The organism is Bradyrhizobium sp. LB13.1 (genome assembly GCF_054056815.1).
In genome coordinates, this window is the sequence record NZ_JBSRYQ010000001.1 from 4560452 (window position 1) to 4615126 (window position 54675).

Here is a 54675-nt window from a genome sequence, read left to right on the forward strand (position 1 = left end):
GCCGAAAGCTCACGCCCGCTGCGTTAGCATTGATAGCGAGGATCGTGTCCATGGCTGTCAGTCACCAGCCATCAGGACCCGGCCGCCAACCGGGGACCCGAGTGCGCAGCCATCCTGCGCCGCCTGATTAGCCATCGACATCGACATGCCCGAGGTCATACCTCACCTCCACACACTCAAGACGCGCTGGAAGTCCAGCGATTGACTTATGTCAATGGTACGACACTGTCCGTGCCGCGCAGGCATTCAGGGCTTGCCTATCCCCTCTCAAGCCGCGGCGCGATCGGTCCGAACCCAGGCCGCCGCCAGCTCCCATGCGACCGACAGGATGATCGGCCCGATGAAGAGACCGATGATCCCATGCGCGAGCGTTCCGCCGATCACCCCGATCAAAATCACGAGCGTCGGCGTGGTCAGGCCGCGACCCATGACGAGCGGCTTCAGGACGTTGTCGAGCAGGCCGACGGCGACGAGATACGCGGTGAGCAGCAACGCCGTGGTGACGTCCTTGTCCATCCAGATCCAAATGACTACGGGGAAGAGGACGAGGAACGCCCCGATCTGCACGATCGACAACAGCAGAACGATGATGGCAAGCAATCCGGCAGCCGGGATGCCTGCGAATTTGAAGCCGATGCCGGCCAGCAGGGCTTGCACGATTGCGACGCCGATCACGCCCTGCGACACTGCACGGATGGTTGCGCCGGCGAGCTCCACAAAGTGCTCGCTCTGCTCCGGCACGATGCGGAACAGGAAGCCGCGAGCCGCGGCGACGAGCTGCGGCCCCCACGGAAGGAGGAAGCCGGTGACGAACACCGACACAAGAAACTGCAGCGTGCCTAGGCCGGCATCGCCCGCGAACGAGAGCATCATCCCAGCAATCGGCTTGAGATACGGCGCCAACTCGCGCAGCATGGCCCGAATGTTCGTGTACGCCAGGTTCCAGAGGTCGTAGAGCTGCGGGCCGATCACCGGCCAGCTCTTGATCTGCTCGGGAGCGGACTGAAGCTCGATCTCGCCGGTGCCGATCTGGCCCGCGAGATCCCTGATCCCTTCGACTGCGCTCAAGCCCAGCCAGGCCGCAGGACCGATGATGATGCCGAGCGCGACCAGGGTAAGCATGGCCGCGGCCAAGCGAGGACGGCCGCCGAGGCGCTTGGCGAGCCAGCTGAAGGCCGGATAGAACGCCACCGCAAGTACGCCGCTCCAGGTCAGGATCGGCACGAACGGCCGGATGATCAGGAACGACCAGAAGATTAGCAGCGCCAGCAATCCGAGCCGGATCACGAGCTGGATGATGCCATCGGCGGGCAGGAGCTGACGAAGTGTCTTCAAGGACCGCACCGATCTGGAGGAGAGACGCTCTCAACGAGTCATGCGGCCCCCCTGATTGGCAGCTTTGATTCAAATCAAGCTTGCTTGGGCCAATACATGCGGCCGCCGAGATTGCGCTGCTGGCAAGCGCGGAGGCGATCGAGGTGCGCGAGTTCGTCGACCGCTGTTGCGTTCGTTCAATGCCCCTAGCCCGCCGACTTTGAGCTTGGGGCTTTTTCTCGCTAGCTCGCGCTGCACAGTCGATCACGTTCTAACCGCCGTCTCTCGTGCGTGCTAAGCGGCGAGGCGTCGTCTTCTGATGAAGATCATCGAGGCTTTCCGTCGCGAACTGCTCTACGGCGGCCCGCGTCATTTCTTTGGCCTCGGCGGGCACAAATCGCCTTGGGCAGCCCGACGGCGAGGCTGGAGTTGCAGCTAGAGCAGCCCTCTGCTCAATTCGCGAACCGTCTCAATGGCGGTATTCTAAAGCCGCCAATTCTCGGTTGAGGCGCTGCGCACCGACGATGCGCGAATGCCGCAGCAGCGATCTCTACACGCTAGCCCGGGCGGCCCATGAGGCCACCATTCGATCCGAGGCCGATCTGATTGCCCTGCTTGATCAACCGCGAGCAGCGCCGAAGCACAAGCCGGCGACGCCGGCCTTAATTCCAGCCGCCTGAAAGGCAAAAGCCATGGTCTCGACCTTCACGGCCAAAATCAATCTCGAAGAGCCGGCCCGCGGCGACTACGTCGGTACTTGGGACACGCCCGTCAACAGCAACATGACCGTTGTCGACCTCGTTGCCGGCGGCCAGACGTCGATCACGCTGAAAAACTCGCCGGTCGTTCTCGCGAGCGCGCAATACCAGTGTTCGGTGATCACCTTCGCCTCGACATTGACGGGCAGCGTCTCGATCACCTTCCCGACTTCGTTCAAGAAGCCGTAGTCGGTGCAGCACGCCTGCATCGGATCCAGCAACTTCACGATCACGTTGCAGACGACTGCGACAGGCGGGCGGGTCGTCTGCCTGCCGCCCGGTGAAATCGTAGATGTCATCAACGACGGCACTAAACTCGCCTTCCGCAATCTCGGGCGCATCGGTTCTTACATGGATTATGGCGGCTCCTCGATGCCGTCATGGGTCACCGGCTGCACACTTCAGCCATATGTGAACGCAGATGGCAGCGCGATTTCCTCGGCGAGCTACCTACTGTTGTTCGCTATGTTCAGCGGCACGCTGCCCCGATCTACGCGGCCGTCTCCGGCTGACGGCGGACCAGGGCGCGGGGCGCGTCTCCTCGGCGGTCGCAGGCTTTGCGCCGAACACAGTCGGCGCGGGAGGCGGCAGCCAAAGTGTGACGATCGATTCGTCAAACCTGCCGGCGCACAACCATCCGGTCAATGATCCGAGCCATAACCATAGCTTCAACAACAATCCGGTCATTACGGGCCAGTAAACGGCCACGCCGGGCGGCGGCGGCGCCACATCGGCGCCGACGAATGCTCAGACCTCGACCATCAACAGCGCCCTGACCGGCCTCACGGTCAGCAACTCGACCTATGCGAACGGTGCGTTCGCCATCATGCCCCCGGTCGCGGTCGGCGGTCTCACACTGATCAGGGCGGACTAAACGATCGCGAACGACAACGAAGGTTACGCCCCGTAGCCGGAGGGCGCTCGGACCGTTGAGGTCGCCGAGATCAGCCACGTCGCCTATATGCCGGACAAGCGGCAGGCGGTCATCATGTTTGAGAGCACGCTCGGTCAGAAGGTCGCGCTCGTCGCCGACATGAACGCGCTGAACGCTGCCTTGCTCCAGCTCCAGACCGATCCGTTGCAGACGCAGATCGGCGTGGTTGATGGCGAGAAGGACTAAGATCGCAGGCGGGTGACCTGGCTTGCGATCTCCCTTAGCTGGACCAAGGCAGGGGTCAGGCCGTAGGCGAACAAGCCGCATTCGGTCTTAGCGTAGGCCTTGGCGAGCATCTTCCGATCGAGCGCGATCTCCTGTGGGTGAAAGTAGCTGGAGACGGCAGTTCTTGGCTCTAAACGACGCGGCCAAGGTTTTCCATCGATAATTATCGGTGCGAGAATTGCGTTTCGCCGACCTCGTTTCCCCCTCGCGAAGTCGTGAAGCCGACTTCGGTGATCGTCAAAGCGAACGCGCTGAGGTTCGTCACCCCTGATGGAAAACATGGGTGCGCCACCACCATTGGTCGGGTGCGCAAACATGGGCCTTACGATCAAGCGGACGCGACGTTGATTGATCGTGTTCCACATGTTCAGCAAACCTAGGCGGCCCCGACGAACGCCGCGGCGATCGTGACGATGTCTTTCCATGGCAGGGCTTGGAGCATGGCACTGGCAGCGAGTCGAAACAGCTACGGCGCTAATGCGGCGGCAAGAGACACGGATCATTCGGCACGCCCCACCAAGCAAACTCGACGCTGTCGCATGGCTCCTTGGGGAATGCCGCGATAGCGGTTGCAGCGTCCTTGCTTTCGATCATTGCAGCGAAGAAAACGATCGGCTTGCCGAGCATGAACTGACGGGTGATCTTGACCACGGGGAACATGAGCTGACTCCCGAGCTTGAGGGGCATGCATCCCGCCTGAGTCGGAGTGTCGCGGAAACCAAGGGATGCCATGCCTAGGGCATGTCCACTGTTGTCTCGCGATCCCCAGACTTAGGAACACGCTTGGAGCGGCCATTGCACCAGCGCTGTCAGGGAGCGCCGGGGCGGATTGCGGTAGCCGGCGCCGCGCTTACGATCTGGCGAGCATTTTGATCGCGGTCCCACTGATGGGACCTCAGGTCTCCTTCCGTGGTGCCGAGGCCGCGCGTACAAGTTCTGCTTGTCTGGTCATGCGCCTTTCAAGCTCCTCCAGAGCCGCCTTATTCGCCTTCTGGAGAGTGTCGTGATAATCGTAGACTATGTCTGCTGCCTGAAGGCCATAAGCTTTTCGCAGCTCCCGCGCGATCTCCCATGCTTCCATACCGCGTGCCGAGACGTGCGTATCCAGCGTGTTTTCGAGAGCATCCATTGTGAACTCGATACACGAGTCAATCGCGTTCTGACTCGCGAGGACCTTGTTGCGAAAGTTCAAGCATCTGGCCAGCAGCCCCCGGTTCATCGCGCGCCAAGCCTCGGTGTCGTCCGGCAGTTCCGGTGGAGTCGGCAGATGGGTTCTCCAAGCTGGGTACTGTTCGTCCGGTAGCTCAATCGCATTCACATTGTCGAAGTAAAAGCGACAGCAGTCGGAGCCATATGCTTCCAGCATCACGGCAACCCTCAGGGCGAGATACGCGGCCTTGTCCTGCTTCTGCGTCCGCTCTCGGTAAAGCGTGATCGCGCCCTGTACCCCCTGCCGTGCCGATGCCCGCGCCAAAAGCGGCGTGCAATATCGCGCCCCAGTCCCAACCGAGTGGATTTGCCAATTGCTGTATGTCCATGCTCTCGTCCCACTAAGCTGGGATTGATGATGCCATCTTCGCCAACCGCTGGCATACACGAACTGACGGTATCCCCAGAGAAGCCCGCCCATGAGCCCGCCGCTAGCGGGGGCTAGTCGCCCCGCGCGGAAGGGCGCGAACGCACGGGCGAAGCTGCGGCACGATCTGGGGCGGCATCGGCTTAAGGCCGCTTCCATTGCTCAAGAATGGTCTTGAGAGACTCGTGCTCCGCTTTGTTGACGACCTCGCACCGCTGCCAAGCCACAGGCTCGATCAACCTGATGATTGCCTGTTCAACACAATCTCGGAGATCGTTGGCGTCCATTGCGTCCAGTTCCCAACAGTCGCGCGCATAATCGGCGACGAACCACTTGTAGCGCGGGTCTTTCTTTTTATCGGCCGCCGGAAACGACGGCAGCCCCGCCAGTTGACCGGCAGTCAGGGCAATGCGCGCAAGCTTGATATGATCGCCGTCGTACTTCGCTAAACGTGCGGGAAGGTCCTGCTCGGACATGTACATCCCGCTCGGGTCGAAGTCCCCAACGTAGAGCACGATCAGATCACGCCCAGCATCCTCGGCACTGTCATGGACCGACGTGGCGCTGCTGAACCCATGCACCGGATTGAAGCCGACAGCATATTGATCAAGGATAGCGGCGAGCACGCCGCGCACGGTGCCCTTCTCGGACCAGACCTGAACCCGATGGGGCTGCTGGTCCCAGAAGTCCCGGCGATAGGATCGAGCTACACAGCGAGCGTACGCGGCGGGTCGGACCAGGTTGCCACACGCTCGATGGCGCGTGTCTCGTCAACAATCCACTCCCACGGAATGATGCCCTGTTCACGGGCCTCCCTTAGCTGGCGATAGACGCGCTGCATTTCCTTTCTCGCCATCGACGGGATCAGACCTGCGGTGAAGGGCTTGTATCCGATGCCGCGACCTGTAATCGGCTTGACGGCCTGGGCTGCGGCATGCATCGCATCGATCAGATCGCGGGACCACTGCGCCATGCCGCGACCCTTTCTGGAACGGGGTTCAGAATAGTCGTCGTTCACGGGGATATCGGGGGCTTGAAATGCCGGCGTGCCGGCGATGTCCGAGATCATGGCCGCCGCAAGGTGTCGGTCAAGCCGTCGAGGCCCTCAAGAATGTAGAGTACGACACAGGATTGTAGAGAACGACGGCGGCCACGACATCGCGGCGAGGCTCAGGAGGAGCGCGGCCGGTAGGGGGCACGTCCCAGCACGCAGAGGACGCGGACGCACAGGCGAAGCTGCGGCGCGATCTGACGGGGCATCGATCGGCGAGCGGACAGAGACCTAAGGCATCTACCAGAAGAGATAGCGTGCTCGCTAGCTCACATGAACTTGTCGGCATAGAACTCGGCGGCTCGCTTCACGATCCAATACTTTTCAAGCCAGCGAAGAAAGAACAATCGCTCAACCGTTTTCAGTGTCGCGTAACGATCAGGATCGATGATCTTGTTCAGAGTTTGCTTGTCTTGGCCAATGACCCGCCCCCCTCGGCGGCGCTAATGTCCCATTTTGAGCGGATGGCTGCAACGGGCGAGGCCGTAGGAGGCCCAGACCGGCAACGCGGTGAATTGCAGGGTCGAGGCTGCCTCGCGATGTGGCGGGCATCCGGGGCATCCGGAGGGTCAGGTATAATTCCGATCACCCAGTAGTGAATTTCCATCGCCTCGCGGAAGTTATCGACGGCGGAGATGATCTCGACATTACCCACGGCGTAAGGGCCTTCGTCGCTCGACCGATGCATGACAAATCCTCGCCGACCGCGACAGTAATACATGCCGCTCTCATCCCAAATCTTGCACCACTGGCGGAACGTCAGCTCAAAGCCGATGCCGCGTCTCTTCGCATTGCGGCGCTGTTGACGAAACTTGCGCAATCGCGGGGATACGGCGTCCCATGGCATTGCCCTTTCTGTTTCACGATAGGTCGGGATAAGCGCGAGAAGGTTCAGGCGTCGCGGCCAGTGCGCTTGGCAAGCTCCGCCGAGCTGGCCCAAGCTCTGCCATGGCCGCGCAAAGCGCTAGAAACTGGCGGTTTTAGGCCGGCGCAAAGGGTGCTGAAACCGCAGGGTTTGTGTGAGCGCGTCGAGCGAGAGACATTCAGGTCGGTGACGATCCGAGTATCCGGAATTTTTTCCAAGAAGATATGGACGGGTCCCATGTGGACGGAGTCCATGTACTTTGACGGGGACGGGGGAACCTGAATTTCGACAGAGGCGTCGCCGTGGAAGTGGTCTGGGGGTGGCCGGGTCCCACGGGCCTTTGGCGACAACGATCTCGGCCGGCGAGATCGATCTCGCGGCGGCGATCAGGCGCGATCGAGCATGCGCTTGATGCTCTTCGCGTCCATCAACGGCAGGCCGAACTCGGAAGCCCAGACTTGCGCGATCTCCCGATAGCTCTTGTCTTCGGCGCGCAATGCCTTCGCGCGGGTCAGCGCGGCTTGCTCGTTCTCCTTCGGCACGAGGTGCCTGGCCTTGCCCTCGCCCTCGACAGTGAAGCCGAAGGGCACCTTGCCGCCGTTGTAAAGGAGTTGCGAGGCCCGATAACGCTTAGCCTCTCGGACGCGCTCGCGGATGCCATCGCGCACGCTCTCGGCCACGGCAGACAGGATGGTGAAGACGAGCTTGCTGATACCGTTGCCGGTGACGTCGCCGCCGAGATCGATCATGTGCAGGCCGATCTTGTCATCCTTCAATTGCTCCAGCGTGCCCAGCGCGTCAGCGGCGGATCGGAACGCGCGGTCGAGCTTCGCGGTGATGATGACGTCGCCAGACTGAGCGGCGGCCAGCAGGCGCTGGCCTTCGGGCCTGTCAGCGAGCGGCACCGAGCCGGACACGCCGGCCTCGACGAAGAACGCCGCAACGGACCAACCTTTCATCATCGCGTAGCCGGTGATCTGTTGCTGCTGGCTTTCGAGCGACATGCCGCTGTTGGCCTGTTCTGCGGTGCTGACCCTGCAATATCCGTAGACCTTCATGACATCATGTGGCGTTGCTTTAGTAATGCCACATGATAGGCAATGCCACAGACTAAATCAAGCCATTTTTGCGGTTTTCCGCGTCCAGCGCTCCATGAAGCTCAGGCATGGTTTCGATGGCGCCGATCTCGCCATGCGCCGCAAGAGCGAGCTGACCTTGGCATAGCCCAACGGCCGCATGACATCGTCCCATGAGAGCAGTTCTTGCTTGGTAAGGCCCGGAAGCGCGCGAGCCCAAATCTCGACGTCTTCAACCTCATCCCGCCCTTCGGCTCTGGCGAGATGGACCACCAATGCGATGACCTCAGGCAAACTAGCGCTGGCGAGAGCTTGGCTTAGAGGATCGTCGGGATTTCGATCGGGAGGTGTCGCCGCCTGTAGTTCTTTCACTGCGGCCTTGATCCGCTGGCGGCGATCAGGATCGGCGGGCATTGAGCACCTTAGCCTGCGAGCGGAGCTGATCGCTCTGAAGAAGCTCAACTGCTCGCCGGAAGTCGAGCAAGACGGCCTGAGCGTCAACGCTGTGCTCAACACTGAGGTTGATGTCTTTCGGCAGCAGGCCGGCGACCACTTTGAGCATGACGCTCGGATCGTCACGGATGACGCGGGCGATGACGTCGGCGCCGTGCGTTTCCCATGCGCTTTGTAGATCGCTGATGAAGGCTTCCCCAAGGCGTGAACGCGCGCCCACAGGACGGCCCGGACCCGGTTTGTGGCCAATTTGAAACCGGCCCTTGCCGTCGCGATCGGCGATCTCAGTGTTGCTCATGGTGCCGAACCTATGCCTCTCTCGCTGCGCCGCCAAGCCGTTACGCATTTCGTGACGGCATCGCCAGATACTTCAAGTAGCTGGTGGACTCGGTGATCGTGTTGCAGGCGATGTTGTCCTTCTCTCGTCATGTGACGTCTCTGCCGTGATGCCGCGCCGTCTTAAACGGCGCGAGCGTCACGGCATGATGTTCATCTCTGGCTCTATCCTCATACGCGGGTAGGGGCCGCCGCAGGCGGCCCTCCTATAATAACCTAAATAGAGACCTAGATAGGCGCGCAACCCGTTGAGCCGACGAGAGAAGCTCGAAAAAAAGTGCGGTTTATTGCCTCAAATAGTGCGGTTTAAACAGCACCCCGGTGCGGTTTCCTCTCTCAACGAAACAGCATCCCGGTGCGGTTTTTAGTAATCGATCCATGTGCCCTCGGCGATTTGTTTCATCGCGTTGTCGACATAACCGCGCGGGTTGTTTTCCTCGGATGCCAACTCAACAACCGTCTCCGCCTTCTCGGTGTTGCCGCCGCAGGCCTTGATGAGGTCGGCGATGATCGTGCCCGCGTCGTTGCCGAGCACCTTGTCGCCCAGGACGTGGAGCTTCGTCTCCTGCGGCTTCGTCTTCTCCGGCTCGGCAATCGGGATCATCCAATATGTTGCGAAGTTGCCCGCCCCCTTGCCGCCGGGCGTGCTGCCCAGGTAGCCGCGCGCGAGAATGACCGGCAGTTCCTTGCGGACAGCAGCATCCGACAGGCCAACGGCAGTTGCGATCTTGAGCGACGAGATTTTGGCAATGCCGGTGGTCCAATCGGACGCGACGTCGGCGAGGAACATTGCGACTACCTTTGCCGTGGAGCGCAGCTCCTTGTCGGTCAGCAGCACCTTCCGCCAGCGCGTCTTTTCCTTCAGCTCCAGTTTGCGCGGGGTGGTGCTCATGACGACGACCCCGCCGTGATCAGGCCGAGCTCCACCGCCTTGCGCGCCGCGTCACCGACGAGCTTGGCGAGCTGCATCAGCCGCTGCGGGCTGATCGTGATGCCCTTGGCTGTGGCGCGCATGCGTCCTTGAGCGTCCAGCTCGAAGACGCGCAGGTCGCAATACGGCGAGCCGTTGAACTGTTTGAGCCCGGCCTGGATGCAGGTGCGCTTGTCGCGTGTTGACTTCCAGATTGCGCCGATATGGGCAATCTCGACGGGTGAATTCGCTTGCGCCGAAGTATCTCGGTCAATTACATTAACGGTGCTATTGTTGCGGTAATTGATCGAGGCCCCCGGCGTTGCCAACGTCGGGGGCTTTTTCATTTTCCGGCTCCGCTCGCAGCGGCTTTCAAGCCCGCCACGACCAATGCGCGGATTGCCGCCGACAAGAGCGGGATGCGCGGCTGTGCTCGCCTCCACGCCTCGATCTGCTCAATCATCTGATCGTCGAAGCGCGCTTGGACGCAAACGCGGGTGTCGGCGGTCATAACCAAACCCTCCCTGACGGTGTGACGATCCAACCAACATACCATCTGCGGAGTTGCGAGTCCGCGAGATTCATGGCATTGTGCTTAAATAGTGCAGACAAACTCGGAAGGCGGGCTGATGGCTCGAATGCGCGTTGGACGCCCACCTAAAGGTGGCATCGAGAACAAGGTTGAGGCGTTCACGACACGGATCACGGCGGAGACGCGGCGGTTGCTGGAGTCCTCAGCCAAGGCGCATGGCCGATCATTGTCGCAGGAAGCCGAGGTCGCCTTGCGCAGCTATCTTGAGAAGCCATCCGGGGCGCCTCGGAACCGCGCGCTGGCCTATATCGTCGGCAACCTCGCCGAGGGCATCGAGGCGCGCACCGGGAAGAACTGGCGCGAGGACGTCTTCACCGGCATGGCCGTACATAGCGCCATCGAAGCTGCCCTCGTCTATCTCGTCCCGGAGCGTCAGCAGGACCCAAAAGTCCCGGAGCGGCTACAAGAGCATGCGCAGAAGATGCCGCCCGAGATCGCACAGCAATATCTCCGGCCGGGTTCGCTCGGCACCCTAAGAGGCTTCCACCTCATGACCGAGATCGAAAGCGCCAAGCCGACGCCCGGCGAGATGCTGAGGGAGATGGACTTACCCATCAGCATGAATGCCTCGCTCGATATGCTCGGCATGGCTCGCCGCCGATCTCGGCTTGATCGAAGCGAAGCGCAAGCCATGACCTCACCGAACCTGCGGCCACCGCGTCGCTTTTCACGCCCCCTGATGGAGCATGCGAACCAAACATCTCGAAACCTCCTACCCGCCGCGCGCCATGCGTGCCGAGCAGGCGGCGAGCTATCTAGCGGTCAGCAAGTCGCTCTTCCTGCGGCTGGTCGAGGAAGGCGCGATCGGCCAGCCAACTAAGGTTCCGGGGCATGATGTTTCGACGTGGGACAGGCTTGATCTCGACAGTATCTATGATGATTGGAAATCGGGCAGCGCGCCGCGTGAAAACACGGTGCTCAAAAGGCTGAGGGAGCTAGAGGATGAGCGACGGGACCAGAGTCGATAGGACCAAGTATCTCTACGCCAAGACCGTCAAGGGCAGGCCTTATCTCTATTTTCGGATGCGAGATGGCCAGCTTGTGCCGCTGCCGCTTGATCGCGATAGCGGTGAGTTCCGGCGAGCCTACATGACAGCTGTCGCAAGACGCGGGACAAGGCCGCCGAGCAGACGTCAAAGGCGGAGCCGGTGCAGCCGCCGACAATGAAGCAGGTTGCTTTCATCGGCGGCACGGTGGGCAAGGCCATTGAGAGGTTCAAGGGCTCGCCGGAGTACATGAACGACCTTCGCCCCTCCTCCCGCTATATCTATGACCGCGCCTTCGACATCATGCGCGACAAGATCGGCGTGACGTTGCTTTCTGACTTTGCTGATGTCGACGTCGTTGACGTCTACTCCGCCGGAATATCAGTCCCGCGTTGGGTGAAGCGCGAAGTTCGGGGCACGATGAAGAAGGTTCGCCAAGGCGGGCCAGCAAGTGCAGACCTGCACATCACCCTGCTCTCGATGATCTGGCGGGTATGCCGCAAGTATCCGGAGTTCGGCATCAAGAACATCCCAAACCCGTTCACCGATGCCGAGCGCCGCTATACCAAGCCGCGCCATCCGGCCATGCCATGGAGCGATGAGCAGCAAGACAAGTTCATTGCGACCGCGCCGGATTACCTCACCCTCACCTACCTAATGTTGAAGTATTTCGGCCAGCGCGGCGGCGATTGTGTGAGCGTCGCCTGGGAGCAGTTTGGTCAGGTCGAAATCAACAATGAGATCAAATGGGGCATCTGGATTGCGCCCGAAAAGGGAGACGATCAGGAGCTGGAATTTTGCGAGCTGCCGAAGGTACTGGTCGATGCCATCAAGCGGGCAAAGAAGCAGCGCGGCGAGTCACCGACCATTCTGGTCAACAAATGGGACAAGCCATGGTCCTCCGCCAACTCGCTTAGCCAATCGATCCGGAGGCACCTGATCAAGATCGGGCTGGCGAAGCGCTTCACCAAGACGATCAGCATGCACGGCTTGCGCAAGAACGCCGCGATCATAGCCGCCGACACCGATCTCGGCGTTGCTGGCATCAAGACCATCACCCTGCACAAGTCGGATGCCATGGCAAATTACTATGCCAAGCGACGGAGAGCAGGCAAAGCTGCGATCCAAGGTGGTCGCCCGCATCAATGAGATGGAGACGGAGAAGGCGACGGCCAAACAGCGGGCCAAGCGGGCGACGATCCGCCGCGTCAAGTGATGTTGCATCGCACTTATTTTTGCTTGCGCTGCGAGATCGGGAAACCAAGAACAAAAATGGGAAACTCTCCATGGGAAACCATTGAAGTGACGGCAATTTTATAAAACCAACGCATTTGTGTTGCGACCTCGTCAACTGATTCTGCTTATGTTAGGCTTACGTCTCGAAGCAGGAAGGTCACCACGATGTCAGCAGTCGCTGAAGTGTTGTCGACCGTCACACACCACCGCTATCCGCGTTGTAGCGCGTTGCCTACCTGTCCCGTCTGCGCCGACTCCATGGTCGCAGCCGAAGCTTCAGCATATGTGTCGGACCACGTGATCAGCTATCTCTGGACCTGCGACAATTGCGGTTATGGCTTCGTGACCAAGCACGCCGTCAAGCAACATTTCGTGTGCAACTGACCCTGTGCAGTCGAGCTAGCGCGGGGCGATGTCGCCCCTCGCCCAGTCCTCGCGCGTACGCTGATAGAATTCCTCGAACGTTCCCCGTGCGACCGCGTCCCTGATGCCCTGCATCAGGAACTGGTAATAAGCGACATTGATCTCGGACAGCAGCATCGCACCCAGCGTCTCGCCCGACTTGACGAGGTGGTGCAAATAGGCGCGCGCGTAGGTGAGCGCCGACGGCCACGAGCTCTCTTCGTCGAGCGGACGCGGATCGTCGGCATGGCGGGCGTTGCGCAAATTCACCTGGCCGAAGCGTGTGAACGCAACGCCATGCCGGCCATTGCGCGTCGGCATCACGCAATCGAACATGTCGATACCGCGCTTGACCGCCTGGAGCATGTCGTCCGGTGTACCGACGCCCATCAGATAGCGCGGCCGCTCCCTCGGCAGCAGCGGCGCGGTCTCGTCGATCATCGCCAGCATCACGGCCTGAGGCTCGCCGACGGCGAGGCCGCCGATCGCATAGCCGTGGAAACCGATCTCGATGAGGCCCTGCGCACTGGCATGGCGAAGCTGCGGTATGTCGCCGCCCTGCACGATGCCGAACAGCATGTAGCCCTCGGGCGCGCTCTCGAAGGCGCGCTTGCTCCGCTCGGCCCAGCGCAGCGACAATTGCATCGCGCGGTCGATGTCGGCGCGCTCGGCCGGCAGCCGCACGCATTCGTCCATCTGCATGGCGATGTCGGAGCCGAGCAAACGCTGCACCTCGATCGAGCGCTCCGGCGACAACTCGACCTTGGCGCCGTCGATATGCGAACGGAATGTGACGGCGTGCTCGCTGACCTTGCGCAAATCCGCTAGCGACATCACCTGGAAGCCGCCGGAATCCGTCAGCATCGGGCCGTTCCAGCCGGTGAATGTCTGCAGGCCGCCCAGCGCCGCGATCCGCTCCGCGCCGGGACGCAGCATCAGATGATAGGTGTTGCCGAGCACGATGTCGGCACCGGCCTCACGCACCTCGCGCCAGTGCATGCCCTTCATCGCGCCGGCGGTGCCGACCGGCATGAACGCGGGCGTGCGCACCACACCGTGCGGCGTGGTCAGGCGGCCGGTGCGCGCGGCGCCATCGGTGGCGAGCAGTTCGAAATGATTGGGCAAACCGGTGTCAGGACGATTCATGAGGGTGCTTATTGCGTGTCGGAGCAGGCCGATCAACCCGCTCAAGCGTTGCTTGCGCCGGCTTGTGCATCAGACTGGGACAGAACGGACACGGATATTTGCACCCGCTTCCCTTGTTAAACAAAACGATACAGTGTAGTTTTATCTGGGGTTGGACGAGCTGCCGCGGCGATGTTGCCGGCGGCGGTAGATGCGTGATCGCCAGCCACCGACAATGCCCTTCCCTTCAAGTTCGAGTGAGATGTCCGGCCGTTCGCATGGCTGGACGAGGCAGACAGGCGCCCGCCTGATCGGATTCCTGACGTGCAGCCTGGCGCTCGGCGCCTGCACCTCCCTGCCCCGCACGCCCTATACCGCCGCTGAAGCCAGCACCTCGCGGGTGCTCGATATCGACGGCCTCCGTCGCTACGCCGACGAACCCATCGCGAAATTCAGCTTCGAGAAGGACACCGGCACCGCGACGAAGTCCTACCTGGCTCTGTCTGGCGGCGGCGCCGATGGCGCCTACGGCGTCGGCGTGCTCAACGGCTGGACCGCGGCCAGAACCCGTCCCGCCTTCTCGGTCGTCTCGGGTGTGAGCACCGGCGGCCTGATTGCGCCCTTTGCGTATCTCGGCTCGCAATATGACGAGACGCTGAAGGAGGTCTACACCAGCGGTATCGCGGAGAGCCTGTTGAGCGATCCCAGCATCATGCGCGTGCTGTTCGGATCCGGGCTGTTCGGCAACACGCGGCTGCGCGAGCTCGTCGCCCGCTATGTCGGGCCGGAGATCATGGCGCAGGTCGCGCGCGAAAACGCCAAGGGCCGCAGGCTGCTGATCGTGACGACCGATCTCGACACCCAGCGCACCGCCATCTGGGATATGGGCAAGATCGCAGCGGTCGGCACGCCCGAGGCGCTAAAGCTGTTTCGCGACGTGATGGCGGCCTCCGCCAGCATCCCCCTGGTGTTTCCGCCGATCATGATCGACGCGGAAGGCCAGGGCCGCAGGTTTCAGGAGATGCATGTCGACGGCGGCGTGACGGCCCCGGTGCTGACGCTGCCGGAAGCCCTGCTTTTCCAGGGCAGTCGCCTGCCCGGCACCGCGAAATTGGACATCTACATCCTCGTCAACAAGAAGATCGAACGCAACTTCGAACTCGTCTCCAACAGCACCATCGACGTCGCCTCACGCAGCCTGTCGTCGATCACCCAGTCCCAGACCCGTTCGATCATCTTCTCGACCTATGATTTCGCCAAGCGCAACCGCCTGGGTTTCCATCTCTCCTACATCGCGCGCGACTATCCCGCGCCGGTCTCGGAAGGGTTCGACACCGCCTATATGCGGGCGCTGTATCAGTACGGATATGAGAAGGCGGCGGCCGGCCAGGCCTGGACTTCGACGCTTCCGTGAGGCCCTCACGGAGGAACGAGGTCTTACCGAGACCGTTGACGATACGACCAATTCGGCCAGATTGGCGATGACGCCCCGGCTGCTGCGCGTTATAGAGCAATGATCGACGTCAGGAACGCGCAGGAATCATCGGGCATGGGATTGACTGCGACCAAGACAAGACCGGCGGCGCCCCGGCGCGAGGTGCCGAAATCGCGTGGCGGCCGGCCGACCAAAAGCGCCGCGATCGAGCGGGATCAACGGTTGATTGAGGTCGCCACCCGCCTGTTCCTGGATCGCGGCTTTGACGCGACCTCGCTCGATGCGGTCGCGGAAGCAGCACGCGTCAGCAAACCCACGGTTTATTCCCGTTACGGCGACAAGCGCGGCCTGTTCGCGGCCGTGCTGAGGCGCGAAATCGCGCGCTGGCTTGCGCCACTGTCGGCAGCCGCCGAAACGCAGATCAGCAGCGCCTCGGACATTTCGGTCGAGCAGCGGCTGGTCGCGATCGGGCGCGAGATGCTGACATTCACCTGCGGTCCCGATGCCGTTGCCTTCAGCCGCATGATGACGTCACAGGCCATCAACTTTCCCGATGTCGCCAAGCTCGGCAAAGAGGAAGGCTGGCTCAAGGCCGTCGCCACCACGGCGCGCTTCTTCGACCATCTGATGGCGCAAAGTGCGCTCGACGTCGACGACACCACCATCGCGGCCGAGGTGTTCCTCGACGTCGTCGTCGGTCACAATCATCGCCTGGCGACGTTTGGAACGCCGCCGGAGATGAAAGTCGCGGAAAAACGAATGCGCGCTGCGATCAAGCTGTTTTTGGCCGGTGCGCTCGGACCGGCGGACCGCGTCCAGAGCGCCGCCAAGAGCACGCAGCGGCGGCGTCCGTCCCGCTGACAATTCCGTGAGGTTGCGATTTTTTCCGAGTGGACCCGCGCCCGCGCCGTTGACCAAAACAAAACGATACGGTATGGTTTAATTATAGAGCGATGCGGATCGCTTTTTCACCAGCCCCAAAGAGATCCGCACCGCTTCGATCGCCGCGGCGGGTACAGCCCGTCACGACGCTCAGCGGCCGACCGATGCCCAAGGTCGGCCGCAAATTCTTTACGATCATCCGGCACACTCGCTGGCCGAGGGTTTCGAGCATGACGACAGCCAAACCATGGACCTCGGGATTGCTTGCGATCGCCCTGTCCGCAGTGCTCCTTGCAGCGCCGGCGCGGGCGATCGTGAGCACGGGCACGCCGACCGCGCTTCACGGCGAGACAGATGGTGAGGCCGATCGCCAAGCGGTCAGCCGCGAGATCGAGCGCTTCCGCAGCTCGTCGATCTCGATCAGCCAGGCCATGGCGATTGCGGAATCCCGCCACGCCGGTGCCACCACGGCGGATGTGAGCTTCGACGGAGCCTCCGGCGTGCCGGTCTACCGGGTGAAGACCCTGCACAACGACCGGATCTGGCGCCACACCATCAATGCCGCGACCGGCGAGCTCGTCGGCGGCGAAGCTGCCCTCCCCCTCGCCGAGCTCGATCTCGACGACCGCAGCAACCTCGCAGCGCTCGGTGCCATCAAGCACCGCCTTGCGGATGCCGTGCACGTCGCCGAACGTGCGGCCTCCGGCAAGGCAATCAGCGGGGGGCTGGTGCGCGAAGGCGGCCGGCTGAATTTTGCGATCGTCGTCATCAGTGGCGACAACCTCAAGGAGGTCATCCTCGAACCGCCGGGCGCCCGGACGAGATAGCGGCGGCCCCAATCCCGCCGAAAAACCATTGACGACCGCAAGACTCTCCCCCATAAGTCGCCGCCATGTTCACGACCACCAAACGCACGACTAAAACCACCACGGCCTTCGGGGCCCGGGGAGGCGTGCGCGTGTAGTCGTCGACTAGAACGCAATCCACTCTACCGAAGCCCCGCCCTCGTTGGTCCGGGGCTTTTTTGTTGTCTCAATTCTCAATTCAATGGAGGACAAAGTGAGTAACGATCCCGTCGTCGCGATTGTCGGCGTCACCGGTGCGGTGGGCGCCGAATTCATCGCTACCATGGACAAGCGCGGCTTTCGCGTCGGCAAGCTCAAGGCGCTCGCAAGCGCCCGCTCGGCCGGCAAGACGGTGTCGTTCCGCGGGCAAAAAATCCTCATCGAGGAGCTGTCCGAGCGCGCCTTCGAAGGCGTCGACATCGCGCTGTTTTCCGCCGGCGGCAGCATCTCGAAGAAGTTCGCTCCCATCGCTGTCAAGGCAGGCGCCGTCGTGGTCGACAACTCCTCCGCCTTCCGCATGGACCCGAACGTGCCGCTGGTGATTCCGGAGGTCAACGGCAACCGCATCCGCGACCACAAGGGCATCATCGCCAACCCGAACTGTGCCGCAATCACCGCGCTGGTGCCGCTGTGGCCGATCCACCAGAGCAACCGCATCAAGCGCGTGATCATCTCGACCTACCAGGCGGCAAGCGGCGCCGGTGCCGCCGCGATGGAGGAGCTCGTCGAGTCCACCCGCGCCAATCTCAACGGGCAGGCCTACGCGCCCAAGGTGATGCCGCATCCCTACGCCTTCAACCTCTTCAACCACAACACGGCGATCGATCCTGACACCGGCTACAACGACGAAGAGACCAAGGTCATCAAGGAAACCCGCAAGATCTTCGAGGACGACAAGATCGCGATCGGCGTCACCTGCGTGCGCGTGCCGGTGCTGCGGGCTCATTGCGAGGCCATCACCTTCGAATGCGAGAAGCCGATCAGCGAAGACCAGGTCCGCGCCATCATGGCGCAGGCGCCCGGCGTGAAGCTGGTCGACGACCGCGTGAAGAACTACTTCCCGATGCCGATCGACGCCTCGGGCCAGGACGACGTCCTGGTCGGCCGCATCCGCAAGGATCTCAGCGATCCCAGCGGGCATTCGATCTCGATGTTCGTGGCGGCGGATCAACTGCTCAAGGGCGCCGCGTTGAACGCGGTGCAGATCGCGGAGCTGTTGCCGCTGCGCGTGATGGCGTAACGGGTACGTCGGGTGGGCACGGCGCTACGCGCCTTTGCCCACCTTACGGTTCTGCCCGAAACAACAAACACCCATCGCCATACGAATAGAACCGGTAGCCATTCGCGATCGCATGCGCATAGGCCTGCTGCATCGCCTCAAGCCCCGAGAAGGCCGACACCAGCATGAACAGCGTCGACCTCGGCAGATGGAAATTGGTCAGCATGATATCGACGGCGCGGAAGCGATAGCCGGGGGTGATGAAGATCGACGTCTCGGCGGCGAACGGCTGAATGGTGCCGTCCTCGCTGGCTGCGCTTTCAAGCAGCCGCAATGACGTGGTGCCGACCGCGACGATACGGCCGCCATTGCTCCGCGCGGTGTTGAGCTTTTCCGCCGTCTCGGCCGAGATCGTGCCCCACTCGGCATGCATCTTGTGGCCTTCGGTGTCGTCCACCTTCACCGGCAGGAACGTCCCTGCCCCGACATGCAGCGTGACGCGGTTGATGCCGACGCCGCGCGCGTGCAGCGCCTGCTCCAGCGCCGGCGTGAAATGCAGGCCTGCTGTCGGCGCGGCAACGGCACCTTCATTCGCCGCGAACATGGTCTGGTAGTCGGCGAGGTCCTGATCATCCGGCGTGCGTTTGGAGGCGATGTAGGGCGGCAGCGGCGGGCTGCCGAGATCGGCGATGGCCTGATCCAGTATCGGGCCGTGGAACGAGAATGACAGCGTCACCTCGCCTTCGCTGCCCTTGGCCTCGACTTCGGCGTCGAGATGGCCGAGCAGGCAGACCTTGCCCTCATTGCCGAAGCGAATGCGGTCGCCGGGAGTGAGTTTCTTGGCGGGCTTCACCAGTGCCTGCCAGCGCGAACCGTCGACGCGCTTGATCAGCGTCGCCTCGATCTTCGGCTCGGTCTCGCGGCCGATGCGGCGGCCCTTCAATTGCGCCGCGATCACCTTGGTGTCGTTGACAATGAGCTGGTCGCCCGGCTTCAGCCATTGCGGCAGGTCGGCGATGACCTGGTCGCGCAGCGTGCCGTGATCGACAACCAGCATCTTCGCGGAGTCGCGCGGGATCGCCGGGCGCAATGCGATGCGCTCGGCGGGCAGGTCGAAATCGAAGAGATCGGTGCGCATATCGGGCTCAGCGCCACATAGTCATCCTGAGGAGCGCGGAACGCGCGTCTCGAAGGATGAAGGCCCCGCTGCTGCAGCTTGGCCTTCATGGTTCGAGACGGCGCTACGCGCCTCCTCACCATAAGGGGAAACGCCTACGCCGCGTCAGCCGCCATCCGCGCCTTGACGATCTTGTCGGGGTTCTGCACGGGCTCGCCGCGCTTGATCTTGTCGACGTTATCCATGCCCTCGGTGACCTTGCCCCACACCGTGTACTGGTTGTCGAGAAAGCGGGCGTCGTCGAACACGATGAAGAACTGGCTGTCGCCGGAGTCGGGGCTCGCTGCACGGGCCATCGAGGTGACGCCGCGCACATGCGGCTCCTTGCTGAACTCGGCCTTCAGCTTCTGGCCGGAGCCGCCGGTGCCGGTGCCCTGCGGGCAGCCGGTCTGCGCCATGAAGCCGTCGATCACGCGATGGAACACGATGCCGTCGTAGAAGCCCTCGCGCACGAGCTCCTTGATGCGCGCGACGTGGCCGGGCGCCAGATCAGGCCGCATCTCGATGGTGACGGGGCCCTGGGTGGTCTCGAGGATCAGGGTGTTTTCGGTGGCACTCATGCTCGTCTCTCTTGGGTTGGGGGTGAAGTCTTCCGGTTGCGAAACTGGATCGCGAATGGACGCCCCGCAGCGGCGCCGGCCATCGCGTCGGTAAATGGCATCGGCGTGCAGCGTTGCAATGCCTCCATCACCGCGACCCGGTATTGCAGCCGGTCATCGTCGGAGGCCTCCGCGGATTCATAGGTAATCCTCGGATGGCCCAGAATGTTTCCAGCCCGGTTAAAGCTCACGACGACGGTGATGTCGATGGGACGGGCCCTGGCGGCAGGCGGCGGCTTCCAGCAGGTGCGCAGATGCCGGAAGATGTCCTGGATGGTGTTGACCTCGGCGTCCCCGGCGGCCGCTCCGGAGACGCCGAGCAGCAGCACCGCGGCAACCAGCAGGAGCTTGCCAGCGCAGCGCGCCATCGTCTCTCCTACTTGATGTCGGAAGCGACCTGCACCTTCACCATCTTGTCGGGGTCGGTGACGGTGCCGCCGCTTGATCCGGGAGGCGCCTTCTTCAGCTTGTCGACGACGTCCATGCCCTGCACGACCTCGCCGATCACTGTGTACTGGTTGTCGAGGCTGCCGCCGTCCGCGAACATGATGAAGAACTGCGAGTTGGCAGTGTCGACGCTGTCGCCACGCCGCGCCATCCCGACGATGCCGCGGGCAAAATGCACCTTGGAGAATTCCTGTTTCAGATTCGGATATTTCGAGCCGCCGGTGCCGTTGAATTTCTCGCCGTCGCCGGTCTGCGCCATGAAGCCGTCCATGACGCGGTGGAACGGCACGTTGTTGTAATAGCCCTCGCGCGCGAGCTGCTTGATGCGCTCGGCGTGCTGGGGCGCCAGATCCGTCCGCAGCTTGATGACGATGCGGCCCTTGGTGGTGTCGATGACGATGGCGTTGGCCTTGTCGAGGCCCGCCGGCAAGGCTTGCGCGAAGGCCGGCACCGCGAACAGAACCGCGGCAAGAACAGCGAGAATTCGGATCATGATAACTCCGGATCAGAGATGAGAGAGGAACGCGCCGTTATCAGGCGAATTTTGCCTTGAGCTGTGCCGCAACCAGCGGCGGGACGAAGGCCGAGACGTCCCCACCCATGGCGGCGATCTGGCGCACCAAAGTGGCGGTGATCGGGCGGACCATCGGAGAGGCCGGCAGGAAGACCGTATGCACCTCGGGCGCCATGGCCCCGTTCATGCCGGCGAGCTGCATCTCGTAGTCGAGGTCGGTGCCGTCGCGCAGGCCCCGAATCATGATGGTCGCACCGTGCTTGCGCGCCGAGACCACCGACAGATCGTCAAACGTCACAGCCTCGAGCACGCAGCCGGCCTGGGCCGCCACCGGCCCGCAGACGTCATGGAGCATCTTGAGCCGCTCCTCGGTCGAGAACAGCGGCTTCTTGCCGGGATGCACCCCGATTGCGACAACGAGCCTGTCGCACAGCGACACGCTGTGCCGGACCACGTCCAGATGGCCGTTGGTGATGGGGTCGAAGGAACCTGGGTAGTAGGCAATGCGCGGCATGGTCACGTCCTACCGCGCCCGGCCCGGGCCGGCAAGCCGGGCGGGTTCCCTGGCCATTTCCTGCCCATTTTCCGCAAAATGTCCCTCCGGCCATGTCGACGATGGCCGGTTTGTTTCGTCCTGAGGGCGGCCACGAAACCAAAGGACGCGCGAACGAAACCATTTCCCACAGCCGCGAAGACGTCCGGAAACTGGTCATGGTTACCAATCCAGCCAACGAAATGACGGGCCGCACACTGGGCGTAGCGGCCACAGCACAGGGGACTGTCAATGATCAAGGCTCTTTCAGCGATCGCCATCTCTGCGTGTGTCGCTGCCGCTCTCACCCTCCTGCCCGGCTTCGCCCCGACCGTCGAGGCCAGCGTGCCGCAGCCGCTCGCCAAGAGCGACCGGCTCGATATCCGCGCCATCGGCAAGGACTGCTCGCAGCAGGCCTGGCCGAATTTCGAGGCCTCCTGCCTCCGCCAGGTCGGTACCAAAGCCAACATCCGCGAGGCTCGCCTCGTGACCGCCGACCGTACCCCGTAGTCGGGTCTGTCAGCTTCGCGTCACAAACCCCGATATAAAGCCCAAGATAATGAAGATGGATATTTGCGACATCCCGTCGCAGACTGCCTGATGCTCGCGCCCGTCGGAATGGTCCGACGGGCGCGATCCCATCGGGGGTCGATCTTGTCCAGTACGCCCGCAGTCGCCTCCGGCCATCATCCTGACCCTGTGCCGATCGCCATGACCATGGGGGCCCTCGGGGTGGTCTATGGCGACATCGGCACCAGTCCCCTCTACGCCCTGAAGGAAGCCGCCAAGGCCGCCGCCCACGGCGGCGCAGTGACCAACGATGCTGTTCTGGGCGTTGCCTCGCTGATCCTCTGGGCGCTGCTGCTCATCATCTCGCTGAAATATGCGCTGCTGATCCTGCGTGCGGACAACCGCGGCGAAGGCGGCATCGTCGCGCTGCTGGCGCTGCTGCACGCGCGCAACGCCCAACCCGGCACCTGGCGCGCCCATCTGCTGGTCGTCGGCCTCGTCGGCGCTGCGCTGCTCTACGGCGACGGCGCGATCACGCCCGCGATCTCAGTGCTCAGCGCCATCGAGGGCCTCAAGGTCGACGCCCCCTCGCTGGCGCCCGTCGTGGTGCCCGTCACCATCGTCATTCTGGTTGGCCTGTTCATAATGCAGAAGCAGGGCACCGGCTTCATTGGCCGCATCTTCGGACCGGTGATGCTGGCCTGGTTCTTCGTGCTGGCCGCGCTCGGCATCCACGGCATCGTCAAGGCGCCGGCGGTGCTGGCGGCGCTCAGCCCGCTCTATGCGTTCGAATTCCTGATCCACCAGGATTTCCATGTCTCCTTCGCGATCCTCGGCGCGGCCTTCCTCGCGGTGACCGGCGGCGAGGCCATGTATGCCGACATGGGGCATTTCGGCCGCCTGCCGATCCGGCTGGCCTGGTTCGCGATCTGCCTGCCCGCGCTGGTGCTGAACTATTTCGGCCAGGCCGCGCTCTTGATCACCGACCCCACGATGATCGAAAATCCGTTCTTCCAGCTCTGCCCCGACGCCCTGCACTATCCGCTGGTGGCGTTCTCGGCGGTTGCGACCGTGATCGCCTCGCAGGCGATCATCTCCGGCGTGTTCTCGCTGACCCAGCAGTCGATCCAGCTCGGCTTCCTTCCGCGCATGCAGATTCGCCACACCACGAGTGACGCGATCGGCCAGATCTACGTGCCCCTGGTGAACTGGCTGCTCGCCGCCGCAACGCTGGGCGCGGTCCTGAGCTTCGGCACCTCGGAGGCGCTCGCCGGCGCCTATGGCATCGCGGTGTCGCTCCTGATGGCGATCACCACGCTGCTCGCCGCCCTGGTCGCGATCCAGTGGGGCTATTCGCCGTGGCTGGTGCTGCCCGTGAACGGCTTCTTCTTCGTGATCGACCTGATCTTCTTCTCGGCCAACTCAATCAAGCTGTTCGAAGGCGGCTGGTTTCCGCTGCTGCTCGCGGCCCTCGTCGCCTTTCTGATGCTGACGTGGCGCGCCGGCGTGAAGCTGGTCGAGGCCGCGCGCGGAAAACTGCGCCAGCCCGAGGAGGATCTGATCGAGACGGCGGTCAACAAATGCAGCGCCCGACTGCCCGGGACGGCTGTGTTCCTGGCGTCGGCGCCGCGCGGTGTACCGCTGGCGCTGACCCAGTTCGTCAAGCACAACCACGTGCTGCACGAGCGCATCGTCCTCGTCACCGTGCTGATCGAGGAGCTTCCGCATATCACTGACGAGGACCGTACCGAGGTGATCGAGATCATCCCCGGCATCACCCGCGTCATCCTGCATTACGGCTTCATGCAGAACCCGACGATCTACGAAGGACTGACCCTCGCCTGCCGCCACGGCAAGCTGTCGGGCATCGACCTCTCCGACATCACCTATTATGTCGGGCGCGAGACCATCATCCCGAGTGAGGACATCCCGGGCATGTGGGTCTGGCGCGAAAGCCTGTTCGCCTTCCTCCAGCGCAACGCGGAACGCTCCGCCGCGTTTTTCGGCGTGCCGACCAAGCAGGTGGTGGAGTTCGGGACGGAGCTGGAGATATAGGGCGGTTCGTAGCCCGAATTTCGCTTCGCTCCATCCGAGCCTACGAGGGGTGGCGCATCACTCCCCGTTTGACTCCCCATTCGCCCCATTCCCGCTCTCGGCCTCTTCCGTGATGTGCTCCACCGAGACGACGTGCTCGTCCTCGGCGGTGTCGAACACGATCACGCCTTGGGTCGAGCGGCCGGCGACGCGGATGCCTTCGACCGGGCAGCGGATCAGCTGGCCCTTGTCGGTGACCAGCATGATCTGGTCGGCCTCTTCCACCGGGAAGGAGGCCACGAGGTTGCCGTTGCGGTTGTTGACGCTCATGGCGACGATGCCTTTGCCGCCGCGGCCCGTGGTGCGATACTCGTAGGACGAGGTCCGCTTGCCGTAGCCGTTGACGGAGACGGTCAGCACGACCTGCTCGGCGGCCGACAGGTCAACATAGCGCTCCTGGGCGAGCTGGTAGCTGCCCGAGGTCTCCTCGGCCTCGGCATCCACTGCTGCTTCCTCAGTCGCGGCTTCGCCGACGACTGCACGGCGCATCTTCAGGTACGCCGTGCGCTCGTCCGATGAGGTCTCGACATGGCGCAGAATCGCCAGCGAGATCACCTTGTCGCCCTCGCCAAGCGCAATGCCGCGCACGCCCATCGAGGTACGCCCGGTGAACACGCGCACGTCAGTGACGGGGAAACGGATGCACTGGCCGCCGGCGCCGGTCAAAAGCACGTCGTCGTGTTCGGTGCAGATCTGCACGTCGACGATCGCTTCATTTTCGTCGAGCTTCATTGCGATGATGCCGGAGCGGCGGACGTCGACGAAATCGGACAGCTTGTTGCGCCGCACGTTGCCGCCTGTCGTGGCGAACATCACGTCGAGGTTGCCCCAGGTGGACTCGTCCTCCGGCAGCGGCATGATAGTGGTGATGCGCTCGCCCTGCTCCAGCGGCAGGATGTTGATCAGCGCCTTGCCGCGCGCATTCGGCGCGGCCATCGGCAGGCGCCAGACCTTTATCTTGTAGACTTGGCCGCGCGAGGAGAAGAACAGCATCGGCGTGTGCGTGGAGGCCACGAACAGTCGGCTGACGAAATCCTCGTCGCGGGTCTGCATGCCGGCGCGGCCCTTGCCGCCGCGGCGCTGCGCGCGATAGGCCGACAGCGGCACGCGCTTGACGTAGCCGGCGTGGGAGACGGTGACGACCATGTCCTCGCGCTGGATCAGGTCCTCGTCCTCGACCTCGCCTTCCTGCTCGATGATGACGGTGCGGCGCGGGGTGGCGAACTCGGCCTTCACTTCGGCGAGCTCGGTCTTGATGATGCCCAGCACGCGGTCGCGCGAGCGCAGGATGTCGAGATAGTCGGCGATCTCACCGGCGAGCTTGTCGAGCTCCTCGCGGATTTCGTCACGGCCGAGTGCGGTGAGGCGCTGCAGGCGCAGGTCGAGAATGGCCCTCGCCTGCTCCATCGACAGGCGGATCGTGCCGTTCTCACTGATGCGGTGGCGCGGATCGTCGATCAGCGTCAGCATGTCCTCGACGTCCCGGGCCGGCCAGTCGCGTGACATCAGGGTGTCGCGGGCGGTGGTCGGGTCGGGCGAGGTCCGGATCACGCGGATCATTTCGTCGATATTGGCGACCGCGATCGCCAGACCGACCAGGATATGGGCGCGATCGCGCGCCTTGGCGAGCAGGAACTTGGTGCGCCGCGTGACGACCCGCTCACGGAAGTCGACGAAGATCGCCAGCAGGTCCTTCAGATGCATGATCCGCGGACGGCCGCTGTCGAGCGCAACCATGTTGACGCCGAAGCTCGTCTGCAGCGGGGTGAACCTGTACAGCTGATTCAGCACTACATCCGGCACGGCGTCGCGCTTCAATTCGATGACGACGCGGTAGCCGTCGCGATCCGATTCATCGCGCAGGTCGCCGATGCCCTCGATCTTCTTTTCCTTCACCAGCTCGGCGATGCGCTCGACCATCGTCGCCTTGTTCACCTGGTAGGGAATCTCGGTGATGATGATCGCCTCGCGCTCCTTGCGGATGGTCTCGATCGCGACCTTGCCGCGCATCATGACCGAGCCGCGGCCGAGGTGATAGGCGGCGCGGATGCCCTGCCGTCCGAGGATGACGCCGCCGGTCGGGAAATCCGGTCCCGGCACGATGTTGATGAGCTCGTCGATGGTGAGCGCGGGGTTGTCGATCAACGCGACGCAGGCGTCGATGACCTCGCCGAGATTGTGCGGCGGGATGTTGGTGGCCATGCCGACCGCGATGCCGCCGGCGCCGTTGACGAGCAAGTTCGGGAACTTGGCCGGCAGGACCGACGGCTCGGTCTCGTTGTTGTCGTAGTTCGGCTGGAAGTCGACGGTGTCCTTGTCGATATCTGCCAGCAGAGCCAGCGCCACCTTCGTCAACCGGGCTTCCGTGTAACGATAGGCAGCCGGGGGATCGCCGTCGACCGAGCCGAAATTGCCTTGGCCGTCGATCAACGGCACGCGCATGGAGAAGTTCTGCGCCATCCGGACCATGGCGTCGTAGATCGACTGGTCGCCATGCGGATGATATTTACCGATGACGTCGCCGACCACGCGGGCGGACTTGACGTACTTCTTGTCGGGCGTGTGCCCCTGCTCGTTCATCGAGTACAGGATGCGGCGATGCACCGGCTTGAGGCCGTCGCGGGCGTCAGGCAGCGCCCGCGCCACGATCACGCTCATGGCGTAATCGAGATAGGACTTCTTCATCTCCTCGAAGATGGAGACGGGGCGAATATCCGAGGGTTGCGCCGGCTGGTCGCCGGGCTTGTCGTCGTCGTCAGCCAAGGGGAAATCCGGTGAGGTTTTATCTGGGAATCATATAGCGCATCGAGGCTCGGATAACCACCCTTGCGAGGCTTGGGCAAGCGCTTTTTCCGCCTATTTTTCCAATAACTTAAGCCCTTGCGAGCCATGTCTCGGATAGCCGCCACATCGACCTTGCGAAATCGCCTGGAACACCTGGAAAACCGTGCGGCGAACGTGCCCGTCAGCGCGCTTGCCGAGACGCAATCCGAGCTCAACCCAAACATGAAGCGGGCCCGGAAATCCCGAGCCCGTCCTGCCGATTAGCGAGATTTGCTGGCACGACACGAGAAGCGCCGCCCCATCCGGCCGGCACGTCGACATCGTGCGATACGCCGCGTTCTTCGAACGGGATCGCTCAGAACGGGATATCGTCGTCCATGTCGTTGTTGCGGCCACCGCCGCCGGCGGCAACGGGGCGGCGCGGCGCGCTGCTGACCGGACCCGATGAGCCGAAATCGCCGCCCGGCTCGTCGCCGAAGCTGCCGGCTCCTCCGCCGCCGCTGCGACCGTCCAGCATTGTCAGCGTCGAGTTGAAGCCCTGCAGCACGACCTCGGTCGAGTACTTCTCGACGCCGCTCTGGTCGGTCCATTTGCGGGTCTGGAGCGCACCCTCGACGTAAATCTTGGCGCCCTTCTTCAGATACTGCTCGGCGACCTTGCAGAGCCCTTCATTGAAGATCACGACGCGGTGCCACTCGGTCTTTTCCTTGCGCTCGCCGGTCGCCTTGTCGCGCCACGTCTCCGAGGTGGCGACGCTCAGATTGGCGATCGGCCGCCCGTCCTGGGTGCGGCGGATTTCAGGATCCTTGCCGAGATTTCCAACCAGAATGACCTTGTTGACACTTCCCGCCATCGCCGCTCTCCACTCCGAATGCCACTGAATTTGAATGCCACTGAATTTCACGAGGCGGGGCCGCGCCCGCGGCCTCTGCCACCCTGTTGCGGACCCTATACGCTCGCAAGGGACGCTCAGCCCACGATCCCTCCGGTTATCCCCAAATATAGCATCTATTTGGATCTCGTTCCAGATTTGTTCCTGCAAACCCGACTTTCGGTCGCTCGCGGATGCTTCATCTGCAGAAGCGTTGGATGGAACCTTTGTAGGTTCCCGTCCGAAGAGCAGAACAACTTAACATTCAGCAAGTTATTGGCGCTTTCACCGCCTGCCATTGTTGCATCCGGGCGACGGACTCTGCCGCTCGATGGAGCTACCGTCGCCTCGGACTTAGTTCATATGGGCGTCACGCCTGATCAGCCGCTTCGGATCAACAAGAAGCGACGAACCTGGGGAGACTGGCAATGAATAAGCTTGTGTTTGGCGCAATCGGTGCCGTGGCGTTGGGCGTATCGGCTCCCGCGAGCGCGGCCGATCTGGCGGCACGTCCCTACAACAAGGCTCCGGCGCCGATGGTTGCGACCATCTATGACTGGAGCGGCTTCTACATCGGCATCAACGGCGGCGGCGGGTCGAGCCACAAGTGCTGGGACTTCGTTACGCCGGTGACCGGTACATTGGTCGGCGAAGGCTGTCACAATGCGACAGGCGGCACCGTCGGCGGGCAGATCGGCTATCGCTGGCAGACGGCCAGTTGGGTGTTCGGCTTTGAAGGCCAGGGCAACTGGGCCGACTTCCGGGGCGACAACGTGAGCACACTGTTTCCGGGCACCGCTTTGGTGACCGGTGATCGCAACCGTTCTCGCATCGATTCTTTCGGGCTCATCACCGGTCAGGTCGGTTACGCCTGGAACAACGTGCTGCTCTACGTGAAGGGCGGCGGCGCCGTGGTCGGTGACAAGTACGACGTCTATGCCGCCGCAGGTACGCCCGGCGCGGGTACGCTGCTGGCTTCGGCGCGTGAAACTCGCTGGGGTGGGACGGTCGGAGCCGGTTTGGAGTTCGGCTTCGCACCAAACTGGTCGCTGGGCTTTGAGTACGACCACATCTTCCTTGGCAATCGCACGATCGGCTTCACAACGCCCGCGGGCGCAACATTCGGAAGCGACCGAATTAGCCAGGATGTCGATATGGGGCTTGTCCGCTTGAACTATCGCTGGGGCGGTCCGGTCCTCGCGAAGTACTGATCCAACTGACATCATTCAAGAACTCTAAGGCCGGCCTTCGCGCCGGCCTTTTCGTTTCCGTTCCCCGACGGGAATAACAGGTCAACAAGTGCTCCATTTTCAGGCTGCTGTGGCCGGTGGGACACACAACTTGCGGCTTTAGTAGTGTAAGAGTGACATCAGTTGGACGAGAGTGTCCGATGCCTTTCCCGAATAGGGAGGGCAACAGAAACTGGGGACTGGGATTAGTTGAAAATGAAAAAGATTTTGTTGGCTTCGGCCTGTTTGTTCGCTCTCGCTGCCCCGGCTTCGGCCGCTGATCTCGCGGCGCGCCCCTACACCAAGGCTCCGGTGGCTATGGCTTCGGTCTACAACTGGACCGGCTTCTACATCGGCGCCAACGCCGGTGGTGGCTCGAGCCACAATTGCTGGGATACGACCTCGGTGCTTGGCGCACCAGTCCCCGTCACGGCTGAAGGCTGCCACAATGCAACCGGCGCCATCGTCGGCGGCCAGATCGGCTATCGCTGGCAGTCCAGCAATTGGGTGTTCGGCCTCGAAGCCCAGGGCGATTGGGCTGACCTGAAGGGCTCGAACACCAGCTCGCCCGCCGCGTTCTTCCCGCTGGTGAACAACACCAAGATCGACGCCATCGGCCTCTTCACCGGTCAGGTGGGTTATGCCTGGAACAACGTGCTCTGGTACGTGAAGGGCGGCGCGGCCGTCACCCACAACAAGTTTCAGCGGCACTCTGGGTGGCGTCACCCTCGATACCGCCAACGAAACCCGTTGGGGTGGCACGGTCGGCACCGGCATCGAGTTCGGCTTCGCTCCGAACTGGTCGGTCGCCGTCGAATATAACCACCTGTTCATGGGCAAGCACACCGACAGCTTCACCTTCCTCGGTGTGAACACCCGCAGCGACAGCATCAAGCAGGACGTGGATATGGCCACGGTTCGCTTGAACTATCGCTTCGGCGGTCCGATCGTCGCGAAGTACTGATCTGCACGACCGACGTCACATCGTTACGAAAGGCCGGCCTTGCGCCGGCCTTTTTGTTTGCGCGGTCTCCTGCAGCGTAGTTCCGCTGGCCCTCCTGCTGCCAGATGCCGCCAGCGCGCCAACAATCCGTTGACGATTCGCAAAGGCCACTGGAAATCCCTCCTCGTTCTTCCTACGTTCGCTGACATACCCATCGGCGCCGATCCCGGTTCCGGGCGAAGCGCGCCTTCAGCGTTGGCGCGATCGCGCGCCTTTGGGATTCTTGAGGACCACCAGGATGGATGAAGTGATCAAGGCGAAGCGCCAACAGCCGAACGTGGGATCAAATCTGCGCGCAATTACGATCCGTGGCGCGCGCGAGCACAACCTCAAGAACGTCGACGTCGAGATTCCCCGCGACAAGCTGGTGGTGTTCACGGGGCTGTCAGGCTCCGGCAAATCCTCGCTCGCCTTCGACACCATCTATGCCGAGGGCCAGCGCCGCTACGTCGAATCGCTATCGGCCTATGCGCGCCAATTCCTGGAGATGATGCAGAAGCCCGACGTCGACCAGATCGACGGATTGTCGCCGGCGATCTCGATCGAGCAGAAGACGACGTCGAAGAACCCGCGCTCCACCGTCGGCACCGTCACCGAAATCTACGACTACATGCGCCTGTTATGGGCGCGCGTCGGCGTGCCCTATTCGCCGGCCACAGGCTTTCCGATCGAGAGCCAGACCGTCTCGCAGATGGTCGATCGCGTCTTGGTGCTGCCCGAGGGCACGCGCCTTTATCTGCTCGCGCCGGTCGTGCGCGGCCGCAAGGGCGAGTACCGGAAAGAGCTCACCGAATGGCTCAAGAAGGGCTTTCAGCGCGTCAAGATCGACGGCACCTTCCATGAGCTCAGCGAGGCGCCGACCCTCGACAAGAAATTCCCGCACGACATCGACGTCGTCGTCGATCGCATCGTGGTGCGTGCCGACATCGGCCAGCGCCTCGCCGAAAGCTTTGAGACCGCGCTGAAGCTCGCCGAGGGCCTCGCCGTCATCGAGTTCGCTGATGCGCCGGCTGCGGCAGCACCCGCGGAAGAGAAAAAGAAGACCGCAAAGATCCACGACAAGAGCGGACCCGAGCGCATGCTGTTCTCGGAAAAGTTCGCCTGCCCGGTCTCCGGCTTCACCATCCCTGAGATCGAGCCCAGGCTTTTCTCCTTCAACAATCCCTATGGCGCCTGCCCCGCCTGTGGCGGCCTTGGCGTCGAGCAGCATGTCGATGAAGACCTAGTCATCCCCGACAAGGAGCTCCCCATTGGCAAGGGCGCGATCGCGCCCTGGGCCAAGTCCTCCTCGCCCTATTACATTCAGACGCTGACTGCGCTCGGCAAGCACTACAAGTTCACGCTGACCACCAAATGGAAGGATCTGCCGAAGAAGACGCAGAACGCGATCCTCCACGGCTCCGGCGAGGACGAGATCAAGTTCTCGTATGAAGACGGCGTCCGCTCCTACGACACCAAGAAACCGTTCGAGGGCGTCATCACCAACATCAACCGCCGCTATCGCGAGACCGAAAGCGAGTGGGCGCGCGAGGAGCTGTCGAAATATTTCCACGACGTGCCCTGCGGAGGCTGCAACGGCTTTCGGCTCAAGCCCGAGGCGCTCTGCGTCAAGATCGGCGGCAAGCACATCGGCGACATCTCCGAGATGTCGGTGAAGGGCGCCGGCGCGTGGTTCGAGACCGTTCCGGAGGCGTTGAACGCGCAGCAGAACGAGATCGCCGGCCGCATCCTGAAAGAGATTCGCGAGCGCCTGACCTTCCTGCTCGACGTCGGCCTGAACTATCTCACGCTGTCCCGCTCCTCCGGTACGCTGTCCGGCGGCGAGAGCCAGCGCATCCGCCTGGCCTCGCAGATCGGCTCCGGACTGACCGGCGTGCTCTACGTGCTCGACGAGCCCTCGATCGGCCTGCACCAGCGCGACAACGCGCGCCTGCTCGACACGCTGAAGCGGCTCCGCGATCTCGGTAACACCGTGATCGTGGTCGAGCACGACGAGGACGCGATCCTGCTGGCCGATTACGTGCTCGATATCGGCCCCGGCGCCGGCATGCATGGCGGCAACATCATCGCCGAAGGCACGCCCGCCGAGATCATGCGCAACCCGAAATCGCTCACCGGAAAATATCTCACCGGCGAGCTCGAGGTCGAGGTGCCGGAGCGGCGCCCGCCGAACCATCGCCGCACCATCAAGGTGGTGAACGCGCGCGGCAATAACCTCAAGAACGTCACCGCCGAAATTCCGCTCGGCCTGTTCACCTGCGTCACCGGCGTCTCCGGCGGCGGCAAGTCGACGCTGCTGATCGACACGGTCTACAAGGCCATCGCCCGCAAGCTGAACAATGCCAGCGAGGGCGCCGCGCCGCACGACCGCATCGAGGGCCTCGAGCATATCGACAAGATCATCGACATCGACCAGTCGCCGATCGGCCGCACGCCGCGCTCCAACCCCGCGACCTATACCGGTGCCTTCACGCCGATCCGCGAATGGTTCGCCGGCCTGCCCGAGTCGAAAGCACGCGGCTACGAGCCCGGCCGCTTCTCCTTCAACGTCAAGGGCGGCCGCTGCGAGGCTTGCCAGGGCGACGGCGTCATCAAGATCGAGATGCACTTTTTGCCCGACGTCTACGTCACCTGCGACGTCTGCAAGGGCAAGCGCTACAACCGCGAGACGCTGGAGGTGCTGTTCAAGGGCAAGAGCATCGCCGACGTGCTCGACATGACCGTCGAGGAAGCGGCCGAGTTCTTCAAGGCGGTCCCGCGCGTGCGCGAGACGTTCCAGACCCTGCATCGCGTCGGCCTCGACTACATCCACGTCGGCCAGCAGGCCACAACGCTCTCCGGCGGCGAAGCCCAGCGCGTCAAGCTCGCAAAGGAGCTGTCAAAGCGCGCCACCGGCCGCACGCTCTACATCCTGGACGAGCCGACCACCGGGCTGCACTTCCACGACGTCAAGAAGCTGCTGGAGGTGCTGCACGAGCTGGTCGCGCAGGGCAACACGGTGGTGGTGATCGAGCACAATCTCGAAGTCATCAAGACCGCCGACTGGGTGATCGACCTCGGCCCCGAAGGCGGCGACGGCGGCGGCGAAATCGTCGCCTGGGGCCCGCCGGAAGATATTGCCAAAGCGCCGCGGAGCTACACCGGCAAGTTTCTGGCCCCGGTGCTGGCGAAGGCGCGGAAGCCGAAGCGGAGACGAGCGGCGAGCGAGGCGGCGGAGTAGAGAGGCTCAACCGAGCAAAGGGGCGACATGAGAAAGTCGAAAGACTATCGCGGGATAAGGTTCCATGCCCGCATTTACCGGAAGGTTGTGGAAGCCTCTTGCAGATTTGCGAAAGACCCGGACATACGTATTCAAGAATGTTCGACTGGGACAAGCAGCGAGCAATGGGGTTTTGACAAGCTCGAAGAATTTTACAGCTCGCTAGCTAGCGAAGATATTACGAAGTCAACATTACAGCTATTTTGGGACAACGTTACCAGCGGCCTCTTTGTAACGGTTCAACACGACGCAACCCATGTCATCGTGAACAACTCGGAGCGACACGGCATTGAAGCTATATTCTCTATCTTTGAAGAGGCGGGTCCCGAAGATAGACTAACACTGCTCGATGACAGTGATAGAGACGAGAAAGCTAGAGTTTTCATCGGACACGGTAGAAATCCGCAGTGGGAAAAGCTGAAGGCACATCTGCAGGACAAGCACGGCTTGGATGTAGTGTGTTATGAGACTGGCGCTCGCGCAGGTCACACAATTCGCGATATTCTTGACAGCATGGCAGAAGCGTCCTCGTTTGCGCTTCTCGTGTTGACGGGCGAAGACAAGACAGATGAAGGGCTCCGCGCACGCCAAAATGTGATCCATGAGTGCGGACTATTTCAGGGGCGCTTGGGTTTTGACCGAGCGATACTTCTCGTCGAGGATGGCGTTCAACTTGCCTCTAACTTCGATGGAATCCAGCAATTGAGGTTCAAGCGAGGCCAAATTTCAGGAATTTTCGGGGATGTTCTTGCGACCATTCGACGAGAGTTTGGTCCGATTTAGCTAGTTACGACTTGTTCGGTCGGTGGAGGCCAGCCGCGTTGATCGTGTTTTCCATGCACACGCGACCACCGCACAGCTCCCGAACCGAAGGCTTGTACAGCATTCATCTACCAGCCAGCGCACGATTCAACGATAGAGGATCTCTTCATCGGCTAATCGGCCGCGAACGCCTGAGCTGCGCTGATATCATCAGACGTGAGCCGCGGGTGCTCCGCGATGATCGCCTCGGTGGTCATCCCCCCGCCCAGCTCGCGCAGCACGAGTTCAACCGGCACACGCGTCCCACGGATGACAGGTTTGCCGTCCATGATCGCCGGGTTGATTTCAATCCGCTCGTGCCGCATGGCTATCCCTGAATTCTGCCGAACAATAGCACGCCACATCTCGCTTGTCAGCGAACTCCAAAACCCGTCCCCATGCCCTACACCCTCGCCATCTTCGATCTCGACGGCACGCTGGCCGACAGCTTTCCGTGGTTCCTGCGCGTCATCAACGATGTCGCCGATCGCTTCAAATTTCGCCGTGTCGCGGATGAGGATATCGAGGCTCTGCGGCATGCTTCGAGCCGCGAGATTCTGGCTCGGCTCGAGGTGCCCTTGTGGAAGCTGCCGGCGATCGCGCGGCATGCGCGGCGGCTGAAGGCGGAGGCGGCGGCGGAGATCTTTCTGTTTGCGGGCGTCGAGGCGATGCTGCAAACACTCGCCGGAAACGGTGTGCAGCTGGCGTTGGTGACGTCGGACAGCGAGGCCAATGCGCGCGAGAAGCTTGGCGATTCCGCCGCGCTGTTCGCGCATTTCGATTGCGCGGCGTCGCTGTTCGGCAAGGCCGCGAAATTCCGCCGGGTCATCCGCCGCGCCGGCGTGGAGCCGGACAAGGTCATCTCGATCGGCGACGAGGTGCGTGACATCGAGGCGGCGCGGGCCGTCGGGATTGCCTGCGGTGCGGTGTGCTGGGGTTATGCGGCGCCGGCGGCGCTGCGGGCGCTGGCGCCGGATCATGTGTTCGAGCGGATGGATGAGATTGCGCGAACGTTGTCTCCAGTGCCGTAGCCCTGACGAGCGTGCACATCAAACCTCTACTCCGTCCTGCGCAAGAACGCCCCGAACGCGCGCGGGCCGTCGCCGGTCTTGACCTCGCCGATCACCTTCAACTCGGCCGCGTCGATGATGCTGAGCGTGTTGCTCTCCCAGCAGGCGACGATGATGCGCTTGCCGTCCGCCGTCGCGGCGATGCCTTCGGGGTAGTCGCCGACACTGATGCGCTTGACCGGCTTCAGCGTCGCCAGATCGAACACGCTGACGGTGCCGCCATATTGGTCGGTGACGAAGCCGCGGCCCAGCGTCAGCGCCACCGCATAGGGACGCATTCCGACCGGCACGCGCCCGATTTCGCGCGCTTCTGCAATATCGATCACGGAGACGTCGTTGGAGCCGACATTGGCGGTGTAGGCGCGCTTGCCCTCGGCATCGATGGTGACGCCGAACGGGCGGGTGCCGACCTTGATGGTCGCCTTGCGCGCGCGCGTCGCGGTGTCGACCACCGAGACGCTGTCGTCGTCGCGGTCGGCCGAGAGCAGCAGCTTGCCATCCGGCGTCACCGCGAGCCCCGAGGGCGAGGCGCCGACCGCAATGCTGGCCGTGACGCTGCGCGTTGCTGCGTCGTCGATCACCCGCACCGCCGCCGCATACCAGTCCGCGACATAGACGGTCCCGCCATCAGGCGCGACGGCAATGCCGAGCGGCCCGCCGCCGACCTCGATCCGCCCCGCAACCTGCCGCGTTGCTGCGTCCACCACCGTCACGGCCTTGGCATCCGGGCTCGTCACATAGGCAAAGCGTCCGTCCGCGCTGACGGCGACGCCGGCCGGCTTGCCGCCGATCGGGATGGTCGCTACCGCGCGCGCCGTGGCGAGGTCCACGACCATCAGATCGTCGCTGAGCTGGTTGGTGACGAACGCCTCTTCGGCGGATGCGTGCGCAAGGCAAAGGCCGGCGGCCAGCGCCGCCAGGACCAGCGCCCGCACGGTCAGCTTCCGCTCTCGATCTTCTTCTTCAGCGCCTCGAGGCCGGCCTGATACAGCCCCTTCACCGCCTTGACCGCGGCCGCGTCACTCAGCTCCGGCGGCGGCTCGTTGTTGGGGAAGCCGCGGTAGAACGCGCCGGCCCATTCCAGCGTCGAGCCCTTGCCGTCGGCGCTCGGCGTCACCGTCAGCGTCGAGGAATAATTGGTCACCGGCAGCACCTTCACGTCCACATTGGTGATCCGGTAGGAATAGGTCATGGCGGCGGCGTCGAACTTGTAGAGCTCCTCGTCGACGGTCGCTCCTCCCGTCAGCGACAGCTTCCGGGTGGCGCCGATCTCGTTGCCCTTCTCGCCCTCGGTCTTGGTGACCGGCGGCAGCCAGCTCATATCCTGGAAATTGCCCATCGCGGCCCACACCTTGGCCGGGGCGACGTTGATCTCGATGGATTCGCGCACCTTCTGCCGGGTCGGACCATGGGCCCAGGCCGGCGCAAACGCCGCCGTCAAAGCCGCCGCTCCCGCCGCCGTCAGCGCCGCCACCAACAGCGTGCGCCGTCCAATCGTCACCCTCATCTCGTTCCCTCATACGTCTCGTTGATCGTGCGCGACTTGAGGCGCGCTGCGATCATCCTAGCTCATTTTGGGGCCGAGGGGAGACCGGTACATGGCGCCGTTGCGGCGAAGATATACGCAACCCACAACCTCTTGCGCCGCCCGGCAGGCAAAACACCCCACCGCAAGGTCAACGCTATCGCGTCAAAATATTTCTCTTTATCCGTATTTCGGATTATCGTATAGAGAGCTATCCCAACCCGGCCGAGGGGCGGATCGCGATCGTCACGAACGCGGGATGGGACGTGGTGGACGCGGGCGGCGTCGGCGCGAGGGTGGTTGCAGGGCGGATCACTCCGTGAGCAGCGATCCGCGCGCACACGACCGGTGCAGCCCGCGTACGGCAAAATCGTGTGGTCCTGGCGCCCGGGGTCTGTGCGCCAAATCTTGTGGTGATGTGACGGCCCGACCGGGTCTGCAACATCAGCCATCTGCAAGGCGACGGGGGCAATAGTGCATCGCTCCCCGGGGAGATCACGACATAAGCCGTAAAACCACTGCGCAGGGAAGGCCGGTCGTTTGGCTTCACCTGTATGCCGCTGTGCAGCTTTCGTAACGCAACTTTCGCACAGTGGACCGCGGGTGCCAGCCGGCGCCCGGCCTTCCCTGCGCCCTCGGCACTTTTGGGGGCGGCAACTGCCGCAAAGCTCGGGCACGATGTGCCGCGAGAACGGGAAACCGCGCGGACTATGTGGATTGAAATACGAAGATGGATTTTGCTCCCGTGCCCCGGACGCAGCGCAGCGCTACTTCAGCGGTGCGCTGCAGAGCCGGGGCCCATGCATCAGCAATCCGTCCGTGCGGCTTACTGGGTCCCGGCTCTGCACCGCACCGCTACGCGCTGCGTCGCGTCCGGGACACGAGAGTGGAGAATACAGTTGCCTCCACTCCGTCATTGCGAGCTCAGGCGCCGGTCGCTCATTACTCCAGCGCTTCCAGCACCAGTTCCATCGTCATCAGGACCGGATTGTCGCCGCGGACCAGGCGGCCCTCGGCGATGCCGCCGGTGTAGTCGATCAAGGCGACATCGAGCGCAGCTTCGAGCGCGCCGGTGGAGCCGGGCGCAATCGCACCGGCCGTTATAGCAAGCTCGGTCGCGAACGGCTCGGTCACGCCGCCATGGGTGAAGTGCGCGCCGATGGTCGAGCCGACGCCGCCATGGAGCTTCGCACGCACGATGCCGTGCGCACGGCAGAAGTCTTCGAGACAGCCCGCAAAATCCTGATTGGGGCGCAGCCGCATCGCGAAAGCGCGGCTGATCGTGCGCGCGCCGGTGCTCGCGGCTACGACCGGCCCGAACAGCTTGAAGTTGGTCTCGGGATCGGGCTCGGCGGTGAACATTGCACCATCAACACCGAAGGCCTCGACCTCAAACGGCTCGGCGACATCAGTCTCGTCCGGCAGCATGTGGCCGCCACTGGCGCGACCACCATCGGCCTCCGTCCAAAGACCGTGACAATGAAAGAACGGCGCGCCATCGCGCAGGCCCAGCGTCATGCTGCCGAGCTTCGTGCGCGTTACGCCGCTGGGCTTGAAGGTCTCGCTGTAGAACGCGGCGTTCTCGCTGGTCTTCGACAGCGCCGGCATGACATAGGCGAACGGCCCCAGCGCGCCGTGCCTGAAGTTGAGCACGCCGCCGGCAAATCCCTCTGCGGCAAAACCGCGGCGCGCGGCTTCCAGCAGCGGCAGACCTGCTTGTATCGTGAAGGAGAAAGCGCGTCCCCTCGCCTCGACCCATTGGATACGCTCTGCGACGGGTGCGCCTGGCTGCTTGATACTCCGCATCGCGTAGGCTCAGCCCGCCTGTGTCTTGTCGAGATCGAGCAGCCCGCGCGCCTCGAGCTCGTCGCGCACCATGCGTTTCGGAATCTTGCCATAGCCGGATTTCGGCAAGGCCTCCCAGAAGAAGAACCGCTTCGGCATCTTGTAGCGCGGCACTTTTGGCGAAAGGAACGCCGCCATCTCCGCTTCGCTCACCGGCTTCTCGCCTTCGCGCGCCACGCAGACGGCAACGCCGACCTCGCCCCAGGTCGCATCGGGCACGCCGAGCACCGCAACCTCGCCGACGCAAGGATGGGTCAATATCTTCTCCTCGATCTCGCGCGGATAGATGTTGGAGCCGCCGGAGATGTACATGTCCGAGGCGCGTCCCGTGATGTAGACGAACCCCTCCTCGTCCATGTGACCGAGATCGCCGGTGCGGAACCATCCGTTGCGAAACGCCTTCGCGTTGGCCTCGGGGTTGTCATAATAGCCGGCAAGCACCGCAGGGCCGATCACGCAGATCTCGCCGCTCTGGTTGGCGCCGAGCTCGCGGCCCTCGTCGTCCTGGATCGAGACCTGCATGCCGGTGCGTTCGAAGCCGCAGGTGCCGATCCTAGCGTGCGGGCCGTCCTCGGGATCATGCAGCGCCGCCGGCAGCACCGTGATGTTGCCGGTGACCTCGCCCAGACCAAAATACTGCACGATGACCTTGCCAAGCTTCTTCAGGGCAGCCTTCTGGTCCTCGCGATACATCGGCGCACCGGCATAGATCACCTGGCGCAGCGAGGAATGATCGTATTTGTCGGCGGCGGGATGCTCGACCATCATCTTCAGAATGGTCGGAACGACAAAGAGATTGCTGACGTGATGCGCCTCGATCAGGCGAAACGCCTCGTCGATGTCGAATTTCTCCGTAGGCAGCAGCACAGTGCATACGCCGCGCGCGGTCTGAACCAGCTGATGCACGCCAGCGCCATGCGACAGCGGCGCCACCACCAGCGAGGCGTCCGCTTCGGTGACGCCGGGCGTGAGATCGGCGAGATGGTTGGTGACGACAAAGCCCATCTGGCCATGAGTCAGCACCGCCGCCTTGGAGCGGCCGGTGGTCCCCGATGTGAAGAAGAACCAGCAGGGATCGTCATGCTCGACGGCAGCGTTCTCGACGAGGTGACTTGCCTGCGAGGCGATGGCGTCGGCAACCGAGCGCTCACCGAACGTGGCCTTGCCGTCAATGCTCCAGGTGAATTCGAGCGCCCCGCCCTTCACGGCCGCGGCGTGCTCGGGAAAATCGACGTGGCACAGAAACGCCTTCGCGCCGGAGGCCTGCGCGAGGTAGGTGACCTCGTCCGGCATCAGGCGGAAATTGGTGGGCACCCAGACGGCGCCAAGCCGAAACGCCGCGAACATCGAAAAGAACATCTGGTCGCCATTCTTGGAATGAACCAGGATGCGGTCGCCCTTGGCGATGCCGCGCGCGGCGAGTGCTGCGGCGAGCGCCGAGACCTGCGCATCGATCTCGCGCCAGGTCCAGGATCTGTCACCCCAGACGAACCCGGGACGCGATCCATGCCGCCGCGCATTCTGGGTCAGCATGTGAGCGAGATTCATGACGCGGCGGGACATGCGCAGGGGCTGCATCGGGCTTCCTCTTCGATAGCGGACGGCGCGCAAGCCTCCCGCTCATTGCAGCCCATTTATCGCCATAGCCAGTGCCCCTGCAAGGCCGCGAGTCGCAGCGCAGCCCATCCAACCGTTCAGGAAATTTTAAATATGATCGGCGCAACCTCGTTCAGTTCTCGCGTACAGAGTGCCGCATCATGGTCAAAGCGCCCGCCCTCCTCCTGTTGTCGCTGGCGCTTGCCGGATGTGCCGTGGGCCCGCAGGCGCATCTGGCCTCCGATCCCGCCTTCAAGCCTGCGCGCTATGCCTGGGATGGCGCGGGCGAGAATCCCAATCGGCCGCGTACTGCCTCAGAATCAACCCGGACCGCCGCCCGGTCCGAGCGCAACAGATCGCAAGCCGGGCTTCAGCCCTATTCGAAAGAATGGTGGCAGGCGCAGGACGGCATCGAGGCCGAGCAGGACGCCAGGGTCAACCGTTCCCTTGTCATCTGCCAGGGATGCCTGCGCCCGCAGCCGCAGCCCGAGGATACCAGGCTCGCCAAAGCGACCGAGTGAAGCATCCGGACAATCAGGGCCTGGTAAAGGTCTAACCTCGTCATCGCGCGCAATGACGGAGAGCTACAACGCCCCGAGCTTCCTCAGCTGTTCCTGCGCCGTCAGCAGGCCCGGCTTCAACTCCAGCGCCTTCCTGAAATCGGCGATCGCGCCCTGCTTGTCGCCGAGCCGCAGCTTGGCCTGTCCGCGATTGCTCCACGAGAACACGTCGGAGGGATCGTATTGCAGCGCCTTGTCGTAGTCGGAAAGGCCGCCCTTGCTGTCACCCTGATAGAGCCGGATCATGCCGCGATTGCGCCAGCCGCGCGCGTCGGTCGGCGCAACACGGATCGCCTCGCCATAGTCGGCGGCGGCACGATCGAGGTGCTCGCTGTCACGATAGACGTTGCCCCGGTCGATATAGGCAAGCAGATCGGGCGCGAGCTTGATCCGCGTGGTGTAGTCGGCGAGCGCATGCGCCATGTCGTGCTTCCTGTAATACACCAGCGCGCGATTGGCGTAGGCCATTGCGTAATTGGGATCACGCTTGATCGCGGTGTCGAAGTCGGCGAAGGCACCATCGAGGTCGCCCTTGTTGAAACGCGACTCGCCGCGATTGCTGTAGGCCAGCGCCAGCGACGGATCGAGCTTGATGGCCTGATCGTAATCGGCGATGGCGCGATCATAGTCGCGCTTGAAACTGTAGACGCGGCCGCGGTTGGTGTAGGCGCAGGCGTAGCCGGGGTCGAGCCTGACCGCCTGGTCGAGATCGGACAGCGCGGCGTCGAGCTCGCGCTTCTCGGTGAGCCCATGGCCGCGGTTGCAATAGGCGCCGGCGAGCCGAGATCCTCTCTCTCTCTTCGTGTCGATCACGGTCGAGCAGGCCTTGACCCGTTGGTCCGGCGTGCTGGTCAATCCCACGCAGGCCTCCCAGGCCGGACCGCCTTCGGCCGAAGCCGGCACCGGCGCCGTCGAGATCAGCGCGGCGAGCAGCGCCATCAGGCTGAGCGGGACACGCATTTTCCGGATATCTCCCCTGCGGCAACCTCTCTTGGTCGCACCTTGGCAAGGGCCGGTTCAGGCGTCTAGATCAGAGGCAAGCAGCATGTCGGAAGGATTTTGCATGGCGCCATCGGTACGCGACAACAAGGACAGAAGCCGCTTCGAACTCGATGTCGGCAGCGAAATCGCCTTCGCCAATTACCGGCTGACGCCATCGGCGGTGATCATCACCCACACCGAGACGCCGCTCGCGCTGCGCGGCCGCGGCATCGCGTCCGAGCTGGTCAAGGGCGCGCTGGAATTGATCCGCCGCGACGGCAATAAGGTGATCGCCGGTTGCGGCTTTGTCGTCGATTATCTCGAGAGGCATCCGGAGGATGCCGATCTCGTCGCCTGAATCGGCAAAAGGGCCCGCGAGATCGCGGGCCCTTGGCTGACGACCGAGGGTCGGTCAGTGCTTGATTTCAGGCGGCAGCTTGCCGCCATTGGCGGCGAGCTTGGACATCACCTGCTTGTGCAGCCAGACGTTCATGCTAGCGGAATCGTTAGTGTCGCCGCTGTAGCCGAGCTCCTTGGCGAGGTCCTTGCGCGCAGCGAGGCTGGAATCGATATCGAGCGCCTTCATCAGGTCGACGATCGAGGTGCGCCATTCCAGCTTCTCGCCCTTGTGCGCGGCGACCGCCGCATCGACGATCGAAGCGACGTCCACTGTCGCCCCGGGCGAGGCAGCAGGCGCCGATCCGCCAGGCGCGGCGCTAGCGGGCGCGGTGCCCGACGGTGCGCTGCCTGCGGGCGCGGCGGAAGCATGACTGCTGCCGAAGATCGCGCCCATGATTTTCCCGAAAATGCTCATGTCTGCTCCCCGAAAAGGATCCGTTGGAAGGGCCTTGAGTGGCACTTATAGACCAAGTTACGTCGTTGCGCCCGCGAAGTTCGGCGAACCAACACGCAGCATCAGCTTATCTGCGGCGAAATGACGACCGTATGACATTGTCGAGGTTGCACTGCGACATCGAATCTCACCCAAGCGTGAGGGACAGGACTCGCAAATGGGCGTAGCCTTGACGTTCAGCTCGCGGTGCCATCCGGAATTCGCGTCTGGTCGGGATCGCGAAACTCAGAGAAGAGCGGCCGCTTGCGCCGTTTGCCGGCGCCGGATTCGGCCGCCTAAGGAGCAAGCGACCATGGCCACACTTTACCGGGGCAATGTCCCCACCATGGCCCAGCCCGCGGAAGCGGCTGGACCGGCGATCCGAACCATCCAACTCTCCGATCTGCACGATGCGCTCAAGCGCGGCTGGGAAGATTTCAAGGCGGTCCCGAGCCACGCCATCATCCTCTGCGTGATCTATCCTGTGCTGGGCCTCGTGCTCGCCCGCGTGGTGATGGGTTATTCGGTGCTGCCGCTGTTGTTCCCGCTGGCCGCGGGCTTCGCCCTGATCGGCCCGTTCGCCGCGCTCGGTCTCTACGAGCTCTCCAGCCGGCGCGAACGCTATGAGGAGGCCAGCGCCTGGGATGCCATGGAGGTGCTGCGTTCGCCCTCCTTCGGCGCCATGCTCGGTCTCGGCGCGCTGCTGCTCGCCCTGTTCGTGACCTGGGTTGCGACCGCGCAGGCGATCTACGTCGCGGCGTTCGGCTATGAAGGCGCATCCGGGATCTCGGATTTTCTGACGCGTGTTCTTACGAGCCCGCAAGGCTGGTGGCTGATCGTGGTCGGCTGCGGCACCGGCTTCCTGTTCGCGCTTGCCGCGCTCTGCATCAGCGCCGTGTCGTTCCCGTTGATGCTCGACCGCCATGCCGGCGCGTTCGAGGCGATGGTGACGTCGCTGCGCGTGGTCGCGAAGAACCCGGTGCCGATGGCGGCCTGGGGCCTGATCGTGGCGGTCCTGCTGGCGCTGGGCACTATTCCAGCCTTCCTCGGCCTTGCCGTGGTGATCCCCCTGCTCGGCCATGCCACGTGGCATCTCTACCGGAAGGTGATCGTGTCGGATCCGGGCGCGCGTCCGGCGCCGCCTCCGCCGCATCGTCCGCGCAAGCCGGCCGCCGACTTCCCCGCCAACCTCTTCCCCTGGCGCAATCGGACCGACGCCTGACGATATCGTGACATGCGATCCTGCCCCGGTCCGGGCAGGATCGCACACTGTCATACGCCTTGGTCATACGCCTTGCTTTGGCCGCGGTTACCACCGAAATTGCGCCCGCCGGTCAGATCACTTCACGGAATTAATTTACTCGAATGACCCCGACGATTTCTCGTCTCGCCCTCGCAGCCTTCCTCATCTCCGCGTCAATCCTATCCGCCCAGCCAGCGCTCGCCGCTGTTGCCTGCGGCTCTGGCAATTTCGACGCCTGGCTTGCGGACTTCAAAACCGACGCCGCGGCCAAAGGCGTCTCGCAACAGGCCATTTCCGCCGGCCTCACCGGCGTGACGCTCGATCAGAGCGTGCTCAACCGCGACCGCTCGCAAAAGGTCTTCACCCAGACCTTCGAAGAGTTTTCCGGCCGCATGGTGCCGCCGCGCATGACGCGCGGCTCCAACATGATGAAGCAATACGGCTCGGTGCTGTCGCGCATCGAGCAGACCTACGGCGTGCCCGGCGAGGTGCTGGTCGCGATCTGGGGTCTCGAGACCGATTTCGGCGTCAACACCGGCAAGTTCGCGACCATCCGCTCACTGGCGACGCTGGCCTATGACTGCCGGCGCGCCGAGCAGTTTCGCGCCGAGCTGTTGGATGCGCTGCGCATCGTCCAGCGCGGCGACCTGGCACCGGCCGACATGAAGGGCGCCTGGGCCGGCGAGCTCGGCCAGACCCAGTTCATGCCGTCCTCCTGGATGAAATATGCCGTCGATTTCGACGGCAACGGCAAGCGCGATCTTCTGCACAGCGCCCCCGACGTGCTCGCCTCCACCGCGAACTATCTCGCTGGTTATGGCTGGCAGCGCGGCAAGGATTGGCAGCCTGGCGCCCCGAATTTTGCGGTGCTCCAGCAGTGGAATAAGAGCGAGGTCTATTCCAAGACCGTCGCCCATTTCGCCACCCAGCTGGCACGCGCCCCTTAAATGTTTGCTGGCCAAAAGCGTAGGGCCGATCGCCCGGCGACCGGCCCTCTCCTGGTGCGTTTTCGAAGCTTCTTATTTGCCCATGGTGGCGTGCATCGCCTTGTTCAGATGGGCGCCGCACGCACCCATTTTGCTGTTGAGCAGCGAGTCCTGCGCGGCCGCGATCTCCTTCTGCGCGACCATCTTGCCGTCGCCATCGGGCATGGCCTCGATCGCGGTCTCGGTCTTCTCCAGATTGGCCGAGCTGCAGCCGCCCATGGCGTGCTTGGCGGCCTGGGCCGGCGCGACGGCGAATGCGACGGCGGCAATTGCGATAACCCCGAGTAACTTCGTCATGATGTTACTTTCCTTCTCTTGTTCTTGGCACAGACCCAGCGACATTGCCGGAATCTGCGACATGACTTTCCTCCGGGCGCGGCAACATGACGCAATAAACTCCTCGCGAGAATTGCGTGATGTTGCGCACCACGCAGAGCCGCATGCGAAACTTCCACCCTCGTAATGAAGGCCACACGTTCAGCGTGTGCGCATTGCACCATGGGAGCGGTTGGAGCTGTGAACCGAGGCTGGATTGGATCGTCTGCCTTGCAGCCGCCCGTCACGTCGATCCGCCCAGCTCGGAACCAAGCGAATCGCTAACCCCGCGCCCGTCGAAACGTGGTCGCTCGCGCCCATAAAATTGAATTTAGATTCATTTTTACTTGCTCTCATGCGATTCGCGCATGCGAGAGTTGGGTGCAGGAGCTAGACAATCGCCTTGTAAACGAATGGAACGAACCTTATTTCGTCTCCAATTGGAACCTGGATATCCGCAGTAACTCCGTGAATTCACGGCCATTTATAGCGCGCACGCCCCGGTTGCGCCTACCCTTTGGGCGGCAGTGCCTCCGGGTTAATCGTCCGTTACCAGAGCCATGCACATATCGCTTAGCTGCATCGCAACATCGGAACTTTTGCACTGCACCACTCTCACCTATATTCATTTCAACGATGACGCCCGGGCAAGGGCTGAATCAAACTACAGGAGACTACCAATGCTGCTCTCGCTCATCCGCATGATCCAGGCTTTCCGGGACTATCAGCGCAATGTTGCCGAGCTGTCCCAGCTCAGCGATCGCGAATTGGCCGATATCGGCCTCGATCGCTCGGACATCGCGCGCGTTGCCGCCGGTCAGTATCAGGGCTGATATCGTTCAGCCCTTCACCGGACAAACCGATAGCGCCCGCCTCGTGCGGGCGTTGTCGCATCCAGTGGCAGAAAACTCGATCTCGGCGATTCCACTCGTCGCCGAAAAGCGCTACCTGTCCGCCCCATGACAGGACCCCAATCCAATTCCGTGCACGTCATCGGCGCAGGCCTTGCCGGCTCCGAAGCCGCCTGGCAGGTGGCCAAATCCGGCGTGCCCGTGGTGCTGCACGAGATGCGGCCGACCCGCATGACCGAGGCACACCGCACCGACGGGCTTGCCGAGCTCGTCTGCTCCAACTCGTTCCGCTCGGATGATGCCGCCAACAACGCCGTCGGCCTGCTGCATGCCGAGATGCGCCGCCTCGACTCGCTGATCATGCGCGCGGCCGACGCCAACCAGGTGCCCGCCGGTGGCGCGCTGGCGGTCGACCGCGACGGCTTCTCCGCGGCCGTCACCAAGGCGCTCAACGACCACCCCCTGATCGAGATCGCCCGCGACGAGGTTGCAGGCCTGCCGCCGGCCGAGTGGGGCAACGTCATCGTTGCGACTGGTCCCCTCACCTCGGCGCCGCTGGCCGAAGCCATCCGCGAGCTGACCGACGAGAACGCGCTCGCCTTCTTCGACGCGATCGCGCCGATCGTGCACCGCGAATCCATCGACATGTCGGCAGCATGGTTCCAGTCGCGCTACGACAAGGTCGGTCCCGGCGGCACCGGTGCCGACTACATCAACTGCCCGATGACCAAGGAGCAGTATGACGGCTTCGTCGCCGCGCTGGTCGCCGGCGAGAAGACCGAGTTCAAGGAATGGGAAACCAACACGCCCTATTTCGACGGCTGTCTGCCGATCGAGGTGATGGCGGAGCGCGGCCCCGAGACCTTGCGCCACGGGCCGATGAAGCCGGTCGGCCTCACCAATCCGCACGATCCCACCACCAAAGCCTACGCAATCGTGCAGCTGCGCCAGGACAACAAGCTCGGCACGCTCTACAATATCGTCGGCTTCCAGACGAAGCTGAAATACGGCGAGCAGCAGCGCATCTTCCGCACCATTCCGGGGCTGGAAAAGGCCGAATTCGCCCGCCTCGGCGGCCTGCATCGCAACACCTTCCTCAACTCGCCAAAGCTGCTCGACGGCCAGTTGCGCCTGCGCGCACAGCCGCGGCTGCGTTTTGCCGGTCAGATGACGGGCTGCGAGGGCTACGTGGAATCCGCTAGCGTCGGCCTGATCGCCGGCCTCTATGCGGCCGCGGATGCGCGCGGCGAGACACTTGCGAGCCCGCCGGGCACCACCGCGCTTGGATCCCTGCTCGGCCACATCACGGGCGGCCATATCGAGACCATCGAGCCCGGCACGCGCTCGTTCCAGCCGATGAACATCAATTTCGGCCTATTCCCCCCGCTCGCCAGCGCACCGACGAAGAAGCCAGACGGAAGCCGGCTGCGCGGGAACGAAAAGACCGTGGCCAAGAAGCAGGCGATGAGCGCGCTGGCGCTCGCCGATCTCGATCGCTGGATCGCCGATCACCTGCGCATTGCCGCCGCGGCATGAGTTTTCGACTTCCCAAAGACGACGCCGCAATACTCTCGGCGCGCTGGACCGAGGGCGTTCTGCTCAAGCGCGACGTGTTCTCGACCGTCGAGCGCGGGCGCTTCCGTGGCGATAACAGTGAAGTCGACGCGGTGCTGCGCCGGCTGGATGAAGTACCGTGGTGGTCGTTCTTGCTGGCACGCCATCTGTTCGCCCGAGAGAAGCATGCGCTGGTGCTCGCCAAGGGGCTGAACGTCGGGCCCGAGCTATTGTGGGCCGGACGCCGCGCGCTGGCGCGCAGCTTCGTCGACGGCGTTGCGCTGCATCTGGCCAAACCGCACGGCGACCTCGCCTATTTCCGCTCGGCCAAAGCAGCGCTGCGCCGGCTGCGCCGCGCCGGCATCTGCCACAACGACCTTGCCAAGGAACAGAACTGGCTGGTCGGCCGCGACGGGCTTGCCTACGTGACCGACTTCCAGCTTGCGGCCTGCTTCAACCGACGCGGCCGGCTCTATCGCGTCCTGGCCTATGAAGACCTGCGGCATCTGCTCAAGCACAAGCGCTCCTATGCACCTGATGCGCTGACGCCGCGGGAGCGAAAAATCCTGGCGAAAAAGTCGTTCGCCGCCAGCCTCTGGCTCGCCACCGGCAAGAAGGTCTATCGGGCAATCACACGCGGCCTGTTCAACTTCACCGACCGCGAAGGCGGCGGCCGCCGGCTCGTCAACGACGCGCCGCTGCTGGCGGAGCTGATCCGCAAGAATCCCGCCGTGCGCGACACTGCCATCGTCGCCTTTGCCGACCGCCGTTCCGGTGTCGGGCTCTATGCCTTCGTTGAAGCTGATCAGTCCAACCTTGAAGGCCAATTGCGGGACGAGCTCGCCGCCGCCAAGGGCCCAAAGCCGCCGGAACACATCCAAATCGTGCACGCACTGCCCCGCGATGCGGGTGGCAAGCCGCGCACCGAGATCCTGCAACTGGTCGCCATGAACCAGCTCGACCTGATCGAGCCGATGATGAAGAACGACCAGGACCGCGCCTTCCTCAAGGACATCCTGGAGCAGCGCAAGAACCTGCGCGATCGCTTCAATTTCGAGGCGGACCTGCCGGCGGGCTAGCACGGTGGACCCGCCTTGAAGCGCCCACATTGGCGATAGAGAAGCGATCGGAGAATTCGGGCTTGGCGGGAGGGGCTGACGGGGTCATGGGCACTCGGGGGACGATGATACATCGTGTGGTTGGCAGCCTGGTCGCTGGCCTTCTGCTGCTCGCCACCACGCCCGCAATGGCCGAATCCCCAGCCGATCAGATCTCGAGCTTCCGCCTCAAGCATGGTGAGGTCCGCGTCGTGCGGGATTCGACCCTCGACCGCATCGCCATGGACCAGGCGCGCGCGATGGCGGCGAAGGACGACCTCAGTCACGACGCCCTCGGTCCGTTCAATCGCCGCGTCGCGCCGGCCGGCGCAGGCCGCGCCGCCGAGAACATCGCCTACGGCTACGACAATTTCGAGAAGACGCTGGGCCAGTGGATCGACTCGTCCGGACACCGCAAGAACCTCTTGCTGCACAACGCCTCCCGCGTCGGGATCGCGAACGCGAAAACCGCCAGCGGCAAGCGCACCTATTGGGCGATGGTGATCGCCGGCGACTACGAGCCGAAGGGCAAAGGCAAGAAGGACAAGGAGCCGCTGGTCGCCGTGAAACGTGAGGCCGCTCCTGCAAGCAAGCCCAAATCCGGCGGCTGTCACATCAAGCTGCTCGGGCTCTGTATCTGAGGCGAACTCAGGCATTGCCGGCGGCCATCTTGCTCGCACTCCTCCACGCGCCTAATTCATGCATTGAGATCGCGAGAAGCGGAGGCGCAATTGATCGACATCGAGCGAATACGTGCCGATACGCCAGCTACCTCCCGGCTTGCGTACCTTCACAACGCAGGGGCGGCTCTCATACCGGCTCCCGTTGTGGAGGCCATGAAGCGGCATATCGATCTGGAGAGCGAGATCGGAGGTTACGCTGCGGCCGACCGGGTGTCCGATCGGCTGGAAGCGGTCTACGGCTCGGTCGCGCGCCTGCTGAATGCCGCGCCGGATGAGATCGCGCTCATGGAGAACGCGACGGTGGCCTGGCAGATGGCGTTCTACGCATTTCGGTTTCGCGAGGGCGACCGGATCCTGACCGCCGAGGCGGAATACGCTGCCAATTACGTCGCCTTTCTTCAGGTCGCCAAGCGTACAGGCGCCGTCATCGAAGTCGTGCCGAGCGACGCCAGCGGCGAACTCGACGTCCACGCGCTCGAACGCATGATCGACGAGCGCGTGAAACTGATTGCGATCACCTGGGTTCCGACCAATGGCGGACTGGTCAATCCGGCTGCAGCCGTCGGCAAAATCGCGCGAGCGCGAGGCATTCCCTATCTGCTCGACGCCTGCCAGTCGGTCGGACAGATGGCGGTCGACGTCGAGGCTATCGGCTGTGACATGTTGTCGGCGACCGGCCGCAAATTCCTGCGCGGTCCGCGCGGCACCGGCTTTCTCTACGTCCGCCGGGAGATGCTGCAACAGCTCGAACCGCCGATGATTGACCACTTCGCCGCGCCCTGGGTCTCCCGGGACGCTTACCGGCTGCGTAACGATGCGCGCCGGTTCGAGACCTGGGAGAACAATTACGCGGCGCGTCTGGGACTGGGTGCGGCTGTCGATTATGCCTTCGACATCGGAATAGGCCCCATCGAGCAGCGCTGCCGCATGCTGTCGGACCGTCTCCGGGGCGGCCTCGCGTCCGTTCGCGGCATCAGCATTCGCGACCTCGGACGCGCTCCAGGGGCCATCGTCAGCTTCACGATGGAAGGGTACGAGGCGGAAGCGGTCGTCAGTGATGCGGCCGCAGCCGGCATCACTATCGGTGCCTCAGATCCGTCGAGCACGCGCATCGATGCCGAAATTCGCTCGCTGCCGCCGGTGGTGCGGGCATCCCCGCATTACTACAACACGGAAGTCGAGATCGATCGGCTGATCGCCCATTTGGCGGGTTTGGTGCCGCGATAGCAAGGCGCAAGAACCTGCGCGACCGAATCAAGTTCGAAGCCGATCCGCCGTCGCCCAGCACATGGCCTTCAACCTTTCGTTGTCAGCGCCGACAGCTGGTCGGTGTCGAAGCGGGCGCGCAATTCACTGATGGCTTTCGCGTCCGGGGCTCCGTTTGCGGTCAGCTTGGCCAATTCTTCGAAGTAGCGTTCGTGTCCCGGTGGAGAGACCGTCATGAGCACGCGCGCGGGCTTCTCGCTGACGTTGGTGATGTTGTGCGGGACGCCGGGCGGGATGAAGAGATAGGTCCCCGGTGCCGCTCGGACGACTTCGTCACCGACATGCCATTCGCACTCGCCCTCCAGCATGTAGAAGGTCTCTTCCTGCACGCGATGAACGTGCCGGCCTGTGGCGAACCCTGCCGGTATCGTCCAGTCGAACATGCTGGTGTGCTTTGTATGTTCGCCGGTTACCAGGAAGGCCATCGGTTGACCGCGCAGCATGATTCCCTTTGTCTCGCCGGGCCTGCGGATGAGCGGTTTGGCGTTCATGTGACCCTCCATGGCTTGGTGCGGCTCTGGCTGAAAACTGCGCCATTGTGATCCAGCGGCTCCTGAAAGTGGTGAAGCCGTTCGGAAAACATTGCAAAAAACCTCCGAAATGTGCCCTTCTTTGACAATGGCCATGATCCTTGAATTTGGTCCATTCCGTCTGGACGCCGATGCAAGAATCCTTTTCCACGGTGCCGAGCCGACCGCCCTCGGCCAGCGAGCCGTCCTGCTCTTGGCCCTGCTCGTGCGACGGGCCGGCGCGCCGGTGTCCAAGGAAGCCTTGATCGAGGCGGCGTGGCCCGCCCAGGCAATCGAAGACAGTAATTTGACCGTCCAAATCGCTGCTGCGCGGCGCATTTTGGCGGATATCTCTGGAGAGGCCCGCTGGATTGAGACCCTGCCGCGGCACGGCTATCGCTATGTGGGTCCCTCCGTTACGACGTCCCAGCGGGATCACGCATCCGCCGCCTCCGCAGCGCCATCGCTGATGTTGCCTGACAGGCCGTCAATCGCGGTCTTGCCCTTCGCGAACCTGAGCGGTGATGCAGAGCAGGACTACTTTGCCGACGGGATGGTCGACGACATCATCACCGGACTGTCGCGTATCAACTGGCTGTTCGTGATCGCGCGGAATTCGACGTTCATTTACAAGGGCCGTGCGGTGGACTTGAAACAGGTCGGCCGCGAGCTTGGCGTCCGGTATGTGCTGGAAGGCAGCGTCCGGAAGACCGGCACAACGGTCCGTATCACAGGCCAGTTGATCGATACGTCGACCGGCGGGCATGTGTGGGCCGAGCGCTACGACCGCCGGTCCGAGGACGTTTTCGCCCTCCAGGATGACATCGCCCTATCGGTCGTCGGCGCCATTGCGCCGAGCCTGCGGCGCGCCGAATTCAACAGGGTCAAGCGCCAACGGCCCGACAGCCTCGATGCTTATGATCTTGTCCTGCGGGCCCAGCCGGATGTCGATTCCGGAATGCCTGAGCAGGTCACGCAAGCCCTTGTGCTGCTCGCACGTTCGATCGCGCTGGAGCCTACTTATGCGCTAGCGCACGGCAATGCCGCAATGTGCCACCATTGCCTGTTCCTTCGAGCCGGTTTGCAGGAGGTCAATCGGGCCGCGTCTATCCATCATGCTCGGTCGGCCCTGATCCACGGACAGGATGACGCGCTTGCTCTCACCCTTGCGGCTTTTTCGATCGGCATGGATGGGCACGATCGTTCCGCAGCATTCACTGCACTCGACGCCGCGCTCGCCATCAGCCCATCATCGGCGCTGACCTACATCCTCGGCAGCGTCATGCTCGGTTGGGGCGGCGAAGCCGACCGCGCCATCGAGTGGAGCGAAAGGGGCGTGCGGCTCAGTCCGTTCGATCCCTGGGCCTTTGCTGCGTTCGACGCGCAGGCCATGGGTCACTTCCACCGCGGTCGATATGAAGAAGCCTGTCGTGCGGCCTACCGGTCGGTTCAGGCCAATCCTCGACATAGCATTACCTATGTGCAACTGGCCGCGGCGCTCGCAAAGCTCGGACGTCTGGAAGAAGCGAGGGCGGCGGCCCTCCGGGTGCTCGAGTTGCACCCGACGTTCCGCTACAGTCGGCAGTTCTCAGGCGTCAACTGTTCCCCGGCGCTTGCGTCGTCCCTTGGCGAGGCGCTTCGTGCCGCCGGCCTGCCGGAATAACGGTCGCGCCAATCACGTGCAGCGCGCACTTAATCCGGATGCACCAAGCTTGGCCATGACCTCGTCGAGATGGGCGCTGTCGCGGGTCTCGATGACGAGTTGCAGCAGCGTCGCCTTCGCCGGCAGGTCCGAGAACGTGCGCTGGTGCGAGACCTCGATGATGTTGGCGCCGGCCTCGGCCAGCAGTGCCGCGACCGCAGCCAGCTGGCCGGGCCTGTCGGGGATGTCGAGCGACAACTGGGTCAGCCGCCCCTCGCGCGCCAACTCGCGGGTAAGGACCGACGCGATCAGCCGTGTGTCGATATTGCCGCCGCTCAGCACCAGCCCGACCTTCTGGCCGGCAAAGCGGGAGGGATCGGACATCAGCGCAGCGAGGCCAGCGGCGCCGGCGCCCTCGACGACCGTCTTCTCGATCGAGATCAGGGTGGCGACCGCACGTTCAAGTTCGGCTTCGTTGACCAGCGCAATGTCGTCGACGAGGCGGCGGACGATTTCGGTCGTGATCTTGCCAGGCGATTTCACCGCGATGCCTTCGGCGAGCGTGTCGCCGCGCGCCGGCAGATTGCCGTCATGGATGGCGTTGTACATCGAGGGATAGAGCCAGGCCTCGACACCGAGGATCCGCAGCGATGGCTTGATCGATTTCGCGGCAATGCCGATCCCGCTGATCAGGCCGCCGCCGCCGATCGGAACGACCAGCGTGTCAAGCTCCGGTACCGCCTTCATCATCTCCAGCCCGACCGTGCCCTGCCCCGCGATGACAAGCGGATCGTCGTAAGGGTGGACGAAGATCATGCCGCGAGCTTCGCCGTGGCTGCGCGCATACGCGGCGGCTTCCTCCAGCGTCGCGCCCGTGACCTCCACCTCGGCGCCGTGGTGCTTGGTGTTCTCGACCTTCACCATGGGCGTGCCGACCGGCATGACGATGGTGGCGGGAATGCCGAGCCGCCTGGCGTGATAGGCAACGCCCTGCGCGTGGTTACCAGCCGACATCGCGACGACGCCGCGCGCGCGCTCTTCCGGTGTCAGCGCCGCGAGGCGGTTGAGCGCGCCGCGCTCCTTGAACGAGGAGGTGAACTGGAGGTTCTCGAATTTCAGCCAGATGTCGCAGCCGCAGATGTTGCTCAGCGTGCGGCTGTAGCTACAGGGCGTCTCGACGACGGCGCCGCGGATGGTCTTGGCGGCGGCATGAATATCATCGGGCGCGACCGGAAGGCCGCTGAGATCAGAGGACACGCTTTGGGACAATTCAGCCATGGGACAGCATAGAGCATTTGGCAAAATGAGGCGATAAGCCAGCTTCTATTTGGTAAATTCCCGCGATCGTGAAGCCCGCCACAGCGTCCACAGCGTGCGCAGCCGCGACGACTGCTGCGGCGTAAACGGATTACGCACGGGCTGCGACAGGCGCTCGAGGTCGGCCCGCACCTGGCTCAGCGGCAGAAACGCCGGCCGTGCCGACGGCGGCACCTCCGCCAACAGCGACAAGGCCGTGGTCAAATGCTGCCCGGCCTCGCCCGCGAGTTGGTTCAGGACGGCGCGCAAATTCGGCGTCTCCTTGCCGGCGAACACATCCTCCATGTTGCAGCCATGGCTCGCCAGAACCTGCTGCGGCAAGAACAATCGCCGGTGCGCCGCATCGCGCGGCAAGTTCGCGATGACCTGAGCGATGCCCTGGGCCAGCCCGGCATGCCGCGCGAGATGCTCCGCTGCGTCCAAAGGTGACGCCATGATCCGTGCCGCGAGGGCAAACAGCGCCGAGCAAGTCGCGGCCAGATAGCCTTCGAGCGCCGTCATGGTCGGCATCGGATCGTTGTAGAGGTCGAACTGGTGCTCGTCGGCGAGCAGCGACAGCGGCTCAACCGGCAGGTCGAAATCGCGGATCGCGCGGAGCAGTTCCGCCGCCACCGGATTGCCCTCGGCGCTGCCATGGACCTGGCCGGAAAGCATGTCGGTCCACCATTGCAGGCGGATTTCGCCGGGCAAGGGCTGGCTCACCTGATCGCGAACGCGGACGATCTCGACATTGAAGGCATAGAGCGCCAGCAGCGCGCGGCGC

56 protein-coding genes and 2 pseudogenes (2 of these 58 only partly in view) are annotated in these 54675 nt (G+C 63.3%); 26 read left to right on the forward strand and 32 right to left on the reverse strand.

Going from position 1 to position 54675, the window contains the following annotated elements; genetic code table 11:
• On the reverse strand, positions 1 to 52 hold the 5' end (the start) of the coding sequence (locus ACVWYI_RS21690) for an acetate kinase (protein ID WP_456663150.1). Its footprint begins 1142 nt before the window's first position; the window shows 52 of its 1194 coding nt (coding positions 1-52); the start codon lies at positions 50 to 52; its stop codon lies off the left edge, out of view.
• Positions 53 to 267: 215 nt separating this feature from the next.
• Complete coding sequence (locus ACVWYI_RS21695) at positions 268 to 1335, reverse strand: AI-2E family transporter (protein ID WP_456663151.1); 1068 nt, start codon at positions 1333 to 1335, stop codon at positions 268 to 270.
• Between the two features lie 671 nt (positions 1336 to 2006).
• On the opposite strand from ACVWYI_RS21695, the gene ACVWYI_RS21700 reads away from it, so the two are divergent.
• The gene (locus tag ACVWYI_RS21700; protein ID WP_456663152.1) at positions 2007 to 2261 is read left to right on the forward strand and encodes a hypothetical protein; all 255 of its coding nucleotides are present in this window, start codon (positions 2007 to 2009) and stop codon (positions 2259 to 2261) included.
• Positions 2262 to 3060: 799 nt separating this feature from the next.
• Positions 3061 to 3192 (forward strand): hypothetical protein, encoded by a 132-nt coding sequence (locus ACVWYI_RS21705; RefSeq protein ID WP_456663153.1) that lies wholly within the window; start codon positions 3061 to 3063, stop codon positions 3190 to 3192.
• A 513-nt stretch (positions 3193 to 3705) separates the two neighbouring features.
• Here ACVWYI_RS21705 and ACVWYI_RS21710 read toward each other — a convergent pair.
• The 10 genes from ACVWYI_RS21710 to ACVWYI_RS21755 all read right to left on the reverse strand — a co-directional run bounded on the left by ACVWYI_RS21710 (position 3706) and on the right by ACVWYI_RS21755 (position 10009).
• Entirely contained in the window at positions 3706 to 3918 is a 213-nt protein-coding gene (locus ACVWYI_RS21710; RefSeq protein ID WP_456663154.1) for a hypothetical protein, read from the reverse strand.
• Positions 3919 to 4126: 208 nt separating this feature from the next.
• Positions 4127 to 4597, reverse strand: coding sequence for a hypothetical protein (locus ACVWYI_RS21715; protein ID WP_456663155.1), 471 nt, complete (start codon positions 4595 to 4597; stop codon positions 4127 to 4129).
• A 353-nt stretch (positions 4598 to 4950) separates the two neighbouring features.
• On the reverse strand, positions 4951 to 5442 hold the full coding sequence (locus ACVWYI_RS21720) for a hypothetical protein (protein ID WP_456663156.1): 492 nt from the start codon (positions 5440 to 5442) through the stop codon (positions 4951 to 4953).
• Positions 5443 to 5513: 71 nt separating this feature from the next.
• Positions 5514 to 5876: a hypothetical protein gene (locus ACVWYI_RS21725; RefSeq protein WP_456663157.1), complete on the reverse strand. Its 363-nt coding sequence runs from the start codon at positions 5874 to 5876 to the stop codon at positions 5514 to 5516.
• Positions 5877 to 7109: 1233 nt separating this feature from the next.
• A complete protein-coding gene (locus ACVWYI_RS21730; protein ID WP_456663158.1) occupies positions 7110 to 7781 on the reverse strand; it encodes a recombinase family protein in 672 nt (223 codons plus the stop codon).
• Between the two features lie 57 nt (positions 7782 to 7838).
• Positions 7839 to 8213 carry a hypothetical protein gene (locus tag ACVWYI_RS21735; protein ID WP_456663159.1) on the reverse strand — a complete coding sequence of 125 codons (375 nt, stop codon included), beginning with the start codon at positions 8211 to 8213 and terminating at the stop codon, positions 7839 to 7841.
• Complete coding sequence (locus ACVWYI_RS21740) at positions 8197 to 8550, reverse strand: hypothetical protein (protein ID WP_456663160.1); 354 nt, start codon at positions 8548 to 8550, stop codon at positions 8197 to 8199. Before ACVWYI_RS21740 ends, ACVWYI_RS21735 begins: the two co-directional genes overlap by 17 nt.
• A gap of 402 nt (positions 8551 to 8952) precedes the next feature.
• Positions 8953 to 9426, reverse strand: coding sequence for a hypothetical protein (locus ACVWYI_RS21745; protein ID WP_456663161.1), 474 nt, complete (start codon positions 9424 to 9426; stop codon positions 8953 to 8955).
• A 50-nt stretch (positions 9427 to 9476) separates the two neighbouring features.
• Positions 9477 to 9845 (reverse strand): PC4/YdbC family ssDNA-binding protein, encoded by a 369-nt coding sequence (locus ACVWYI_RS21750; RefSeq protein WP_456663162.1) that lies wholly within the window; start codon positions 9843 to 9845, stop codon positions 9477 to 9479.
• On the reverse strand, positions 9842 to 10009 hold the full coding sequence (locus tag ACVWYI_RS21755; protein ID WP_456663163.1) for a hypothetical protein: 168 nt from the start codon (positions 10007 to 10009) through the stop codon (positions 9842 to 9844). Before ACVWYI_RS21755 ends, ACVWYI_RS21750 begins: the two co-directional genes overlap by 4 nt.
• A gap of 118 nt (positions 10010 to 10127) precedes the next feature.
• Between ACVWYI_RS21755 and ACVWYI_RS21760 the strand changes: the two genes are divergently transcribed.
• From ACVWYI_RS21760 to ACVWYI_RS21770, 3 genes are all read left to right on the forward strand, one after another.
• Positions 10128 to 10910 carry a hypothetical protein gene (locus tag ACVWYI_RS21760; RefSeq protein WP_456663164.1) on the forward strand — a complete coding sequence of 261 codons (783 nt, stop codon included), beginning with the start codon at positions 10128 to 10130 and terminating at the stop codon, positions 10908 to 10910.
• A 469-nt stretch (positions 10911 to 11379) separates the two neighbouring features.
• A complete protein-coding gene (locus ACVWYI_RS21765) occupies positions 11380 to 12225 on the forward strand; it encodes a hypothetical protein (protein ID WP_456663165.1) in 846 nt (281 codons plus the stop codon).
• A gap of 252 nt (positions 12226 to 12477) precedes the next feature.
• Positions 12478 to 12696 (forward strand): hypothetical protein, encoded by a 219-nt coding sequence (locus ACVWYI_RS21770; protein WP_354047873.1) that lies wholly within the window; start codon positions 12478 to 12480, stop codon positions 12694 to 12696.
• Positions 12697 to 12711: 15 nt separating this feature from the next.
• On the opposite strand, the gene tgt is transcribed toward ACVWYI_RS21770, so the two are convergent.
• The gene (gene tgt / locus ACVWYI_RS21775; protein ID WP_456663166.1) at positions 12712 to 13860 is read right to left on the reverse strand and encodes a tRNA guanosine(34) transglycosylase Tgt; all 1149 of its coding nucleotides are present in this window, start codon (positions 13858 to 13860) and stop codon (positions 12712 to 12714) included.
• A 241-nt stretch (positions 13861 to 14101) separates the two neighbouring features.
• On the opposite strand from tgt, the gene ACVWYI_RS21780 reads away from it, so the two are divergent.
• Positions 14102 to 15253, forward strand: coding sequence for a patatin-like phospholipase family protein (locus tag ACVWYI_RS21780; RefSeq protein WP_456663167.1), 1152 nt, complete (start codon positions 14102 to 14104; stop codon positions 15251 to 15253).
• Between the two features lie 135 nt (positions 15254 to 15388).
• Positions 15389 to 16135 (forward strand): TetR/AcrR family transcriptional regulator, encoded by a 747-nt coding sequence (locus tag ACVWYI_RS21785; RefSeq protein WP_354047879.1) that lies wholly within the window; start codon positions 15389 to 15391, stop codon positions 16133 to 16135.
• Positions 16136 to 16217: 82 nt separating this feature from the next.
• On the opposite strand, the gene ACVWYI_RS21790 is transcribed toward ACVWYI_RS21785, so the two are convergent.
• Positions 16218 to 16388: a hypothetical protein gene (locus ACVWYI_RS21790; RefSeq protein ID WP_247446644.1), complete on the reverse strand. Its 171-nt coding sequence runs from the start codon at positions 16386 to 16388 to the stop codon at positions 16218 to 16220.
• On the opposite strand from ACVWYI_RS21790, the gene ACVWYI_RS21795 reads away from it, so the two are divergent.
• Positions 16387 to 16983 (forward strand): PepSY domain-containing protein, encoded by a 597-nt coding sequence (locus ACVWYI_RS21795; RefSeq protein WP_456663168.1) that lies wholly within the window; start codon positions 16387 to 16389, stop codon positions 16981 to 16983. The two genes, ACVWYI_RS21790 and ACVWYI_RS21795, sit on opposite strands and share 2 nt — an antisense overlap.
• Positions 16984 to 17203: 220 nt before the next feature.
• Positions 17204 to 18241, forward strand: a complete 1038-nt coding sequence (locus tag ACVWYI_RS21800) for an aspartate-semialdehyde dehydrogenase (protein ID WP_456663169.1) — start codon at positions 17204 to 17206, stop codon at positions 18239 to 18241.
• 43 nt (positions 18242 to 18284) lie between these two features.
• On the opposite strand, the gene queA is transcribed toward ACVWYI_RS21800, so the two are convergent.
• The 5 genes from queA to coaD all read right to left on the reverse strand — a co-directional run bounded on the left by queA (position 18285) and on the right by coaD (position 21471).
• The gene (queA, locus tag ACVWYI_RS21805; protein ID WP_456663170.1) at positions 18285 to 19358 is read right to left on the reverse strand and encodes a tRNA preQ1(34) S-adenosylmethionine ribosyltransferase-isomerase QueA; all 1074 of its coding nucleotides are present in this window, start codon (positions 19356 to 19358) and stop codon (positions 18285 to 18287) included.
• Positions 19359 to 19492: 134 nt separating this feature from the next.
• Positions 19493 to 19957, reverse strand: coding sequence for a peptidylprolyl isomerase (locus ACVWYI_RS21810; protein WP_354047887.1), 465 nt, complete (start codon positions 19955 to 19957; stop codon positions 19493 to 19495).
• The gene (locus ACVWYI_RS21815; RefSeq protein WP_456663171.1) at positions 19954 to 20364 is read right to left on the reverse strand and encodes a hypothetical protein; all 411 of its coding nucleotides are present in this window, start codon (positions 20362 to 20364) and stop codon (positions 19954 to 19956) included. Before ACVWYI_RS21815 ends, ACVWYI_RS21810 begins: the two co-directional genes overlap by 4 nt.
• A gap of 8 nt (positions 20365 to 20372) precedes the next feature.
• Positions 20373 to 20936 (reverse strand): peptidylprolyl isomerase, encoded by a 564-nt coding sequence (locus tag ACVWYI_RS21820; RefSeq protein WP_279663703.1) that lies wholly within the window; start codon positions 20934 to 20936, stop codon positions 20373 to 20375.
• A 40-nt stretch (positions 20937 to 20976) separates the two neighbouring features.
• Positions 20977 to 21471, reverse strand: a complete 495-nt coding sequence (coaD, locus tag ACVWYI_RS21825) for a pantetheine-phosphate adenylyltransferase (protein ID WP_354047891.1) — start codon at positions 21469 to 21471, stop codon at positions 20977 to 20979.
• Positions 21472 to 21741: 270 nt separating this feature from the next.
• Between coaD and ACVWYI_RS21830 the strand changes: the two genes are divergently transcribed.
• Positions 21742 to 21999: a hypothetical protein gene (locus tag ACVWYI_RS21830; RefSeq protein ID WP_247343440.1), complete on the forward strand. Its 258-nt coding sequence runs from the start codon at positions 21742 to 21744 to the stop codon at positions 21997 to 21999.
• A gap of 201 nt (positions 22000 to 22200) precedes the next feature.
• Positions 22201 to 24054 carry a potassium transporter Kup gene (locus tag ACVWYI_RS21835; RefSeq protein ID WP_456664561.1) on the forward strand — a complete coding sequence of 618 codons (1854 nt, stop codon included), beginning with the start codon at positions 22201 to 22203 and terminating at the stop codon, positions 24052 to 24054.
• Positions 24055 to 24111: 57 nt separating this feature from the next.
• Here the strand turns inward: ACVWYI_RS21835 and gyrA are convergent, their stop codons facing one another.
• Both gyrA and ACVWYI_RS21845 read right to left on the reverse strand, forming a co-directional pair.
• Complete coding sequence (gyrA, locus tag ACVWYI_RS21840; RefSeq protein ID WP_456663172.1) at positions 24112 to 26856, reverse strand: DNA gyrase subunit A; 2745 nt, start codon at positions 26854 to 26856, stop codon at positions 24112 to 24114.
• A gap of 376 nt (positions 26857 to 27232) precedes the next feature.
• Positions 27233 to 27730, reverse strand: a complete 498-nt coding sequence (locus tag ACVWYI_RS21845; protein ID WP_247349121.1) for a single-stranded DNA-binding protein — start codon at positions 27728 to 27730, stop codon at positions 27233 to 27235.
• Positions 27731 to 28176: 446 nt separating this feature from the next.
• On the opposite strand from ACVWYI_RS21845, the gene ACVWYI_RS21850 reads away from it, so the two are divergent.
• The 4 genes and pseudogenes from ACVWYI_RS21850 to ACVWYI_RS21865 all read left to right on the forward strand — a co-directional run bounded on the left by ACVWYI_RS21850 (position 28177) and on the right by ACVWYI_RS21865 (position 34022).
• Entirely contained in the window at positions 28177 to 28959 is a 783-nt protein-coding gene (locus tag ACVWYI_RS21850; protein ID WP_456663173.1) for an outer membrane protein, read from the forward strand.
• A 234-nt stretch (positions 28960 to 29193) separates the two neighbouring features.
• A pseudogene (locus ACVWYI_RS21855) lies at positions 29194 to 29941 on the forward strand (outer membrane protein).
• A gap of 277 nt (positions 29942 to 30218) precedes the next feature.
• Positions 30219 to 33200 (forward strand): excinuclease ABC subunit UvrA, encoded by a 2982-nt coding sequence (gene uvrA, locus ACVWYI_RS21860; protein ID WP_456663174.1) that lies wholly within the window; start codon positions 30219 to 30221, stop codon positions 33198 to 33200.
• Positions 33201 to 33227: 27 nt separating this feature from the next.
• Positions 33228 to 34022 (forward strand): TIR domain-containing protein, encoded by a 795-nt coding sequence (locus ACVWYI_RS21865; RefSeq protein WP_456663175.1) that lies wholly within the window; start codon positions 33228 to 33230, stop codon positions 34020 to 34022.
• Positions 34023 to 34174: 152 nt separating this feature from the next.
• On the opposite strand, the gene ACVWYI_RS21870 is transcribed toward ACVWYI_RS21865, so the two are convergent.
• Positions 34175 to 34366 (reverse strand): DUF433 domain-containing protein, encoded by a 192-nt coding sequence (locus tag ACVWYI_RS21870; protein WP_456663176.1) that lies wholly within the window; start codon positions 34364 to 34366, stop codon positions 34175 to 34177.
• A 72-nt stretch (positions 34367 to 34438) separates the two neighbouring features.
• Here ACVWYI_RS21870 and ACVWYI_RS21875 point away from each other — a divergent pair, with 72 nt between their 5' ends.
• Complete coding sequence (locus ACVWYI_RS21875) at positions 34439 to 35071, forward strand: HAD-IA family hydrolase (protein ID WP_456663177.1); 633 nt, start codon at positions 34439 to 34441, stop codon at positions 35069 to 35071.
• Positions 35072 to 35097: 26 nt separating this feature from the next.
• Here ACVWYI_RS21875 and ACVWYI_RS21880 read toward each other — a convergent pair whose 3' ends face one another.
• From ACVWYI_RS21880 to ACVWYI_RS21895, 4 genes are all read right to left on the reverse strand, one after another.
• Positions 35098 to 36045, reverse strand: a complete 948-nt coding sequence (locus ACVWYI_RS21880; RefSeq protein WP_456663178.1) for a YVTN family beta-propeller repeat protein — start codon at positions 36043 to 36045, stop codon at positions 35098 to 35100.
• 2 nt (positions 36046 to 36047) lie between these two features.
• A complete protein-coding gene (locus ACVWYI_RS21885; protein WP_456663179.1) occupies positions 36048 to 36617 on the reverse strand; it encodes an SRPBCC family protein in 570 nt (189 codons plus the stop codon).
• 960 nt (positions 36618 to 37577) lie between these two features.
• Entirely contained in the window at positions 37578 to 38441 is an 864-nt protein-coding gene (locus tag ACVWYI_RS21890) for a PCC domain-containing protein (RefSeq protein ID WP_456663180.1), read from the reverse strand.
• 9 nt (positions 38442 to 38450) lie between these two features.
• Positions 38451 to 40058, reverse strand: a complete 1608-nt coding sequence (locus ACVWYI_RS21895; protein ID WP_456663181.1) for an acyl-CoA synthetase — start codon at positions 40056 to 40058, stop codon at positions 38451 to 38453.
• Between the two features lie 179 nt (positions 40059 to 40237).
• On the opposite strand from ACVWYI_RS21895, the gene ACVWYI_RS21900 reads away from it, so the two are divergent.
• The gene (locus ACVWYI_RS21900; protein ID WP_456663182.1) at positions 40238 to 40597 is read left to right on the forward strand and encodes a hypothetical protein; all 360 of its coding nucleotides are present in this window, start codon (positions 40238 to 40240) and stop codon (positions 40595 to 40597) included.
• Positions 40598 to 40660: 63 nt separating this feature from the next.
• On the opposite strand, the gene ACVWYI_RS21905 is transcribed toward ACVWYI_RS21900, so the two are convergent.
• Positions 40661 to 41596: a tetratricopeptide repeat protein gene (locus ACVWYI_RS21905; RefSeq protein WP_456663183.1), complete on the reverse strand. Its 936-nt coding sequence runs from the start codon at positions 41594 to 41596 to the stop codon at positions 40661 to 40663.
• 103 nt (positions 41597 to 41699) lie between these two features.
• Between ACVWYI_RS21905 and ACVWYI_RS21910 the strand changes: the two genes are divergently transcribed.
• Entirely contained in the window at positions 41700 to 41975 is a 276-nt protein-coding gene (locus tag ACVWYI_RS21910) for a GNAT family N-acetyltransferase (RefSeq protein ID WP_456663184.1), read from the forward strand.
• A 54-nt stretch (positions 41976 to 42029) separates the two neighbouring features.
• On the opposite strand, the gene ACVWYI_RS21915 is transcribed toward ACVWYI_RS21910, so the two are convergent.
• Positions 42030 to 42431, reverse strand: a complete 402-nt coding sequence (locus ACVWYI_RS21915) for a DUF3597 domain-containing protein (RefSeq protein WP_247349138.1) — start codon at positions 42429 to 42431, stop codon at positions 42030 to 42032.
• Positions 42432 to 42762: 331 nt separating this feature from the next.
• On the opposite strand from ACVWYI_RS21915, the gene ACVWYI_RS21920 reads away from it, so the two are divergent.
• Positions 42763 to 43671 carry a DUF2189 domain-containing protein gene (locus ACVWYI_RS21920; RefSeq protein ID WP_247349139.1) on the forward strand — a complete coding sequence of 303 codons (909 nt, stop codon included), beginning with the start codon at positions 42763 to 42765 and terminating at the stop codon, positions 43669 to 43671.
• A 143-nt stretch (positions 43672 to 43814) separates the two neighbouring features.
• Positions 43815 to 44639, forward strand: coding sequence for a lytic murein transglycosylase (locus ACVWYI_RS21925; protein ID WP_456663185.1), 825 nt, complete (start codon positions 43815 to 43817; stop codon positions 44637 to 44639).
• 72 nt (positions 44640 to 44711) lie between these two features.
• Here the strand turns inward: ACVWYI_RS21925 and ACVWYI_RS21930 are convergent, their stop codons facing one another.
• Positions 44712 to 45038 carry a hypothetical protein gene (locus ACVWYI_RS21930; RefSeq protein ID WP_247349142.1) on the reverse strand — a complete coding sequence of 109 codons (327 nt, stop codon included), beginning with the start codon at positions 45036 to 45038 and terminating at the stop codon, positions 44712 to 44714.
• 635 nt (positions 45039 to 45673) lie between these two features.
• Between ACVWYI_RS21930 and ACVWYI_RS21935 the strand changes: the two genes are divergently transcribed.
• The 5 genes from ACVWYI_RS21935 to ACVWYI_RS21955 all read left to right on the forward strand — a co-directional run bounded on the left by ACVWYI_RS21935 (position 45674) and on the right by ACVWYI_RS21955 (position 50405).
• Positions 45674 to 45826: a DUF1127 domain-containing protein gene (locus ACVWYI_RS21935; protein WP_247349143.1), complete on the forward strand. Its 153-nt coding sequence runs from the start codon at positions 45674 to 45676 to the stop codon at positions 45824 to 45826.
• A 126-nt stretch (positions 45827 to 45952) separates the two neighbouring features.
• The gene (gene trmFO, locus ACVWYI_RS21940; protein WP_456663186.1) at positions 45953 to 47380 is read left to right on the forward strand and encodes a methylenetetrahydrofolate--tRNA-(uracil(54)-C(5))-methyltransferase (FADH(2)-oxidizing) TrmFO; all 1428 of its coding nucleotides are present in this window, start codon (positions 45953 to 45955) and stop codon (positions 47378 to 47380) included.
• Positions 47377 to 48477 (forward strand): serine/threonine protein kinase, encoded by a 1101-nt coding sequence (locus ACVWYI_RS21945; protein WP_456663187.1) that lies wholly within the window; start codon positions 47377 to 47379, stop codon positions 48475 to 48477. Before trmFO ends, ACVWYI_RS21945 begins: the two co-directional genes overlap by 4 nt.
• A gap of 86 nt (positions 48478 to 48563) precedes the next feature.
• On the forward strand, positions 48564 to 49136 hold the full coding sequence (locus ACVWYI_RS21950) for a CAP domain-containing protein (protein ID WP_456663188.1): 573 nt from the start codon (positions 48564 to 48566) through the stop codon (positions 49134 to 49136).
• Positions 49137 to 49226: 90 nt separating this feature from the next.
• Positions 49227 to 50405: an aminotransferase class V-fold PLP-dependent enzyme gene (locus tag ACVWYI_RS21955; RefSeq protein ID WP_456663189.1), complete on the forward strand. Its 1179-nt coding sequence runs from the start codon at positions 49227 to 49229 to the stop codon at positions 50403 to 50405.
• Positions 50406 to 50473: 68 nt separating this feature from the next.
• Here the strand turns inward: ACVWYI_RS21955 and ACVWYI_RS21960 are convergent, their stop codons facing one another.
• Positions 50474 to 50935, reverse strand: coding sequence for a cupin domain-containing protein (locus ACVWYI_RS21960; protein WP_247349148.1), 462 nt, complete (start codon positions 50933 to 50935; stop codon positions 50474 to 50476).
• Positions 50936 to 51062: 127 nt separating this feature from the next.
• Between ACVWYI_RS21960 and ACVWYI_RS21965 the strand changes: the two genes are divergently transcribed.
• Positions 51063 to 52616: a winged helix-turn-helix domain-containing protein gene (locus ACVWYI_RS21965; RefSeq protein ID WP_456663190.1), complete on the forward strand. Its 1554-nt coding sequence runs from the start codon at positions 51063 to 51065 to the stop codon at positions 52614 to 52616.
• Between the two features lie 12 nt (positions 52617 to 52628).
• Here ACVWYI_RS21965 and ACVWYI_RS21970 read toward each other — a convergent pair whose 3' ends face one another.
• Both ACVWYI_RS21970 and ACVWYI_RS21975 read right to left on the reverse strand, forming a co-directional pair.
• A complete protein-coding gene (locus ACVWYI_RS21970; protein WP_456663191.1) occupies positions 52629 to 53873 on the reverse strand; it encodes a threonine ammonia-lyase in 1245 nt (414 codons plus the stop codon).
• Positions 53874 to 53918: 45 nt separating this feature from the next.
• Positions 53919 to 54675: pseudogene (locus tag ACVWYI_RS21975) on the reverse strand (phytoene/squalene synthase family protein) (it continues 109 nt past the right edge of the window).

Excerpts from the sequence above, each read along its gene's own strand:
- ACVWYI_RS21885 (WP_456663179.1), bottom strand. The coding sequence starts at position 36,617 with ATGAGGGTGACGATTGGACGGCGCACGCTGTTGGTGGCGGCGCTGACG.
- ACVWYI_RS21850 (WP_456663173.1), top strand. The coding sequence starts at position 28,177 with ATGAATAAGCTTGTGTTTGGCGCAATCGGTGCCGTGGCGTTGGGCGTA.
- ACVWYI_RS21960 (WP_247349148.1), bottom strand. The coding sequence starts at position 50,935 with ATGAACGCCAAACCGCTCATCCGCAGGCCCGGCGAGACAAAGGGAATC.
- ACVWYI_RS21710 (WP_456663154.1), bottom strand. The coding sequence starts at position 3,918 with ATGCCCCTCAAGCTCGGGAGTCAGCTCATGTTCCCCGTGGTCAAGATC.
- ACVWYI_RS21830 (WP_247343440.1), top strand. The coding sequence starts at position 21,742 with ATGATCAAGGCTCTTTCAGCGATCGCCATCTCTGCGTGTGTCGCTGCC.
- ACVWYI_RS21715 (WP_456663155.1), bottom strand. The coding sequence starts at position 4,597 with ATGCTGGAAGCATATGGCTCCGACTGCTGTCGCTTTTACTTCGACAAT.
- ACVWYI_RS21920 (WP_247349139.1), top strand. The coding sequence starts at position 42,763 with ATGGCCACACTTTACCGGGGCAATGTCCCCACCATGGCCCAGCCCGCG.
- ACVWYI_RS21800 (WP_456663169.1), top strand. The coding sequence starts at position 17,204 with ATGGAGGACAAAGTGAGTAACGATCCCGTCGTCGCGATTGTCGGCGTC.
- ACVWYI_RS21845 (WP_247349121.1), bottom strand. The coding sequence starts at position 27,730 with ATGGCGGGAAGTGTCAACAAGGTCATTCTGGTTGGAAATCTCGGCAAG.
- trmFO (WP_456663186.1), top strand. The coding sequence starts at position 45,953 with ATGACAGGACCCCAATCCAATTCCGTGCACGTCATCGGCGCAGGCCTT.
- ACVWYI_RS21915 (WP_247349138.1), bottom strand. The coding sequence starts at position 42,431 with ATGAGCATTTTCGGGAAAATCATGGGCGCGATCTTCGGCAGCAGTCAT.
- ACVWYI_RS21810 (WP_354047887.1), bottom strand. The coding sequence starts at position 19,957 with ATGAGTGCCACCGAAAACACCCTGATCCTCGAGACCACCCAGGGCCCC.
- ACVWYI_RS21970 (WP_456663191.1), bottom strand. The coding sequence starts at position 53,873 with ATGGCTGAATTGTCCCAAAGCGTGTCCTCTGATCTCAGCGGCCTTCCG.
- ACVWYI_RS21895 (WP_456663181.1), bottom strand. The coding sequence starts at position 40,058 with ATGCAGCCCCTGCGCATGTCCCGCCGCGTCATGAATCTCGCTCACATG.
- ACVWYI_RS21935 (WP_247349143.1), top strand. The coding sequence starts at position 45,674 with ATGCTGCTCTCGCTCATCCGCATGATCCAGGCTTTCCGGGACTATCAG.
- ACVWYI_RS21900 (WP_456663182.1), top strand. The coding sequence starts at position 40,238 with ATGGTCAAAGCGCCCGCCCTCCTCCTGTTGTCGCTGGCGCTTGCCGGA.
- ACVWYI_RS21770 (WP_354047873.1), top strand. The coding sequence starts at position 12,478 with ATGTCAGCAGTCGCTGAAGTGTTGTCGACCGTCACACACCACCGCTAT.
- ACVWYI_RS21725 (WP_456663157.1), bottom strand. The coding sequence starts at position 5,876 with ATGATCTCGGACATCGCCGGCACGCCGGCATTTCAAGCCCCCGATATC.
- ACVWYI_RS21910 (WP_456663184.1), top strand. The coding sequence starts at position 41,700 with ATGGCGCCATCGGTACGCGACAACAAGGACAGAAGCCGCTTCGAACTC.
- ACVWYI_RS21750 (WP_456663162.1), bottom strand. The coding sequence starts at position 9,845 with ATGAAAAAGCCCCCGACGTTGGCAACGCCGGGGGCCTCGATCAATTAC.
- ACVWYI_RS21780 (WP_456663167.1), top strand. The coding sequence starts at position 14,102 with ATGTCCGGCCGTTCGCATGGCTGGACGAGGCAGACAGGCGCCCGCCTG.
- ACVWYI_RS21930 (WP_247349142.1), bottom strand. The coding sequence starts at position 45,038 with ATGTCGCAGATTCCGGCAATGTCGCTGGGTCTGTGCCAAGAACAAGAG.
- ACVWYI_RS21835 (WP_456664561.1), top strand. The coding sequence starts at position 22,201 with ATGACCATGGGGGCCCTCGGGGTGGTCTATGGCGACATCGGCACCAGT.
- ACVWYI_RS21890 (WP_456663180.1), bottom strand. The coding sequence starts at position 38,441 with ATGCGGAGTATCAAGCAGCCAGGCGCACCCGTCGCAGAGCGTATCCAA.
- ACVWYI_RS21945 (WP_456663187.1), top strand. The coding sequence starts at position 47,377 with ATGAGTTTTCGACTTCCCAAAGACGACGCCGCAATACTCTCGGCGCGC.
- ACVWYI_RS21735 (WP_456663159.1), bottom strand. The coding sequence starts at position 8,213 with ATGCCCGCCGATCCTGATCGCCGCCAGCGGATCAAGGCCGCAGTGAAA.
- coaD (WP_354047891.1), bottom strand. The coding sequence starts at position 21,471 with ATGCCGCGCATTGCCTACTACCCAGGTTCCTTCGACCCCATCACCAAC.
- ACVWYI_RS21870 (WP_456663176.1), bottom strand. The coding sequence starts at position 34,366 with ATGCGGCACGAGCGGATTGAAATCAACCCGGCGATCATGGACGGCAAA.
- ACVWYI_RS21950 (WP_456663188.1), top strand. The coding sequence starts at position 48,564 with ATGGGCACTCGGGGGACGATGATACATCGTGTGGTTGGCAGCCTGGTC.
- queA (WP_456663170.1), bottom strand. The coding sequence starts at position 19,358 with ATGCGCACCGATCTCTTCGATTTCGACCTGCCCGCCGAGCGCATCGCA.
- ACVWYI_RS21755 (WP_456663163.1), bottom strand. The coding sequence starts at position 10,009 with ATGACCGCCGACACCCGCGTTTGCGTCCAAGCGCGCTTCGACGATCAG.
- ACVWYI_RS21765 (WP_456663165.1), top strand. The coding sequence starts at position 11,380 with ATGCGCGACAAGATCGGCGTGACGTTGCTTTCTGACTTTGCTGATGTC.
- tgt (WP_456663166.1), bottom strand. The coding sequence starts at position 13,860 with ATGAATCGTCCTGACACCGGTTTGCCCAATCATTTCGAACTGCTCGCC.
- ACVWYI_RS21705 (WP_456663153.1), top strand. The coding sequence starts at position 3,061 with ATGTTTGAGAGCACGCTCGGTCAGAAGGTCGCGCTCGTCGCCGACATG.
- ACVWYI_RS21740 (WP_456663160.1), bottom strand. The coding sequence starts at position 8,550 with ATGAGCAACACTGAGATCGCCGATCGCGACGGCAAGGGCCGGTTTCAA.
- ACVWYI_RS21965 (WP_456663190.1), top strand. The coding sequence starts at position 51,063 with ATGGCCATGATCCTTGAATTTGGTCCATTCCGTCTGGACGCCGATGCA.
- ACVWYI_RS21730 (WP_456663158.1), bottom strand. The coding sequence starts at position 7,781 with ATGAAGGTCTACGGATATTGCAGGGTCAGCACCGCAGAACAGGCCAAC.
- ACVWYI_RS21815 (WP_456663171.1), bottom strand. The coding sequence starts at position 20,364 with ATGGCGCGCTGCGCTGGCAAGCTCCTGCTGGTTGCCGCGGTGCTGCTG.
- ACVWYI_RS21760 (WP_456663164.1), top strand. The coding sequence starts at position 10,128 with ATGGCTCGAATGCGCGTTGGACGCCCACCTAAAGGTGGCATCGAGAAC.
- ACVWYI_RS21925 (WP_456663185.1), top strand. The coding sequence starts at position 43,815 with ATGACCCCGACGATTTCTCGTCTCGCCCTCGCAGCCTTCCTCATCTCC.
- ACVWYI_RS21790 (WP_247446644.1), bottom strand. The coding sequence starts at position 16,388 with ATGCTCGAAACCCTCGGCCAGCGAGTGTGCCGGATGATCGTAAAGAAT.
- ACVWYI_RS21820 (WP_279663703.1), bottom strand. The coding sequence starts at position 20,936 with ATGATCCGAATTCTCGCTGTTCTTGCCGCGGTTCTGTTCGCGGTGCCG.
- ACVWYI_RS21865 (WP_456663175.1), top strand. The coding sequence starts at position 33,228 with ATGAGAAAGTCGAAAGACTATCGCGGGATAAGGTTCCATGCCCGCATT.
- ACVWYI_RS21875 (WP_456663177.1), top strand. The coding sequence starts at position 34,439 with ATGCCCTACACCCTCGCCATCTTCGATCTCGACGGCACGCTGGCCGAC.
- ACVWYI_RS21905 (WP_456663183.1), bottom strand. The coding sequence starts at position 41,596 with ATGCGTGTCCCGCTCAGCCTGATGGCGCTGCTCGCCGCGCTGATCTCG.
- ACVWYI_RS21795 (WP_456663168.1), top strand. The coding sequence starts at position 16,387 with ATGACGACAGCCAAACCATGGACCTCGGGATTGCTTGCGATCGCCCTG.
- uvrA (WP_456663174.1), top strand. The coding sequence starts at position 30,219 with ATGGATGAAGTGATCAAGGCGAAGCGCCAACAGCCGAACGTGGGATCA.
- ACVWYI_RS21785 (WP_354047879.1), top strand. The coding sequence starts at position 15,389 with ATGGGATTGACTGCGACCAAGACAAGACCGGCGGCGCCCCGGCGCGAG.
- ACVWYI_RS21700 (WP_456663152.1), top strand. The coding sequence starts at position 2,007 with ATGGTCTCGACCTTCACGGCCAAAATCAATCTCGAAGAGCCGGCCCGC.